The following is a 56604-nucleotide window of genomic DNA, read 5'->3' on the forward strand; positions in this document are numbered from 1 at the left end:
CTCCGTCGCGGTTTACGACGGCGGCTACGAGGCCTACCTGGAGGAGCGCGCCGTGGCCCGCCGGCACGCCCGGGAACGCTATGAAGAGTTCGCCTCCACCAAGGCAGACCTGGTCTCCCGCGCCCGCACGCAGCGTGAATGGAGCTCCCAGGGCGTCCGCAACGCGATGAAGAAGAGCCCGGACAATGACAAGATCCGCCGGGCAGCGAACACCGAGTCCTCGGAAAAGCAGGGGCAGAAGGTCCGCCAGATGGAATCACGGATCGCCCGGCTCGAGGAAGTCGAGGAACCGCGCAAGGAATGGCAGCTGCAGTTCAGCATCGGGGCGGCGCCGCGCTCCAGCGCCGTCGTCGCGACCCTGCGGGACGCCGTCATACACCAGGGGGACTTCACCCTGGGGCCGGTGAACCTGCAGCTCAACGCCGGCGAGCGGATCGGCATCACCGGGCCTAACGGGGCGGGCAAGTCCACCCTGCTGCGCCTGCTGCTCGGCGTGCAGCGGCCCGACGCCGGCGACGCCTCCATGGGCGCCTCGGTGGCGGTCGGGGAAATCGACCAGGCCCGCGGGCTGCTGGCGGGGCACCTCAAGCTTGCCGACGCCGTTGAAGCCGTGCTGACGGACCAGACCCCGGCGGAGGTGCGCACCCTGCTGGCCAAGTTCGGGCTCAAGGCCGACCACACTGCCCGGCCCGTTGACTCGCTCTCACCGGGCGAACGGACCCGGGCCGCGCTGGCGCTCCTGCAGGCCCGCGGAGTGAACCTGCTGGTCCTCGACGAGCCGACCAACCACCTGGATCTTCCCGCGATCGAGCAGCTGGAGGAAGCCCTCGACAGCTACGACGGTGCCCTGCTGCTCGTCACACACGACCGCCGACTGCTGGAAAACGTGCGCCTTGACGTGCGCTGGAACGTCGTCGACGGCGTCGTCACCGAACTGCTGGGCGCGAGCGCCCCGAAAGGTACCAACCGATGAGCATGGACCGGGTTGCCTGGAGCTCCCTTTACAACATCACCCGCGCCTCGAGCGGCTCCAAGCCGTTCTCCAAGGAACTGCTCAAGCGCGTGTTCGGCTTTGCCCGGCCGCATCGGGGCCGGCTGATCGCCTTCGTGCTGCTGTCCATCGTGATGGCGGTCCTCGCGGTCGCCACGCCGGTGCTCGCCGGCCAGGTGGTGGACGCGATCATCGCGAAGGCGGACGCCGGCACCGTGATCTGGCTGGCCGTGCTGATCGCGATCGTGGCGGTCGCCGAGGCCGGGATCGGGCTGGTGACGCGCTGGCTGTCCTCGACCATCGGTGAAGGCGTGATCGTGGACCTGCGCACCAAGGTCTTCGACCACGTGCAGAAGATGCCGATCGCGTTCTTCACCCGGACCCGCACCGGGGCGCTGGTCAGCCGGCTCAACAACGACGTGATCGGCGCGCAGTCGGCCTTCGCCGGCACGCTCTCCGGTGTTGTCAGCAACGTGGTGGCGCTGGCCCTCACCCTCGTGGTGATGCTGAACAAGTCCTGGCTCGTTACCGTGCTGGCCATGATCCTGCTGCCAATCTTCCTCATCCCGGCCCGCCGGATGGGCTCCAAGCTGGCCGAGCTGCGCCGCGAGGCGGCCGAGCACAACGCCGCCATGGGCACGCAGATGACGGAACGCTTCTCCGCCCCCGGCGCCACCCTGGTGAAGCTCTTCGGCAGGCCCGACGAGGAATCCCACGAATTCGCGCTTCGCGCCGGCCGGGTGCGGGACATCGGCGTCCGCACCGCCATGCTCCAGTTCACCTTCGTCACGGCCCTGACCCTGGTTTCGGCCCTTGCCCTCGCGCTGGTCTACGGCCTGGGCGGCTGGCTGGCCCTTGGCGGGCAGCTCGCCGCGGGCGACGTCGTCGTGCTGGCACTGCTGCTCACCCGCCTGTACGCGCCGCTCACCGCGCTGTCCAACGCCCGGGTGGAAATCATGAGCGCCCTGGTCAGCTTCGAGCGGGTCTTCGAGATCCTGGACCTCAAGCCGCTCATCCAGCAGAAGCCGGACGCGGTGGAATCGCCGCGCGGCCCGCTCTCGGTGGAGTTCGACGACGTCCGCTTCTCCTACCCCTCGGCGGACAAGGTCTCGCTGGCCTCGCTCGAGGACGTCTCCACGCTGGACACCCGCGGCGGCGAGGAAGTGCTGCACGGGATCAGCTTCCGGGTGGAACCGGGCCAGACCGTGGCGCTGGTGGGTTCCTCGGGCGCCGGCAAGTCCACCATCGCGCAGTTGCTCTCACGGCTCTACGACGTCGATTCGGGCGCCGTCCGCTTCGGCGGTGCGGGGTCCGGCGCCGGCGTGGACGTCCGCGACCTCACCTTCGATTCGATGCGCGAAACCCTGGGCATGGTCACGCAGGACGGGCACCTCTTCCACGAGAGCATCGCCTCCAACCTGCGCCTGGCCCGCCCGGGCGCCAGCGAAGAGCTGATGTGGGACGTGCTGCGCCAGGCCCGGCTTGAGGACATGATCCGCTCGCTGCCGGACGGGCTGGACACCGTGGTGGGGGAGCGCGGCTACCGACTCTCGGGAGGCGAACGGCAGCGGCTCACCATCGCCCGCCTGCTCATCGCCCAGCCGCGGGTCGTGATCCTGGACGAGGCCACGGCCGCGCTGGACTCGACGAACGAGGCCGCGGTGCAGGAAGCGCTTGGCGCGGCGCTCGAAGGCCGCACCGCCGTGGTGATCGCGCACCGGCTTTCCACGATCCGCGCCGCGGATGCCATCCTGGTGGTCGAGGACGGCACGATCGTGGAACGCGGGACGCACAACGAACTGCTCGCCGCCGAGGGGCGCTATGCAGAGCTCTACCGGACCCAGTTCGCCGAGGCCACCGCGGTGGCCGCTGAGGCGGTGCCGGAACTCTAGCTTTTCCGGGCCGCCTTCGCGGCTAGGGCCGGCAGAACATGGTCCGTAAGCAGCGGAGCCAGGTCGTCCGGCAGCCCGGCGGCCAGGTCCAGCCAGCGGATTTCGGCGATCTCCGCCGACGGGTGCGCGGTCCAGCTGCCTGCTGCATTAACTAACGTGGGCGCGGTGAACACCGTGGCCTCGATCTGCGTGGCGGCCTCGTTGGCGGCCTCGGCCAGCCAACGTCCGAAGGGTTCGAGGTCCTCGGGCGCCACAATGATGCCGACTTCCTCCTCGAGTTCCCGGGACGCCGCCTGTGCCGCGGATTCACCGGCTTCGGGTTTGCCGCCCGGATGCATGAACTTGTCAGTGCCGCGCTTGCGGACGGTGAGGAGGCGTCCGGCGTCGTCAAAGACGCAGACGGCGGACACCACGATGCGGGGATTCACGGCCGCTCGGTGCAGCACGGATTCGAGCAGCAGATCCTTGGCCGGACCCGTGACATCCCAGCGGTAGCGGAAGTCATCCGGACCGAGCTTGGTGTACCCGACCCGGTACGTGTCGGGATCGCACCAATGCTGGTCCCGGTTGTCCTGCCCGCCGAAGCCGATGCGGTGAAAAGGGCGGCCGTCGGGGAAGAACATGTCCATCGTCGCTGGTGTTGCCGAGGGCTTGAGCAGATACTCGCGGCTTGCCGGGCCGGTAAACGGCGCACCGCCGGCCGGGTTCCACTGCACGGTGCCTTCTTCGCGGAAGCGGAGGCCGCCGTCGTCGGTTTCAGTGAAACGGACGACGCCGTTAAAGGTGCCGCGGCTGCCGGTGGCCCGGTCCAGCATGGTGCGGTCCACGCTCCAGTTGCCCAGCAGGTAGGCGCGCAGTTCAAAGCGCGGCTCAGCGGGCTGGTCAGGTTCCGGGCCGGCGCCCGGCGTCTGGGAGTCCAAGTGCCCTCGATTGGAATCGAACCAACGACACCGGCTTTAGGAGAGCCGTGCTCTATCCACTGAGCTACGAGGGCGGGCGAACAGGCGGGCGGCCTTCGGCCGGCCCGTCGGGACACGGATACAAGCATACAAGGTGGGGGCGCGTACTACGCTCTTGGCATGACAGCCTCTGCCCCGACGGTTTCCCGGGAGCTCATCTACATCCCCGACGTGGCCTCCGCCCGGTTTTATCTCGGCGCGCTCGCGAAATTGAGCGTGCTGCAGTATTTCGTCGCCGAAGCGGCGGTGATCGGCGCCTGGGCGGGCCGGGAGCCGTACAGCCGGCGCACCGGCTACATCAGCGATCTCGGCGCCCTTGGCTGCGGCGAATTCTCCGGCCGCGACGTCTGCTCGCCGGCGCACCTGCTGATGAATGCCTCGTTCGTGGTGCAGGGGATCGGCATGATGGTCGGGGCGCTGCTGCTCAGCTCGGCCGTGATCGGTGTTGCCGCCCGGGCCGGAACCAGGCTCGCCGTGGCCCCGGGCCGGCGGTCGCCGTCGGCCGCGGCGTTTGGCGCCCGTTCGCTCAGCATCACCGCGGGCGCCGGAACCGTGATCGTGGGACTGGTGCCGGAAGACGCCGGCTCCGGCTGGCACGTGGCCGGAGCGCTCATGTACTTCGCCGCGGGAGGTCTGGCCCTCCTGCTGGTCGGCTGGCTCTGGCGCAAACAGACACCGCTGGGCTGGTTCATCCTTGCCTGCGGCGCGGTCGCCCTGGCCGCGCTCATCGCCGGCGGAGCGACCGGGATGCGGGTTCCCGAACCCGGCACGCTGGAACGGCTGATGGGGTATCCCATCACGATTGGCACGGCGGCACTGGGACTGGTCGTCGCGCAGCGCGTCCGGCAGGAGCTCGTTGTGCGGAAGCGTGCGCGCGTGCAGGGGAGTTCTCCCCATCCCGCCGGTCGCGCCTAGCCAGTAGGGTGAGCGCACGGTCTGAACTATTTGGGGGAATCGTGCTGCAAAGTATTGGGGATCCTGATCTCAACATTTTTGAGATCAGCGGGCTGGCCTGGGCGGTCGCCGTTGACAGGGCGCTGAGGGCACTTGCCGCCGAACCGGAGATCGACTTTGCCGCCTACCAGCAGTCCTCAACCGCCCTGGCGCTGGGCTCGCTGGAGCCGGCGGACACTCGGCGACTCGACGCGGAACTTCGCGAGGCAGGCATTGTCGGCCCGGACGGCACGATGCCGGAGCAATGGCTGCTGGCGGTGCTGATTGCCGTCAGTGCCCCGATCCGGGTCACTGTCGTGGCCCGAACCGGGGAGCACTCCGCGCACACCCACCTGGGCCTGGCTGGCGGGCACGGAATCGCCGTCTCCTACCGGCGGCGGATCCGGACCACGGACGCGGGCACGGCCGTGACCGGGATCCAGGACGTCGTCGAGGTGGCCCTGTTCGAGGAGCGGCACGCCTGGTCCGCCGTGCGACGGATTCTTCCGGGCTTCACGGAGCTCCAGGCCGGCCCAGGCAGCGCCCGCGGCCTGGACAGCGACCGCGGCCTGGACGGCGCCCGCACGCCGGTCAGCCCGCAGCAGCTTCAGGCCGTTGGCAGCGCCGAGCTGCAGCAGGACGTGAAGGACGCAGTCCTGGCCCCGCGCTGCACCGTGCACCTGGACGTGGTGGCGGCTCCGCCCGGGACCGCGCCTGCCTTCCGCGCCGCGGATCTCTGGCACCTGTCGGAAAAGCTCTATTCGGTGCGGACCAGCGGCGACGACGGCGGCCGTTCCCTCGTGATGGTGGATGTTCCGCCGGGGGATGTGGCCAGGGAACTGTTCTGGCGGCTGCTCGGAGCGCGCGAGTTCCTCGCAGGTTCCGCGGGTCAGGCGGCGCAACGGTGAGCCTGCACGGAATGGATGTGGAGTCCGGACGCCGGCTCAGCGAAGAACTGGACCGGGCCGGCGAGCGGCTGCTGGCGCTGAGCGCCAGCCTGACCCCCGCCATTGCCGCCGCCCCCTGGGCCGGCCAAGACGGCCAGCGGTTCAAGGATGAATGGGCCGGGCACCGGCAGCGGCTGACGGGGGCGGGAAACGCGCTCAAGGCGGCGTCGGGCGCAGTGCGGCGCAACGTCGAAGAGCAGCTCGAAGCCAGCAACCACGGCGCCGGGGCCGGCGGCCTTTCCGGCGGCCCTTCCGGTGCCGGGGCCGGCGGCGGGTCCGGCGATGCGGGCGGTGCCGGCGGCGGCTCCCTTTTCCACCGACTGGGACTCGACCGGCTGGCGGGCGGCGTTGCCGACACGGCAGGGGATCTCTGGAACCAGGGCGGCAAGGTCCTCAGCACGGTGGGAGCCGCGAGCGACTTCGGCTGGAACTGGCTCCAGGACGGCGCGCCCCTGCCGGTCAGGAACCTGATGGATGCCCAGTCCAACGTGCTGGACCAAGTCGGCCACTATGGAGACATGGGAATGCGGTGGCTGAGCACCGGCGAGCCCCCTTCGCTCACCGAACTCGCATCGAACGGCGTCCTGCTCAGGGCCGGAGTCCTCTCCCTGGCCGCCACCGCGCTGAGCGTGGGTACCTACAACCCGCATCTGCTCGACGATGGTCGGCCGGTGGCTGGCGAGCCGCTCCCGGTTCCGGTCGGAGAACCTGCCGGGACGGACAAGGACGGCCGATTCAACACCCCGGTGCCCTCGACCATCAGTGCGATCCTGCAGACCACCAATGCCGCCTACGGTGACGAAGGCAAACCTGCGACACCCGACGCTGCCGTCCGCATCACCACGATCCACAAGCCCGGGGAACCGGACGCCTGCATCGTGAGCATCCCCGGAACCACCCGTTGGTACCCCGACGGCGCTGCCAACGCCACCGACCTGACGGGCAACCTGGAGCTGGCCGGCGGCAACTTGTCCACGGCGTCCCAGGCGGTCCGCCTGGCCATGGAAAACGCAGGTATCCCGGACGCGGCGCCCGTGATGCTGTCCGGCCATTCGCAGGGCGGCATGATTGCCGCCGCCCTGGCGTCGGACAATTCGTTCACCAACCGGTTCAATGTGACGAACGTCGTGACATTTGGCTCCCCGGTGGACTCTGCGCCGATACCGGCCCGCATTGACGTTCTTGCATTGCAGCACGCGGGTGATCCAGTCCCCAAAGTCGACCTCGGGGACCTCACGGTGGGACAGGACGGAAGTGTTTCGGCCAGCCAGGACAACGGCGCGGTCAAGGTCACACTGCCCAACCCCGCCGTGGCGCCCGGCGTTGCCGGGATCGGCTACCACGACGGCGGCGAGTACGTGAAGTCCACCGGCAGCCTTGAGCACCAGGGACCGATCGCCGACTACGCTCAAAGGGAGTCGACCCAGCAGTTCCTGACCACGGACCCCGGCCAGGTCAGCTCCACCGTTTCGAGCATCTCGCGCAAGCAATGAGCGTGAGCAGCCCGACGCCGAACCATAGCGGAAGTTATCGATGAAGAAGCTATTCCACCCCATTGCAGGAGCACTGATCGTGGGCATTCTCGCGGCAACACTGGCGGCCTGCGGCCTGGGCGGACCCTCCGAGCCGGATCAGCTGGAGGCCGCCCTGCAGAAAGCCGGAAAGTCCGTCCCGGGCGTGACCGCCGTCCAGGCCGACGCCAACGTCAACACCTCCGGCAAATTCATCACGGTGAAACTGGTCGGTGAAAGTGCGGACAAGGCAGCGCTCACCCAGACGTTGGGGCGGGCCATGCCGGCCCTGCTGGACAGCCTCAAGGACGTGAAAGGCGGCACCCTCGGGGTTAGCATTTTTTCGCCCGACGACGCCGTCCATGCCGGCCCCGCCGATCTCGGATACAGCGGCTCAAGCTCGCTGTCGAGTATTCGCGAATACTTCGCCCGGTAATTATGGAATTGCCGCGCCCGCGCAACTGTGGGGCTTTCGGCGATTCTGTGTCGCGGGGGTGTCTTATGTCTCATATATACGGCTACTTGCACTATCATGAGGGCATTCGCCGGAATGTTCCGGTGCCTCGTGCGGGAGAACGGGTCCAGCGCACGCCGAATTGCCGACTTTGTAGTCTGTGGGGGCACATGTCTGATCAGCTGGTTGCGCCGCGCCTGGCAGCGACTTCTTTCGGCGACCCCACCAGTGCCCCTTCGCGGCTGGCCTCTGTCCGTCGGATTGCCATCCGATGACAGTCGAAGCCCCGATTGCTCCGGACGGGCAAATCCCCGAGGAACCGCCGGCAGTCATTGACGCACCCGACGCCGGGACGCCGTCCTCGTCCGGGTCCCGGACAGAGCTCGGCCTGGCGGACTTGGGGCTGGCCGAGCCGGTCATTCCCGCGACGGAAGCCTCCGCGGAGCCCGTCATCGGCGTCCGGCTGCTCGAGGGCGGCATCATTGAAGTCGCGCTCCCGCCGAACCAGGAGATCGAGGGTCCGGAAGCGCGGGTGGCCGGTGAAACAGTCCGGATGCTCGCCGGCGGCGAGAGGGTTCCGGTGCTGCTGGTCATCTCCGGCGTCGTGGGCGTCAGCGTGGAAGCGCGCCAGGTCTACGCCGGTTCCATCGCGGCGTCGGCGTTCGCGCTGGTGGGCGAGAGCCCCGTGGACCGTGTCATTGCGCATTACCTGCTGCGCTCAAGAACCGAAACGATCCCGGCGGAGTTCTTCCTTTCGCGGATAGAAGCCCTCAAGTGGTTAAGGCCTTATACGAGTGAAAAGTGATGTTCCAGACCCCCGGCTCCATGCGCTCGTGGAGGGCATTGTCCGGATTGCGAGCGGAGACCTAAGTACCCGGATTCCTCATTCCGGTGCGCGCGACGACGTCGCCGCCGTCATCGCGGGCATCAACCTGATGGCCGATGACCTGCAGACCATTTACCAGGAGCTCGAGGAGCGGGTCGAGAGCCGGACCGCCATGTTGCGCCAGGCCCAGGTTGAGCTCGAGCGGATGGCGCTGACCGATCCGTTGACCCAGCTGGCCAACCGGACGGCGCTGAACTCGGTGCTCAGCCACGCGCTGGCGGAGACGTCCCGCGGGGAGATGCCGCCTGCCCTGCTGATTCTTGACCTTGATTCCTTCAAGGGCATCAATGACACGCTAGGACACAGCGCGGGGGACGATGTCCTGCGCGTGATTGCCCGGCGTCTCCAGGACGCGGTCCGGGTCACCGATACCGTGGCGAGGCTGGGCGGGGACGAATTCGCCGTCATGCTGCCTAAATCCAACCTCGTGCGGGCCCGGCGGGTAGCCAACCGGATCCTGAAGGCGCTCAGTGAGAGCCTGGAGATCGGCGACCTGCGGGTCACGTGCGGCACCAGCATTGGCGTCCGCGTCGCCGAACCGGGCCAGTCCGCCGATGACCTGGTGATGGAAGCCGACACAGCCATGTACGCCGCGAAGGCGCAGCCGCACAGCGGGATCAAGGTCTTCGAACCGGCGCTGTTGTACGCCCGCAGGCTGCAGAGCCTGATGGTCACGGAGATGCGCGAGGCGATCCTCGAGGATCAGCTGACGCTGCATTACCAGCCGGTGGTGGAGCTCGCCACCGGGCGGATCGAGGGCGTCGAGGCGCTGGTCCGCTGGAACCACCCGGAGCGCGGGCTCCTGATGCCGGACCAGTTCATTCCGCTGGCGGAGGAGACTGGGATGATCGTGGAGCTGGGGCACTGGGTGCTGCGCAACGCGGTCCGGCAACTCCGGGACTGGCAGGACCGGCTGGCGCTGGACAGCGCGTTCTCCGTCCGGGTCAACATCTCCACCACCGAGCTGCAGAACCTCGAGCTCATCGAACACGTCCAGGACATCCTCCGCGAGACAGGTGTGGATGCCGCGAACCTCATCATCGAACTGACCGAGTCCATGGCCGTGACCGGCGGCGACGTGGACAAGTACTCCCTGAGCGGGTTGCGGCAGCTGGGGGTACAGCTCGAAATCGACGACTTCGGCACCGGCTACTCTTCCATCAGCTACCTGCGCAAGCTGCCCGTGAATGTGGTCAAGATCGACAAGAGCCTGATCGACGGGCTCGGGACGGATGCGGAACAGGGCGGCTTTGTCGAAGCTGTGCTGCATCTGATCCATGCGTGCGGGCTCAAGGCCGTGGCTGAGGGGATTGAGACCGCCGAACAGGCCGACGAGCTGGTCCGGCTGGGTTGCGCCAGCGGCCAGGGCTACTACTTCGGGCGCCCGGCGCCCGCCGAGGCCGTTGAGGCGCTCATCAGCCAGGACAGCTCGGTTTCGCAGTAGCCACGCAGTGGCGCGGGCGTGCCGGAGTGGCGCGGGCGTGCCGGAGTGGCGCGGGCGTGCCGGAGTGGCGGACGACGGCGGCTGGACGGCTGGCTTGTTGACTGGCATGACAAAGGGCGGAAGTTGGAGGTGAATCCGACTCCCGCCCTTTGCGGTTGCTGACTCCGTTAGTTCTTCGGGGTGGAGTTCGGCCAGTAGTCCACAGCCACTACGGTCTGTCCGGCGTTGTCACCGGTGGCCGAGACAGCTGCCGAGGCCGAAAGACCTGCTGCTGCCAAAGCGCCGGCCACGAGGAGTGTTGCGAGGGTTTTCTTCATTTAGGACTCCTGGTACGTGAGAGGCTGATGTGACTCATGTGATGCAGGATTAGTATAAGCGCTATAGACACGCCGAATTGTAACGATTTACTCGATTTGTCTGAACGCTGTGTTATTCGTGCGCTACTCTTGCGTTCTCGGCGAGAGGCGGCTCGCGCGCCGTATACCCATTCTCCTGCGCAGCCACTGATAATTGATTCATGCACTCTGTTTCACCGCTGTACGCAGCCGCTGAGCTCCAAGCACATGAGCAGCGCAGCAACCATGCCTTCGCCGAGGCTGCTGGCAGTGCGCAGCGGGCGGCCGAGATCGCTTTGCGTGACGGGGACCCCACTTCGTGGTGGAACATGACTTTCCTCCAAGCCGAAAATCTTCTGGATGCCCAACGTTTTGAGGACTGCGCGGCTTTGGCGGCCAGCCTCATATCGGACCTGACGGAGCCACCAATTCCCCGCGACCAGGCCCGCACTCATATTTTGCTCGCGAAGGCACGCCAGGGTGCCGGTCTGCTGGAGCGAGCCGCGGAATCTGCTCGAGCTGCTGCGAATCTCACACCCGCGGAGTCGGACATAGAAATCAACGTAAAAGCAAGGCAGGCACTGATCGCTGCATTGGCAGACGGCGGAAAGCTGGCTGAGGCTTGGGATGAGAGCAAGGCTCTTTCTGGCGTCATCTCTGACGACGTTGATGATCAGCTTGCTGGCAAGGCTTATTGGGTCATCGGAAACGTGGCTTTTCTGTGTGACAGAGTCGAAGACGGTCTGCGGTACCACGAGCTCGCGGCCGCGACGTTTTCACCTACCAAAAACTTGGACGTCTGGGCGAAATTCAACAAGGCGTCCGCCGCCATGCGCCTCGCAGCAAACATTGCGGACGGGGACACGCTTCGATGCATCGAGCGCGCCGAATTAGCCACAGATGTCATCGGCGGCAGCGAAAACGATCTTCTCCTTTTGCGGCGCAATCGCGCACATTGGAGTTATCTCGCTGGCGATGCAGAGTCTGCGGTGGCCATCCTGGAAGAGATCCGTGCAACCTCGAGAAGCGTCACACCTCAGATTCTCGGCGACGCATGCCTGCTGTTAGGCAGGGCATATATTGCAATGCGTGACAAGGATGCGGCTCGGCAGCCTCTGGCCGAGGCGGTTGTACACTTCGAAAGCGCGGGAGCACCACACCGTGCCCAGCAGGCACGGGACTTCCTCAAATCCGAATTGGGCCGCGACTCGTTATGGAAATGGTTGGTCCGAGTCACGGGTTTCGACCGCAGCTAAGCCCGCTTCTGGATATGCCCCTCGCTGGCGTCGTGCAGTGGACACATAGAGAATATGCTCATCGGCCAACGCTAGAAATGGGCACGTCCACCGGTTCCGCTGCTCCTGGTCTTCAACGTGTGATGAGCATGTCCATCGCCCACTCTGAGCGTTGGAAATATGGCGGATATGCTCACCGGCCGCGACCAAGAGCGGGCATGTCCATCGGGGGCCCCGGAGCGGGAAGGCCGTGGATACCCGGCCAAGGATCCCGAACTGCTAGGCCTGGGCGGAACCCGAAGCGCGAGCCCGCGCGGCAGGGGTTTTGCGGCCCAGGAACACTGCCGCGGCGCCGACCACAAGGCTCAGCACCAGCAGGGCCCAGCCAGCCACGGTGAGCCCCGACGCCAAGGCGACTTGGCCGCCGTCGAGCGTGTCAGCGGCCATCATGGCGTCAATGGCCGCGTTTCCCCACAGCCGCACACCCGCGAACAGCAGCGGCACTGCCCACAGCGCCCAACGGAGCGGTTTCCGGGCCACGTTCGTGCCGATCAGCAGCAACCAGGTGAATCCGAAGATCAGCGGAAACAGTGTCCCTGCCGTCTTGTGCACATAGTTGAGCTGTCCGCGGGCGTCCCCGTCCATGGCAGAGCGCAGCTGCTCCACAAAGCCCCGGTCAAAGCCGCCGAGCAGCGAGTCGGGCATCGGGAGGCCGCCGCTGAGCTGGGTGAGCTGGTTCAGGGTCAGCAGGTGGACGTACCAGAACAGGAACAGGCTCGCAACGACGCCCGCAATCAGGATCAGGCTGCTATTGCTCTGGGCCTTCTGTGGGGTCCGGGTGGTGCTGGGATTGATCACCGCGGGCAGATGGTGCTGGGGAACGGCCGCGCTCGCGCCGTGCTTCTTGATCCGCTGGGCGGGTGTCTTGGCCATGGCTCCATTATCGCCCCTCGCCGGCGCCACACCGGCGGGTCCCAGGCAGGGCTACCGTCAACCCGGTCTGCCTGTTCAGCACCTCCGGGCGCCCGATAGGCTGAACGCGTGAGCGAATCAGGCAGCAACGAACTTGTCAGGCACCGGCTCGGTCGGCACAGCACCGCGGAACTCAGCCCCGAACTGGACGACTACCAGCTCGCCGAGGCCTTGGTGCGGGAGGCCGGCAATCTGGCGCTGCTGATGCGGCAGGCAGGACTGGAGGGGCAACGGAAAACGTCCGTCTCCGACGTCGTGACCGCCGCGGACCACGCCGCGGAAGCCTACGTGCTCGAACAGCTGCAGCGCTGCCGGCCCGACGACGGCGTCCTCGGCGAAGAAGGTGCCTCCGAGCGGGGCAGCAGCGGCCGGACCTGGGTGATCGACCCGGTCGACGGAACCTACAACTTCCTGCACGGCTCAAGCTACTGGTGCTCCGCGATCGCGCTCAAGGATTCCTCCGGCCCACTGCTCGGCGCCATCTTCCAGCCGGAGGAAGACAAGCTCTGGCTCGGCGGCACCGCCCGGAAGGCAACCCTCAACGGTGAGGCGCTGACGAGTTTTCGGCCCCGCGACGCAGGTGGCATGGGCCGCGTGGAGACGCCGCTCGCCGAGCTTGGCGCCGCCACCTACATCCATCCCACCTGGCTGGCCGACCCGATGTGCGCCATGCCGTGGCACGCCGCGGCAACGTCCGCGGCGGCGCTGCGGATGTTCGGCTCGGGCTCATGCGATCTCGGCCGGGTCGCCGACGGCGAGCTGGACTGCTGGTTCCAGCACAGCTCCCCGGAGTGGGACTGGCTGCCGGGCCAGGCGATCGTGCTCGCCGCCGGCGGCGCCACCGACGTCGTGCGCGTCAACGGACTTGAGTGGTTCGTGGCCGGAGGTACGACGGCGGTGCGGCAGCTCCGCGCGGCGCTCGAGTCAGGCTCCGTGGGGTAGCACCCGCGCACGGCGCACGATCGGCCGGAAGGGACTTGCCTGGTCCTGCTATCACACGATGGGCATGCTCATTCCTCAGCTTCACGCAGGGACACAATGGGCATATGTCCGCTGCTGGGCGCAGGCGAGGGGCATGTCCCGCGGCGGACCAGGCGACGTGGACCGTGACGTCGGTAGGAGAGCGACACGCTCATTCCGGACGGCGGCGGCGGAGGGGCATGCTCATTCCTCAGCTTCACGCAGGGACACAATGGGCATATGTCCATTACTGGGCGCAGGCGAGGGGCATGCCCGGCGCAGGAGGAGCCGCGGACGGTGCCGTCAGTGGCACCGCCTAGACTTGTTAACACCATGGATATGTTGTTTGACCCCTACGCCGACGGACCCTTCCAAGCTGCCTCGCATCCGGCCGCGCCGGCCAAAGCGTCCGGAAACCCGGGGACCGGAACCGGAATGCCGGACCTGAGGTCACCCGCTTTCGGGGCCCACGGCGGAAGCGGCGCTGGTAACGGTGAGGACTCGGACCGCCCCCAGCTGCCGAACGCGGAAGAGCTGCTGCAGGGACTGAACCCGCAGCAGGAGGAAGCAGTCAAACACGCGGGGAGCGCGCTGCTGATCGTCGCCGGCGCAGGTTCCGGCAAGACCCGTGTGCTCAGCAACCGCATCGCCTACCTGATCGCCACCCGGCGGGCGCACCACGGGGAGATCCTGGCCATCACCTTCACCAACAAGGCAGCCGCGGAGATGCGCGAGCGGATCGAGCTCCTGGTCGGCGGCCGGGCCAAGACCATGTGGATCTCCACCTTCCACTCCTCCTGCGTCCGGATCCTGCGGCGCGAAGCGGCCAACGTCGGCCTGAACTCCAACTTCTCCATCTACGACTCCGCAGATTCGCTCCGCCTGATTACGCTCGTGGCCAAGAACCTGGACCTGGATCCCAAGCGCTTCGCGCCCAAGGCCATCCAGCACAAGATCTCCGCGCTCAAGAACGAGCTGATCGACGCGGACAGCTACGCCTCCAGCGCGAGCTACAGCGACCCCTTCGAACAGGCCGTCGCCGAAGTCTTCAAGGGCTACACGCAGCGCCTGCGCCAGGCCAACGCGATGGACTTCGATGACCTGATCGCCGAAACCGTCTACATGTTCCGGGCCTTCCCGGCGCTCGCCGACTCTTACCGGCGCCGCTTCCGGCACGTGCTCGTGGACGAGTACCAGGACACCAACCACGCCCAGTACGCCCTGGTGCGCGAGATCGTCGGCGAGGGCCCCGGCGCGGCCGAACTCACGGTCGTCGGCGACTCGGACCAGTCCATCTACGCCTTCCGCGGCGCGGACATCCGCAACATCGTGGAGTTCGAGAAGGACTACCCGGACGCCCGGACTATCAAGCTCGAACAGAACTACCGCTCCACCCAGACCATCCTCAGCGCCGCCAACTCGGTCATCTCCCGGAACCCCAACCGGCCGGAGAAACGGCTCTGGACGGCCGAGGGCGACGGCGAAAAGATCGTCGGCTACGTGGGCGAGAACGAGCACGACGAGGCCCAGTTCATCGCCAAGGAAATCGACCGGCTGCAGGACGAGGGCAACCTCCGCCCCGGCGACGTCGCGATCTTCTACCGCACCAACGCCCAGTCCCGGTCCATCGAAGACGTCCTGGTGCGCGTTGGGCTGCCCTACAAGGTGGTCGGCGGCACCCGCTTCTACGAGCGAAAGGAAATCAAGGACGCCCTCGCCTACCTGCGCGTTCTGGTAAACCCCGACGACGACGTCAACCTGCGCCGCATCCTCAACGAGCCCAAGCGCGGCATCGGCGACCGGGCCGAGGGCGCCGTGGCATCGCTGGCGCAGCGCGACCGGACCTCCTTCATGGCCGCCGCCCGCCGCGCCGAGGAAGCACCGGGCATGGCCACCCGCTCCGTGAACGCCGTGCTGGGCTTCGTGAAGCTCCTCGACGACCTGGCCGAAGTGGCCTCCGGCTCCGGTGCCGCCGCTGCCCTGGAAGCCGTCCTTGAGCAGACCGGCTACCTCGCCACCCTTCGCTCCAGCACCGACCCGCAGGACGAATCCCGGGTGGAGAACCTCGCCGAGCTCGTCGCCGTCGTCCGCGAATACGAGCGCGACAACCCGGAAGGGTCCCTCGGCGCCTTCCTGGAGCAGGTCTCCCTCGTGGCCGACGCCGACCAGATCCCGGACGCCCCCGGGGCGGATATTGACGCTGCGGTCGCCGAAGCCAAGCGGCTCGGCGTCGTCACCCTGATGACCTTGCACACCGCCAAGGGCCTTGAGTTCCCGGTGGTGTTCCTGACCGGCATGGAACACGGACTGTTCCCGCACCAGCGCTCCGCCACCGACCCCAAGGAACTGGCCGAGGAACGCCGGCTCGCCTACGTGGGACTGACCCGGGCCCGGAAACGGCTCTACCTGACCCGCTCCGAGGTCCGCAGCATGTGGGGACAGAGCCAGTACAACCCCGCCAGCCAGTTCATCGAGGAAATCCCGGCCGAGCTGGTTGAGTGGAAGCGGGAAGGCTCCACCCGCCAGGCCAGCAGCTGGGGGAGCGGCGGATCGATCGGTTCCAGCCGCTACGGCGGGTCCTTCTGGGGCGCCGGCACCGCCCGGGGCGCCGGCGCGGACTCCGCGGCAGGCTTCAACGCGGACGTCCCCGCGGCCATCGCCAAGAACCGGGTGCAGCCGCAGAAAGAGATCGTCGCCGTCAGCGTGGGGGACAAGGTCAACCACACCAGCTTCGGCAACGGCACCGTACTGGCCGTCGAGGGCGCGGGGGACAAGACCGTCGCGAAGGTGAAGTTCGGCGTCGGCGAGAAGCGGCTCCTGCTGCGGTACGCCCCGCTCACCAAGATCGACGCGTGACCGGGGCTCTCAGCCGCCCCGCGGATCCACCGGTAACCGCGCGCCGACAGGCATAATGGAGCGCATGCGACGGACATCTTTGGGGATCCTGGCCGCCTTCCTGGCACTGGCGGCCACGGCGTGCACCGTCACGCAAAAGGACCCGGACTACGTCCCGCCGGCCCCGCTGCCCGCCCTGGAGCAGCTCAAGCAGGCACCCCTGACGGACCCGGCGACATTGGGAGCCGGCCAGGACTCCCTGAGCTTCGTCACCGCGGACCGCAACATCGTTTGTTCACTGACCTCGGCCCGGGGCGAGCACGTCAACCTGCCCTATGAACAGAACGGCTTCGGCGGCAGCGGGAACGGCAAGTTCGCGACCGTGCCGGTGGCCCACTGTGAGCTCGGCGCCTACCCGAAGCCGTCCGCCAAGGACATCCGCGACGACTGCGCCGGCACCGGACTCGGCTACCTGGGCGGCACGGCCCTGCTGACCCCGGCCGAGGCGGTTTACGGGGAGTGCCGCTCCGGCGTCACACAGCAGGAAACCGAATTCGGCCCCAAAGGCACCCGCAACGGTCCGATCTCGCAGCTTCCCGTCCTCGAGGATGGGAAGAACGTCGAGCGCAACGGCCTCCGCTGCTCCGCCTACAACGGCGGTGTAGCCTGCGGAAACGTCTCCGCCGGCGTCGCCTTCTTCGTTGCGCGCGACCGTTACGAGCTGATCTTGCCGGCCCCCAAGGCGGCCTCCGCGGCGCCGTCGGAGGCCCCAAAAACCCCGTAATCTAGCGGTTTTTCTACGCTCAATAGAATAGTGTCCTTACTCACATAACAGGTAGTCTGGGTCGGGCTGGTCCAAACGAAGGACTAGAGTTCGAAAGAGGAGCATTGCGCCGTGTGGCTCGTTTCCAAGCTTGTCGCAGGGTGCGTTTATTCCGCAGCCCGGTAACCGCGAGTACGTGGGGTCCGGCTGTACAGAAACTACTTCGACGTAGAAGGACACTAAACCGTGGACCTGTTTGAATATCAGGCGCGCGATATGTTCGAGGCGCACGGTGTACCCGTGCTTGCTGGCATCGTGGCGCACACCCCTGAAGAAGCAAAGGCAGCTGCCGAGAAGATCGGCGGCGTAACTGTCGTCAAGGCACAGGTTAAGGTCGGTGGCCGCGGCAAGGCCGGCGGCGTTAAGGTCGCCAAGACTGCCGATGAGGCACTCGAGCACGCCACCAACATCCTCGGGATGGACATCAAGGGCCACACCGTCAACAAGGTGATGATTGCCCAGGGTGCCGACATCGCCGAGGAATACTACTTCTCCGTCCTGCTGGACCGGGCCAACCGCAACTACCTGGCCATGTGCTCGGTTGAAGGCGGCATGGAAATCGAGCAGCTCGCCGTCGAGCGCCCGGAAGCCCTGGCCAAGATCGCGATCGACCCGGCCGTCGGCATCGACCAGGCCAAGGCCGACGAGATCGTCGCCGCCGCGGGCTTCGCCGAGGAACTGCGCGGCAAGGTCGCCGCCGTGATCCTCAAGCTCTGGGACGTGTTCAAGAAGGAAGACGCCACCCTCGTAGAGGTCAACCCGCTGGTCAAGACCGGCGCCGGCGACATCGTTGCCCTGGACGGCAAGGTCACCCTCGACGAGAACGCCGACTTCCGCCACCCGAAGCACTCCGCCCTTGAAGACAAGGACGCTGCGGACCCGCTCGAGGCCAAGGCCAAGGCGCAGGACCTCAACTACGTCAAGCTCGACGGCGAGGTGGGCATCATCGGTAACGGTGCCGGCCTGGTCATGTCCACGCTCGACGTTGTCGCCTACGCCGGCGAGAACCACGGCAATGTCAAGCCCGCCAACTTCCTGGACATTGGCGGTGGAGCTTCCGCCGAGGTCATGGCTGCGGGCCTCGACGTCATCCTGGGTGACGAGCAGGTCAAGTCCGTCTTCGTCAACGTCTTCGGCGGCATCACCGCCTGTGACGCTGTCGCCAAGGGCATCGTCGGCGCACTGGCCGAGCTGGGCCACTCCGCGAACAAGCCGCTGGTCGTCCGCCTCGACGGCAACAACGTCGAGGAAGGCCGCCGCATCCTGGCCGAGGCCAACCACCCGCTGGTTACCCTGGCCGCCACCATGGACGAGGGCGCCGACAAGGCTGCCGAGCTCGCCAACGCAGCTAAGTAAAGGGACACGACTATGTCTATTTATCTGAACAAGGACTCCAAGGTCATCGTCCAGGGCATCACCGGCGGCGAAGGCACCAAGCACACCGCCCTGATGCTCAAGGCCGGCACCAAGATTGTCGGCGGCGTCAACGCCCGCAAGGCCGGCACCACGGTCCTGCACGGCGATAACGAGATCACCGTCTTCGGCACCGTCAAGGAAGCCATGGCCGAGACCGGCGCCGACGTCTCCATCGTCTTCGTGCCGCCGGCGTTCACCAAGGACGCTGTCGTCGAAGCCATCGAGGCCGGCATCGGCCTGGTCGTCGTCATCACCGAAGGCGTGCCGGTCCAGGACTCCGCCGAATTCTGGGCGCTGGCCCAGTCCAAGGTCGACGCCGACGGCAAGCAGGTCACCCGAATCATCGGACCGAACTGCCCCGGCATCATCACCCCGGGCGAGGCCCTGGTCGGCATCACCCCGGCCAACATCACGGGCAAGGGCCCCATCGGCCTGGTCTCCAAGTCGGGCACCCTGACCTACCAGATGATGTACGAACTGCGTGACCTGGGCTTCTCCACCGCCATCGGCATCGGCGGCGACCCGGTCATCGGCACCACCCACATCGACGCCCTCGAAGCTTTCGAAGCTGACCCGGAGACCAAGGCGATCGTCATGATCGGCGAAATCGGCGGCGACGCCGAAGAGCGTGCAGCCGACTACATCAAGGCCCACGTCACCAAGCCGGTCGTCGGCTACGTGGCCGGCTTCACCGCCCCGGAAGGCAAGACCATGGGCCACGCCGGCGCCATCGTCTCCGGCTCCGCGGGCACCGCCCAGGCCAAGAAGGAAGCCCTCGAGGCTGCCGGCGTCAAGGTCGGCAAGACGCCGTCCGAGACCGCCAAGCTGCTGCGCGAAGTTTACGCGGCACTCTAGGCACCAGCACCAAGGCAACGCGGGGTCACTTGCGGCCCATTCCACTCGGTGGGATGGGCGCGAAGTGACCCCGCGTTTCTTCGTTGAGGCACGACGGCGGCGAGGACCGCCGCCGTCCGTCTAGTAGTGTTTAGGAAAGGCAAAGTGCGCGCTTGGGTGCGCGCAGGCAGGGGATCACGATGGCAGAAACGCGACGGACGCTGGTCGACGTCGTCGTGGACAAAGTCCTCGAGTACATCCTCAGCGGCCAGATCAAGGCCGACGACGCCCTCCCGCCGGAAGCCGACATAGCCAAGGAGTCAGGGGTCAGCCGCCTGACCGCCCGCGAAGCGATGAAGGTCCTCAAGGCGCAGGACGTTGTCTACGTGAAGCGGGGCCTGGGCACCTTCGTGAATCCGCCCGAACGCTGGACCGGCCTGGACGCGATCATGCGGGCAGCGTCAAGGGGGGTGGCTTCGGACCAGGTGGCACTGCGCCTGCTTGAGGTCCGCCGGATGGTCGAGACCGGCGCCGCCGAACTCGCGGCCTCACGCCACAGCCAGGCCGACCTCGCCGCCATGACGGAAAGCGTCGAACTGATGGAGGCCGCGCACCACTCGGGCGACGTCGACGCGCTGACCCTGGCGGATATCTCCTTCCACGACACCGTGCTGCGGGCCTCCGGCAACCCGTTCGTGCCCGCCCTGCTCGGCCAGCTTTCGACGCTGCTCTACGCCATGCGGCGGGAGACTTCCGCGTTCCCGGATGTGCAGCGGCACGCGATCCACCACCACAAACTGGTACTGGCCGCCATTGCCGCCGGCGAGCCCGGCGCCGCGCGCTCCGCGATGGACGCCCACATCACCCAGACCTTCGAGGACTACGAACGCTACCTCGCGGTCTCCAGCCGCGGCGCCGCCGCCAGCTGACCCGCGCGGGCGCTGCCCCGCGCCGCGAGCTGACCCGCGCGGGCGCTGCGCCGGTTTCGATCCCGCCCGGCTGTTTTACCAATCCTGTTGACGCTGTCCTTTCGTGTGATTAGAATCTCATACAGATATCAGACATCTGATATCTACTTTCGACAAACGATCGCCGCCAGCCAAAGGAGTCTTCATGCGCGCGCACGTCCCTTCCCAGGGCACCCTGATCACCGGTGGAGGCCCGCGATGACCTCCCTGACTGCAGCTCCGGCCCTGAGTGAACTGGGCCAGACCACCCTCCGCAAGGTCCGCCGGCGGCTCATGCCGCTGATTGTCCTGCTGTACTTCGTTGCCTATCTGGACCGCAACAACGTCGGCTTCGCCAAACTTGGCATGCAGGGCGACATCGGCCTCACCGAAGCCGCCTACGGCCTCGGCGCCGGCATCTTCTTCCTCGGCTACGCCCTGCTGGAAATCCCCAGCAACGGCGGCATGTACCGCTACGGCGCCCGCAAGTGGATCGCCCGCATCCTGATCAGCTGGGGCATCTTCGCCACCGCCATGTTCCTGGTCAACGGCGAGACCACCTTCTACATCATCCGCTTCCTGCTGGGTGCGGCCGAAGCCGGATTCTTCCCGGCCATCCTGTTCTACCTGACCCTCTGGTTCCCCGCCGCGCAGCGCGTGACCGTCCTGGGCATCTTCATCCTGGCCCAGCCGATCTCCAACGCCCTCGGCGCGCCGGTGTCCGGCATGCTTCTGGGCCTGGAAGGCGTTGCCGGGCTGCACGGCTGGCAGTGGCTGTACATCATTGAAGGCATCCCGGCGATCGTGCTGGGCCTCATCACGCCCTTCGTCATGACCGACCGCCCGGAGCACGCCAAGTGGCTCAAGCCCGAAGAGCGCGACTGGCTCGCCACCACCATGAGCAAGGAACTGGCCGACAAGCAGAAGTCCGGCAACCACAACTTCCTCGCTGGCCTCAAGGACCCCCGCACCCTGGCCTACTCGGCCCTGTACTTCGGCCTGGTCTGTGGCATCTACGGCCTGGGCCTCTGGATGCCGACCATCGTGAAGGCGCTGGGCAAGTTCGACACCGTCCAGGTGGGCTTCATCGTCTTCATCCCGTACGCCATCGCCGCGGTGTTCGTCTACTTCTGGAGCAAGCGCTCGGACCGCACCGGCAACCGGGTCTGGCACGCCAGCGTCAGCATGGTGATTGCCGCCGTCGGCCTGCTCGGCGCCGGCTACCTGCTCCCGGTCAACGCGGTCCTCGCCATGGTCTTCCTGACCCTCGCAGCGATGGGCATCTACTCGGCGATCGCCCCCTTCCTGGCTATGCCGTCCGCGGCGCTGACCGGTGCCGCAGCAGCGGCCGGCCTCGCCATGGTGAACTCGCTCGGCAACCTGGGCGGCTTCGTCGCCCCGTACATCGTCGGCATCCTCAAGGACGCCACGGGCAACAGCCAGAGCGGCCTGACCTTCCTGGCAGCCTGCCTCGCGATCACCGCCGTCGCCACTTATCTCTACGCCCGCAAGCGTCCGGAAGGTGTCTCCGCCCCCCGGGCGACCGCCCCCGCCGCAGACAGCCATTAGGAACCACTCATGACACAGAGCACTTTCCCCGCCGAACGCACCGTCGTCCTGACCGGCGCCGCCTCCGCCCGCGGCATCGGCCGCGCCACGGCCGACCGGCTGGCCCGCGACGGCTGGTCGATCGCGATCCTGGACATCAACGCCGAGGACGCCAAAGCCGCCGCAGCCGAGATCGGCTCCAACCGGGCCGTCAAGGCGATCGGCGTCGGCGCCGACGTCTCGGACGAGGCCTCGGTGGACCGGGCCATCACCGAGGTCGAGGAGTCGCTTCCGCCCATCGTCGGCCTGGCCAACCTCGCCGGCATCAGCTCGCCGACGCCGTTCATGGAGACTTCCGTCGCCGAATGGGACAAGGTCTTCGCGATCAACATGCGCGGCACCTTCATCGTTTCGCAGCGGGTCCTCAAGGGCATGATCGAACGCCGGCTCGGCCGGATCGTCAGCGTTTCCTCGATCTCCGCGCAACGCGGCGGCGGAACGTTCTCCAAAGTGGCCTACAGCGCCTCGAAGGCCGGAATCCTCGGCTTCACCCGGGCACTGGCCCGCGAAGTCGGAGAGTTCGGCATCACCGTCAACGCGGTGGCCCCGGGCCCGATCGACACCGACATCATGGGCGGCACGCTGAGCGAGGAGCGCAAAGCCGCCATGTCCGAGGGCATCATGATGGGCCGGGTCGGCACCCGCGACGAAGTCGCGGCGCTCATGGCCTTCCTCCTGAGCGAGGACGCCGGCTACATCACGGCCGCCACCTACGACATCAATGGCGGCCTGCAGGTCTCCTGACCTCCCGGCGCCTCTGGAAGTGCCGTGCGGTTCCGGCCGCACGGCACCCGGAAGGATCACAGCATGACCCACGAAACCTACCCCGCCGGCCATCCCACTGCACACCCAAGCGCCCCGGCCGGGCCCGCACCCGCCCCTGAACCCTTGCGCCTGGCCGATGGCCGGCAGCGGATCCGCGACTACCGCGCCGCAACCGGACGGCGGACCGCAGTGCTCGACGACGACCCGACCGGTTCGCAGTCCGTGCACGGCGTCTCCGTCGTCACCGTGCTCGAGGCAGACGAGTACGCCGCGGCCCTTGCACGGCCGGAGTCGACCTGCTTCATCCTGACCAACACCCGCAGCCTCGACGAGGCCGACGCGGTCGCCCTGAACCAGGCGGCCGGCCGGGCCCTGTTCGAGCTCGAGGAGCGGCTCGGTGCGCCTCTGGACCTGGTCAGTCGGAGCGACTCAACCCTCCGCGGCCATGTCATGGCCGAAATCCGCACCCTTGACGCCGTCCGGCGCGAGGTGACCGGGCGCGGGTTCGACGGCGTCCTGCTGGCCCCGTCCTACTTCGAAGCCGGACGCTTCACCGCCGGGGATGTGCACTGGGCCATGGTGGGCGGGGAACCCGTCCCGGCCGGGGAAACCGAGTTCGCCAAGGACGCGACCTTCGGATACCGGTCCTCCGACCTGAAGGATTTCGTCGCGGAGAAAAGCGGCGGCACCGTCACGCCGGAGCAGGTGCTCAGCATCAGCCTCGAGGACATCCGCCACGGGGGAGAGGACCGGGTCGCGGAGATCCTGCGCTCGGCCAGCGATCTGCAGCTCATCATCGTCAACGCCACCGAGTTCGCGGACCTGGAAATCGTCGTCCTCGGCCTGCAGCAGGTCCAGCGCGAAGGCAAAGTGTTCCTGCACCGCACCGGGCCGTCCTTTGTCCGTGCGCTCGCAGGGCTCGATCCCAAGCCGACCCTGCAGGCGCAGGACATCTGGCCCGACGGCCGCCCGGCCGGCCACGGGCTCGCCGTCGTCGGTTCCCATGTGGGCCAGACGGCACGCCAGGTCGCTGCGGCGCAGGCCCGGGGCGGCGTGACCGAGGTCGAACTGTCCGTCGCCGAGCTCGTCAATCCGGCGGCGCGCGGTGCGCACATTGCAGACACCGCGGCCCGGGTGGTCAGCGCCGTCGCCGACTCCGACGTCCTGCTCTACACCTCGCGGTCGCTGCTCAAGGGCGCCGACGCTGCCGCCAGCCTGGAGATCGCCCGCAGCGTATCCGCGGCCCTGATCGAGGTAGTCCAGGCCGCCCTTCCCGCCCAGCCCGTCTGGGTGATCGCCAAGGGCGGCATCACCTCGCACGACGTCGCCGTGCGGGGCCTCGGAATCAGGCGGGCCACCGTGCTCGGCCAGCTGTTCCCCGGCATGGTCTCGGTGCTCCGGCCCGACGACGCCGCCCCGGGCGTGCAGGGAATGCCGTACGTCGTTTTTGCGGGCAACGTCGGCGACGAGAACGCGCTCGCCGACACCATTGAACTCTTCCGCGGCGCCACGTCCGCGGCACCAGGAAAGGAAGTAACCCCATGACCAAGGTCGGATGGATCGGGCTGGGCGCGATGGGCGGACCGATGGCGGTCGTCCTTGCCGAAGCCGGACACGAGGTCGCCGCCTTTGACGTTGCCGAAGGCCGGGCGCAGTCGCTGGCAGTTCCCGGCCTGACACCGGCGGCCACGGCCAAGGAGGCGGTGGCCGAGGCCGACGTCGTCGCCCTGATGGTCGCGACGCCGGCCCAGGCCGACGCGGTGCTCTTCGGCGTGGACGACCTCGCTGCGGCCCTGCGCCCGGGCACCGTGGTCCTCCTGATGGCCACCGTCGGTCCAGCCGCGGTGGTGTCGCTGGCTGAGCGGCTGGCGGCGTTCGACGTCGAACTGGTGGACGCCCCGGTTTCCGGCGGTACCAAGCGCGCCGCCACCGGCGAGCTGCTGATGATGGTCAGCGGCTCCGAACGGGCCCTGGCGGTGGTGCGGCCGCTGCTGGACGCGATGGCAAGCTCTGCCCCCGTGGTGGGTGCGAACGTTGGCGACGGTCAGAAGGTGAAGCTCGTCAACCAGCTGCTGTGCGGCGTCCACATCGCCGTGGCCGGGGAGGCCCTGGCCTTCGCCGAGGCCCTGGGCCTGGACCCGAAGCAGACCTGGGAGGTGCTGCGTTCGGGCGCCGCGGCATCGTTCATGTTCGATGATCGGGGCTCCCGGATGGTGGACCCGGACAACACCGAGGTCCGCAGCGCCCTGGACATCTTCGTCAAGGACATGGGGCTTGTGGTCGAGGCGGCGCGGGAAAGCACCTACCCGGCTCCGCTCGCCGCCGCGGCCGAGCAGCTCTACCTCAGCGGCCGGCGTAAGGGGCTCGGCCGGCGGGACGACTCTTCAGTGATCGAGGTGCTGCGCGGGCACTAACGTTGACTGCCGGCGGGCCGGGGGAGTGTTCAGCCCCCGGCCTGGCTGATGGTGAAGGCCGCCAGGAAGCCCACAGCTGCAATGAGGCCCGTCAGGACATGGTGTTCCTCGAAAGCCTCCGGGATCATGGTGTCGGCAAGCATGGCCAGAATCGCGCCGGCGGCGATTGCGGTGATGAAGGCGACCATCTCCGCCGGAGCGTTTTGCAGGCTGGCATAGCCGATCAGCGACGCCAGTCCGGAGATGAGGGCAATGCCTCCCCACACGCCAAAGACGTACCCGGCGCTGCGGCCGGATTTTTTCATCCCCGCTGTGCTGGATAGCCCTTCGGGGACGTTGGAGATGAACACAGCTGCGAGCACGGCCGTGCTGACCGATCCTCCTGAGACGAGACCGAGCCCCAGGACGACGGATTCGGGAATCCCGTCCAGTAAGGCTCCGATGGCGATCGCGGTGCCGCTGCCCGGCTTGTCCTTTTCAGAGGGTTGCTTTCCGCCGGAGCGTTTCCTGTGTTTGGCTCCTCGCCGGGCCAGCAGCGCGTTCGCCCCAACGTAGACCAGTGCTCCGGCAAGGAATCCCGCCACGGTCGGCCAGAGACCGCCGCCCTTTTCGGCTTCATCGACGAGGTCAAACGACAGGGCGGAGATGAGGACTCCGGCCCCAAAAGACATGATGGAGGAGACGACTTTGGGGGCGATCGTCCACTTCCAGGCAATGGCCGAACCCAGAACCAGCGCTGCGCCCGCCACAGTTCCCCATAGCAGGGCCTGCACCCATGTGGGCATCTTGTTCCACCTTCCATTCTTTCCATCACGATGACGCCATGGCCTGCACGGCGCAGCGACCCGGCGCGCCGCAAGGCGACCCAGTCACCACTGAGCGCTGCCGCACCTCGATCATGACAATATAAGCATGCTTTCTAAGTTGCGCCGTCGCCGGTCCCGGCGACGGTATAGCCGGGGGAGCGATCCCGGAAAGGCTTACGGCCGGCGTCCCGCGGGGCGGGGCGGCTATAGGATTCCAGTATGGCAATCAAGGATCCGGCCGCACGCGGCGTCAGCAGGCAGGTCCTCGCCGACCACGTCTACGAAGCGCTTCTCATCGCCTTGATGGACGGCCGGCTCGAAGCCGGCACCCCGGTCAGCATCGACGGGATGGCCCGGGAACTGGACGTCTCGCCGACGCCCGTGCGCGAGGCGCTGGCCCGGCTGGAAGCCACCGGCATGGTGCGCCGGACCGCCCTGCGCGGCTACCGGGTGGCGCCGCTCTTCACCGCGGACGAACTGGCGGACCTGATGGACGCGCGCCTGGTGATCGAACCGGCCAACGCCTTCATGGCCTGCAGCCACGCCGACGCCGACCTCACCGCCCAGCTAGCGCAGGCCATCGACGACCTCAAAGCCGCGCCCCGGGGGCCGTCCTTTTCCGAGTTCCGCGCCTACTGGGAGGCCGACGAACGGTTCCACCGGCTCATCGCGGAGCACGCGGACAACCAGTTCCTTCTCTCCGCGTACAACGCGCTCGGCGGACAGGTGCAGCGCTTCCGCTTCTTCGGCGGGCTCGGCGTCACCGACGCCGACTTTGCGATCGCGGAGCACACCGAGATCCTGCGGGCCTTTGAGGCCGGCGACGCCGACCTGGCGCGGAAGAAGATGATCGCGCACATCGAAGGGGTCAAGCAGCGTTCCCAGCACGACAGCGAAGTACACGACAGCGAAGTGCGCAGCTAGGCCAAACCCGCCGGCTACGCCGGGCGACGGCACCCTCCGCTGCCCGCTGCCCGGCCCCGGCCTCCGGTTCGGCCCGCGTCCCGATCCACAAAAACCCTTGACAAGCTTTCCTATCGGGTGAATCCTATAGGAAATGTGATTCAAGATTTGGAGTGACAATGTCGTACACCGCCGAAAACTGGCCTATCACCGCGGCCCTGCTGCAGTTCCCGGGCATCCGGCCCGACGGAACCTCCGTCCAGGATGCCCCCGCCGCCGAGTGGCAGCGCGTGTTCGAGGAGGTCGCGGACGCGGGCTTCGCCAACGCCGACCTGACCGACAGCTGGGTGCGTCCGGGGGACCTGAGCCCGGCCCGGCTGGATGAACTCACGGCCGCCGCCCGGCACGCCGGAATCGGCCTCCCGGCCATCTCGGCCATCCGCCGCAGTGTGATCGACGAGGCCAACTGGGAAGACAACCTGGCCTACACCCACCGCACCCTCGACGCCGCCGCGCAGCTCGGCTGCGAGGTCGTGTCGATCGGCCTGCACCAGGCCCTGACTCCCGCCCAGCGCGAACAGCTCTGGTTCTGGACCGTCCAGGGCCACCAGGACCCGGTGGGGGACAAGGAAACCTGGCAGAAGGCTGTCACCCGGATCCGCGAAGTCGGCCGGCACGCGGCCGAGCTCGGGCTCCTGGTCTCCCTGGAGATGTATGAGGACACCTACCTCGGAACCGCCGACTCGTCGGTGCAACTGGTCCAGGACATCGGCCTGTCCAATGTCGGGCTCAACCCGGACATCGGCAACCTGATCCGCCTGCACCGGCCGATCGAGGACTGGCGGGAAATGGTCCACAAGACGCTGCCGTACGCCAACTACTGGCACGTCAAGAACTACGTCCGCGACGAAAACCGGGCGAAAGACCAGTACGTCGCCATGCCCGCACCGATGGAATCCGGTCTGATCAGCTACCGCGAGGCCTTCCACTTCGCCATCTCCGTCGGCTTCCAGGGCATCATCTGCACCGAGCACTACGGCGGGGACGGCCTCAGCGTCACCGCCGCCAACCAGGACTACCTGCGCCGCCAGGTCCTGCCCAAACGCGACGGGTACGCGCTCGGCACTTCCCTGGTGGCCCAGGGCCGGCAGCTCCCGGCGGCCGTCCCCGCACTCTAAACCGGCGGGGCCCCCGGTCCTGCCGTGTGTTCCATCCGCTCCAACCGGTTCAACGAGGAATCATGACCAAGATATTTGACGATCCCGCAAGCTTCGCGGACGACGCCCTGGACGGCTTTGCCGCCGTCCACCGCCGGTACGTGGCACGGGTGGATGGCGGTGTTGTCCGCTCCACCGAGACGCCGGCCGGCCAGGTCGCGCTCGTGATCGGCGGGGGATCCGGGCACTACCCGGCCTTCGCCGGCCTCGTCGGCGCCGGACTGGCCGCGGGCAGCGCCTGCGGAAACATGTTCGCCTCGCCATCCGCGGGCCAGGTCTACCGCGTGGTCAAGGCCGCGGAGTCCGGAGGCGGTGTGCTCCTGAGCTACGGCAACTACGCCGGGGACGTGCTGCACTTCGGCCAGGCACAGGACAAGCTGAACGCCGAGGGCATCGAGACCCGCACCGTGCTGGTGACCGACGACATTGCCAGCGCCCCGCTCGAGGAGATCGCCAAACGCCGCGGTATTGCCGGGGACCTGACGGTCTTCAAGGTTGCCGGGGCCGCCGCCGAGGCCGGGCTGGACCTGGACGAGGTGGAACGGCTGGCAGTCAAGGCCAACCACCACACGCGCTCGCTGGGCGTCGCCTTCGCCGGCTGCACCCTTCCGGGCGCCGCGGAACCGCTGTTCACGGTGCCAGAGGGCATGATGTCCGTGGGCCTCGGCATCCACGGCGAACCCGGGATCTCCGAACAGCCGTTGCCGACGGCCAGCGAACTGGCAGCACTGCTGGTGGACGGACTGCTCAAGGACAAGCCGGAAACCGCGGGCCGCCGCGTGGTGCCGATCCTCAACGGCCTCGGCACGGTCAAATACGACGAGCTGTTCCTCCTGTTCGGGAAGATCGAGGCCCTGTTGACCGCCGCGGGACTTGAGATCGTTGAACCGGAATGCGGCGAGCTCGTCACCAGCCTGGACATGTCCGGACTTTCGTTGACGCTGTTCTGGCTGGACGCGGAGCTGGAAAAGTTCTGGTCCGCACCGGCCGACACCCCAGCCTTCCGCAAGGGCAACCTGGCTCCGCGCCGGGCCCGGACCCTCTCCGCGCAGGCCGACGCCGCAGCAGCGCCCGCGCTGGCTGCCACGGCGGCGTCGACCTCGCTGGCCGCCACCGCCGTCGGCGTGCTCAAGGTGGCCCAGTCGGTCGTCGTCGAACACGAGGAAGCCCTCGGCAAACTCGACGCGATCGCCGGCGACGGCGACCACGGCATCGGCATGCGCCGCGGTGTGGACGCCGCCGTCGCCGCGGCCGAACAGTCGCACGCGGCCGGCGCCGGACTGGAGGAACTCCTCACGGCGGCCGGCGAGCAGTGGGCCGAACGCGCCGGGGGCACCTCCGGAGCGCTCTGGGGGGCCGCGGTCACCGCCGTCGGCCGGGCCCTCGGCAGCAAGGACGCCTATACTCCGGCGGACGCGGCCGCCGCCGTCGACGCCCTCCGGGACGCCATCATCACCCTCGGCAAAGCCGAAGCGGGAGACAAGACGATGGTGGACGCGCTGCTTCCCTTCGCTGACGTTTTCAACCGGGCAATCGACGACGGCGACGGCGTGGCCCGCAGCCTGCGGACCGCGGCCGACGCGGCCGCCCAGGCCGCCGAAGCCACGGCGTCGCTCAGCCCCAAGAAGGGCCGGGCCAGGCCGTTGGCCGAGAAGAGCCTGGGCCACCCCGACCCCGGGGCCGTGTCATTTGGCCTGATCGCCGGCCGGGTGGCCGACTACGCAGCCTCCATCGAACGCAGCTGAAGGAGAAATCCCTTGTCACACGAGACACAGAGTCACAGCACCACCGACCCCCAGCCCGGCTGGCGGATTGTCGTCGGCAACGACGAGGCCGGCGTCGAATACAAGAACGCCCTGCGCGAACTGCTCGAGGCGGACCCCCGGGTCGCTTCCGTGGAGGACGTCGGCGTCGGACCGGACGACAGCACCGCCTACCCGCACCTGGCCGTCGCCGCGGCCCGCAAGGTCGCCGCTGGCGAGGCCGACCGGGCCCTGCTGATCTGCGGCACCGGACTGGGCGTGGCCATCTCGGCCAACAAAGTCCCCGGCATCCGTGCCGTCACCGCGCACGACAGCTACTCCGTGGAACGCTCCGTGCTGTCCAACAACGCCCAGGTGCTGACCATGGGCCAGCGCGTCATCGGCCTGGAACTGGCGAAGAAACTCGTCGGCGAATGGCTGGGCCACCGCTTCGACGACACCTCCGCATCCGCGGCCAAGGTGGACGCAATCCACTCCTATGAAGGAGCCCCGGAAGGACTTGAAACCACATGACCCCTCGTAACATCGCCGTCGTCGGTTCCGGCTACATGGGCGGCGGAATCGCGCAGGTACTGGCCCTCGCGGGAGCCCGCGTCGCCCTCGCCGACGTCTCCGCCGAGATCGCCCAGAGCAACTACGAGCGGCTGCTCAAGGAATCCGACGAGTTCGTCGCGGCCGGCCTGTTCCCGGCCGGCTCCACCGAACGGCTGAAGGAAAACCTCTGGGCCGCGAAGGACATCGAAGAGGCCGTCGCGGACGCCGAATACATCGAAGAAGCCGTACCCGAGGTCCTGGAGATCAAGCACGGCACCCTGGGCCGGATCAGTGCCGCCGCCCGGCCGGACGCCATCATCGGCTCCAACACCTCCACCATCTCCATCGCGAAGCTCGCCGAAGTCGTGGTGAACCCGGAGCGCTTCCTGGGCGTCCACTTCTCCAACCCGGCGCCGTTCATCCCGGGCGTGGAAGTCATCCCGCACGCGGGTACCTCCGAGGCCGCCGTGGAAGCCGCCCGCGCGATCGTGGCGGAGACCGGCAAGGAAACAGCGACCGTCAAGGATGTCACCGGCTTCGTGCTCAACCGGCTGCAGTACGCCCTCTTCCACGAGGCCGCGCAGGTTGTGGAGGAAGGCATCGCCACGGCCGAGGATGTGGACACCATGGTCCGCACCACCTTCGGCTTCCGGCTGCCGTTCTTCGGGCCGTTCGCGATCGCGGACATGGCCGGGCTCGACGTGTACGCCTTCTGCTACAAGTCACTGCAGACCGGCTTCCCCGAGCGGTTTGCCACGCCGCAGATCCTCCAGGAAAAAGTCGACGCCGGCCAGCTCGGAACCAAGACCGGCTCCGGCTTCCTCAACGTCCCCGCCGACCGGACCGCCGCCCTGGTGGCCTACCGGAACAAGGCCTACGTCGCCATGCAGAAGCTCATCGAGGAACTGGGCCCCGCGCCCCTCGCCTGACAACCCCCTCACCCTAACCTCCCAAGGAAACCTCCATGACCTCATTCCCCACAGACCGCACCGTGATCGTGACCGGAGCCGTCTCCGAGCGCGGCATCGGCCGGGCCACGGCAGACTACCTCGCCGAACGCGGCTGGAACATCGGCGTGATCGACCTGGACGACGCCGCCAGTAAGGCCCTGGCCAAGGAACTGGCCGAAAAGCACGGCGTGCAAGCCCACGGCGCCGGCGCCAATATCGGCGACGAGGCCTCGGTCCGCGCCGCGATCGACGAGATCGAGGCCGAACTGCCGCAGCTCGTAGCCCTGGCCAACGTCGCCGGGGTGAGCTCTCCGGTGCCCTACCTGGAACTCGACGCCGCCGAGTGGGACCGGGTGCTCAACATCAACATGAACGGCGTGCACTACGCCACCCGCCGGGCGGCCGAATCGATGGTAAAGCACCGGCTCGGCAGGATCGTCAACATCTCCTCCGTCTCCGCCCAGCGCGGCGGCGGAACCTTCAGCAAGACCCCGTACTCCGTGGCGAAGGCCGGCGTCATCGGTCTAACCCGTGCCACCGCCCGCGAACTGGGCGAGTACGACATCACCGTAAACGCCATCTCACCCGGTCCGATCGATACCGACATCATGGGCGGGACGCTCAGCGAGGAACGCAAGGATGAGCTCGTCAAGGACCTGGTGGTGAACCGCGTGGGCAGCACCCGCGACATTGCGGCCGCGATCCACTTCCTGATCGGCGAGGACGCAGGCTACATCTCCGGGCAGACGCTCAACGTCGACGGCGGCCTGTACATGCACTGACGGCTCCCGACCGCGGGAGCCAGCAGAAACCGCGGGCCGCCGGCCCGCGGGGGAACCACCCCACCTCATCACTCGAAGGAGAGTGCTGTGTCCGTAACCACCGCTACATCCAAGGAGCTTCTGGCCCGTCCGGTCCTGAAGTCCGCGATCTCCAAGGCGGCCCGCCGGCTCATGCCGATGCTGGTCATTCTGTACGTCGTTTCGTTCCTGGACCGGACCAATGTCGGCTTCGCCGAGGCCGCCCTGGGTGCGGACAAGGGCGTGTCCGCTGCGGCCTTCGCCCTTGGTGCCGGCATCTTCTTCATCGGCTACGCGATCTTCGAGATTCCCAGCAACCTGCTGCTCAAGAAGGTGGGCGCCAAGATCTGGCTGGCCCGGATCGCGATCACCTGGGGCATTGTCTCGGCCTGCTTCGCCTTCGTGCAGGGCGAGACCTCGTTTGTGGTCCTGCGCTTCCTGCTCGGTGTCACCGAGGCCGGGCTCTTCCCGGGCGTGATCATGTACCTCGCCGAATGGTTCCCTAACAAGGTGCGCGTGCAGATGTTCGCCATCTTCTACCTGGCCCAGCCGTTCTCCCAGATGATCGGCAACCCGCTCTCCGGCTGGCTGATCAACATCGGTGACCAGGTTCCGGGACTGCGCGGCTGGCAGGTCATGTTCTTTGTCGAGGGCCTGCTCGCCGTCCTGGCCGGCATCGCGGCCTTCTTCTTCCTGATCAACGGTCCGGCCAAGGCTAAGTTCCTCAGCAGCGAGGAGAAATTCGCGCTCAAGGAAGTCATGGCGCTGGAGGACAACATCAAGGACGAGCACGGCCCCCGCGGCATCCTCGCCGCCATGCGCAACGGCAGGGTCTGGTACTTCACCGCGATCTACTTCTGCCTGCAGATCGCGGTCTACGGCGTGACGTTCTTCCTGCCGCAGCAGGTCTCGTCCCTGACCGGGCAGAAGGTGGGCCTCGCCGTCGGCCTGCTGATCGCCGTGCCCTGGTTCTTCGGCATCTTCTCCTGCTACTTCATCGGCAAGGCCGCCAACACGGTGGCCAAACGGCGCAAGTTCGGCACCGCGCTGTTCATCTCGACCGGCCTGTGCATCTTCGGCTCGGCCTGGGCCGGCACCAACCACCAGCCGGTGCTGGGCATGATCTTCATTACCCTGGCGGTCTGCAGCTTCCTCGCGGTCGGCCCGGTGGTGTGGTCCTACCCGACGGCGTTCCTCGCCGGCTCCGCCGCGGCGGCGGGCATCGGCCTGATCAACTCGCTGGGCAACCTGGGCGGCTTCGTCGCCCCGATCCTGCGGACGGCGGTGAACGAGGCCACGCATTCGCCCACGGGTTCGATGGGCGTCTACGCCCTGGGTGTGCTGCCCTTCGTGGCGGCGGCGATGATGTTCGCCACCCGGCGGTTCAGCAACAAGGCGGACGAGCTGCTGGACTAGATCCGGTCCGGCCGCCCAGCCCCAGCTAAAGGAGACCCATGAGCCGCACCTCCGGCACCAGCGCCGCCGTCGACCCCCTGTACATCGGTGTCAGCACCAAGATGTACCTGGGTTATCAGGAAAGCCTGCGCTGGCTCTCGGAGGTGCGCGCCGTGGTGGACGCCCGGCCCGCCCTGGCCGCGGGCCGGGACGTCCGGGTGTTCGTCATCCCGTCCTTCCCGGTCCTGGCCGAGGCCGGGAAAATCCTGGCCGGCTCGCCGGCGCTCCTTGGCGCACAGAACTGCGCCTGGGGGGACGGGGCGCTGACCGGGGAGGTCAGCCCGGGCATGCTGGCCGAACTCGGCGTCTCGCTGGTGGAGCTCGGCCATGCGGAGCGCCGGGCACTGTTCGGCGAGAACGACGACGTCGTGGCCCGCAAGGTCCGGGCAGCCGTCGACGCCGGGCTCACGCCGCTGCTCTGCATCGGCGAGCCCGGCACGTTGGGCCCCGAGGAGGCCGCGGCCTTCTGTTTGCGCCAGGTCCGGGCCGCGACCGGGGGCGACGAGTCGCTGACGCCCCGTCTGGTCCTGGCCTACGAACCGGTCTGGGCGATCGGGGCGGACCAGCCCGCCGCGCCCACGTACGTCAACGCGGTGGTGCAGCTGATCCGCCAAGGGCTCGGCGCGCCGTGTCCCATCATTTACGGCGGCAGCGCCGGACCCGGGCTGCTGCCGCAGCTGGCGTCCGCCGACGGGTTATTCCTGGGGCGCTTTGCGCACGACGCCTCGAACCTCGGCCGGGTGCTGGACGAAGCGCTTCAGACCTTCGCGCCGGCCAGCAGCTCTTCGAGCCGCTCGTAGCCCTCGGTCAGGCCACCTTCCATCCCGGACTGCGCCATGCCGTCACGGGCTTCCATGCTGGGGTAGACGGCATGCGCACTCAGCCGGGTGCGGCCGCCGCCGAGGTCCCGGAAGGTGAGGAACTCGATGCTCACCACGTCCGGGTAGCCGCCGTATTCGAAGGTCTGGACCGCGAAGTCGTTCTCCCGGACGGTGTGGAAGACGCCGCTGAACCGGTGCGCGACGCCGTCGGGCCCCGTGTGCGTGTAACGGTAGCTGCCGCCGGTGCGGAAGTCGTAGTGGTCCACGTCCATGGTGATCCGCCGGGGGCCGAGCCACTGGGCGACGAGTTCCGGTTCCTTGTGGGCCCGGAAGACGTCCGCCACGGGAAAGTCGAACTCCCGCTCGAAGTCGATGAAGGGCAGTCCTTCCGGAACCGTGAGTTTCAGGGCGTTGCTCATGATGAGTCCTTTGCCTGGGTGCCGCGCGCGGCGGCCTGGGATCGGAGCACGGCGTCGAGGCTGCGGAACTGCTCCTCGCGAACCAGCCGGTACTGGTCGATCCAGGCGGTGAGCGCCTCCAGCCGTGCGGGGTTCAGGTGGACGGGCCGGCGCTGGGCGTCCCGCGTTCGCGTGACGAGCCCCGCCTGCTCGAGGACCTGGATGTGCTTCGAGACCGCCTGCTTGGTGATCGCGAAGGGTTCCGCCAATTCGTTGACCGTGGCCGGGCCCCGGCTGAGCCGGGCGATGATGCGGCGGCGGACGGGATCGGCAAGCGCCAGGAAGGCGGTGTCGAGGTGTTCGTCGTCGGCCATGTGGTCAAGCTCCGTTGTTCAACTGCCGGTTATTCAACTGCCATTATTCAATGCATACGTTGATCAACCTACTGGTTGTTTAAGGCTAGCCCTGACCCTGCGGGCTGGCAAGAGGTTCAGACTGCCGCGTGCAACCGGGGGAGCGCGTCCACCAGCGGGGCGAGCTCCGGAACCTCCTGCGCCTGGGCCAGGGCGCGCTCCAGCGTGTGGTCGTGGACGGGCCGCGCCTGCTCCAGTAGCTCGACGCCGCTGGGCGTGAGTTCGGTGTAGATCCCGCGGCGGTCGTCCGCGCACAGGATCCGGGTGAGCAGGCCGCGCTCCTCGAGCCGGTTGACCAGCCGGGTGGTGGCGCTGGGGCTCAGGGCCGTGGCCCGGGCAAGCTGCTGCATCCGCATGTGCCAGCCGTCCTGCCGGCTCAGCGCGTCCAGCACCGTGTACTCCACTACCGAGAGCTGCGCCTCGCTCTGCAGCGAGCGCTCCAGCTCCGCTTCGATCAGCCCGTGCAGCGCCGCGAGGGTCCGCCAGCCTTGCGCCCGGACCTCGACGGCGTCGTCTTTGATGCCCATCTGTTGTGCTCCCTTTCAGCTCGGGCAGCCGCGCTCCGAACGGCGAAGTACGGACAGCCCACAAAAGTAGTTGCTTGCGCGCTATAGTTGCGTGTGCAACAATAAATAACGCGTCTGCAACTACTAGCTTACGCTTCGCACATCCCCCCGTACAGTTTTGAAGGAGCTCAGCCATGCCTATCGGCCTGATAGCACTCGCCCTCGGCGGGTTCGGAATCGGACTCACCGAGTTCGTCATCATGGGCCTGCTGCCTCAAGTGGCCGCAGACTTCCGCGTCACCGAGGCCACCGCCGGATGGCTGATCTCCGGCTACGCGCTCGCCGTCGTGGTGGGAGCGCTGCTCCTGACCGCCGCAGTGTCGCGCTTCGAACGCAAACCTGTCCTTGCGGTGCTCATGGTGCTGTTCATCGCGGGCAATCTCGTCTCCGCGGTCGCGCCGGACTACGCCCTGATGATGGTCGGCCGGATCATTGCCGCACTGGCCCACGGCGCGTTCTTCGGGATCGGCGCGGTAGTGGCCGCCAGCATGGTCGCCCCGAACAAGAAGGCCGGCGCCATCGCCATCATGTTCACCGGGCTGACGGCGGCCAACGTCCTGGGCGTGCCGTTTGGCACCATGCTCGGCCAGGCCGCCGGCTGGCGGTCCACGTTCTGGGCCATCACCGGGATCGGCGTACTGGCCCTCGTGGGAATCCTTGCCCTGGTGCCGAAGACCGGGGCGGGTGAAGCTGCCGCTGGCGGACTGCGGGGCGAACTCCGGGCCTTCCGGTCCGGCCAGGTCTGGCTGTCCATCTTCGTGACCATTCTCGGCTACGGCGGCATGTTCGGCGCCTTCACCTACATTGCGTTCACCCTCACCGAGGTCACCGGCTTCTCGGCGGCCACCGTGCCGTGGCTGCTGATCATCTTCGGCGTGGGCCTCTTCATCGGCAACACCGTCGGCGGCAAGGCAGCGGACCGGAACGTGGACCGCACCCTGCTCGTGGTGCTGGCCGCCCTCGTCCTGGTGCTCGTCGTCTTCGCCCTCACCTCGGCCAACCAGCCGATGACCATCGCCTCCATGGTGCTGCTGGGCGGCTTCGGCTTCGCCACCGTGCCCGGGCTGCAGATGCGCGTCATGAAGTACGCCGACAGTGCGCCCACCCTGGCCTCCGGCGCCAACATCGGCGCGTTCAACGTCGGCAATGCCCTGGGCGCGTGGATGGGCGGCGTGACCATCACGGCCGGCCTCGGCTACACCTCGCCGATCTGGGCGGGCGCCGGAATCACCCTGCTGGGCCTGGTGGTGATGGCGTTCGCCGCCGTTGCTGCCAAGAAGGGCGACGGCAAGGGTTCCGCTAAGCACGACGCCGGACGCCTCGCGGCGGCCGTGGCCGGGCCGGCTGCCAGCGAGACTAAGGACGTGCGGGAAGACGCCGCGCTGCAGCGGCTCTAACCAGCGGCCGCCGCACGGCTCCGGCAGAGCTCCACGAAGGCGCGGAACGGGGCCTGCCGCTCCTCGGCGGGAAGCTCAAGGGCCTCCGGATGCCACTGCACCGAGGCCACCCAGCGCTCCGGATCTTCCAGGGCCTCCACTGTCCCGTCGTCGGCCACCGCGGTCACGACGAGTCCCTCGGCCACGCGGGCCACGGCCTGGTGGTGGCCGGAGGCAATCTTGACCGTGACTGCGGCTGCAGCGCCGGACCCCGCGGCGGGTCCGGTGTTGCCGTACAACCCGGCCACCTTCGAGCCTCCGGCGATCCCGACCTCGTGCCAGGCCCACGGGCCCGAGCCATGGACGGGATCCGGCTCGCGGTGCGACACGGTGCCCGGGTCCATGTCCTGGATGAGGGTTCCGCCGTAGAGCACATTCAGGAGTTGGTGCCCGCGGCAGATGCCCAGCACCGGCAGTCCGACGTCGATGCACTGCCGGGCCACCGCGAGATCCAGCTCGTCCTGCTCCTGGTTGACGTCGTAGCAGGTTCCGCTGTCCTCCTCCCCGTAGAGCCGGGGGTCCAGGTCGCCGCCGCCCGGAAGTACGACGCCGTCGAGCCCGCCAAGTCCCCCGGCGCTGGTCAGCGGCACGGGCTCGCCGCCGCCCTCGCGCACCAGCTCAACAATGTAGTCAAATAGTCCGTTGGCCTCGCCCACCCTGGGATCGGGGTCCAGGGAGCTGCTGAGCCGGACCGGAAGGCCGATGCGGGGGCGGCCGCCGGAGGGCCGTGCTGGAATCTGCATGACTCATTTTGCACCACCGGTTCCGCATCGCAACGCAGGGCTAGGATTGCCGGATGACCAACAGATATCTCGTGTCCCGCAGCCGCTTCATCGCGGCCGCTCCGGAAGCCATCTTCGAAGTGCTTGCCACACCCGCACTGCACAGCGTCATCGACGGCTCGGGCACAGTGAAGGGTGCCCAGCCGCGCGGTCCCGAACGGCTGGCGCTCGGCGCGAAGTTCGGCATGGAAATGAATATCAAGATGGACTACAAGATCCTCAACACGGTCTGTGAGTTCGAGGAGGGCCGGCGGATCGCGTGGCGGCACTTCGGCGGCCACGTCTGGCGCTACCTGCTGAATCCGGTCGCCGACACCGCCGGAAATCCGGGCACCCTGGTCACCGAGCAGTGGGACGCGCGGGAAGTGCGGGCCAGGATCCTCCTCCGCTTGGCCGGCTACCCCCGCCGCCACCCGGCCAGCATCGAGCAGACCCTGGCCAAGCTCGACGCCTACATGACCTCGGAAGCCGTAGCCGGGTCCGGACCCGCCCCGGACCAGCTTCACTAGGGCCGCCGGATGAGCGCCGCCCGCAGCCTGCATCCGAGTCCGCGCACCCTTGAGGTCGAAAGCGCCGGCAGTTTCGACCGGCTGGTGGCGGCAGGCGCGCGGTCCATGCACGGCTGGCACGTCCAGTCGCTGGACCTGCGTGGCCGCCGGGAGCCGCTGGAGTCCCTCGACGCGCAGGGTGCCATCTTCCTGGGCTGCACCTTCGATGAGGGCGTGGAAGATTCACTGCGCGGCCGCGGCGCCCTGATCTTTCCCAAGCTGGAAAAGGTCCCGTTCAACCCCTACCGCGGCCGGCTCTACACGCCGCAGGAGCTCTACGCGGGCATAGCGGAGGCCCGCTACGAGGACACCCTGGACGCCAGGGTCTACCAGTGGAGCATCCGCCCGGGCCAGCGGCACCGCCTGGACGCGACGCTCGCGGCGGCCCTCCATGACCACTCGATCGGTGATGCGCTCGAAGAGCTGACCCGGTCGGAGCTGTGCCTTGGCCGAACCATGGTGGGCGTCATGGGTGGCCATGCCGCGAGCCGCGGCTCGGCCGGCTTCACCGAGGCAGCGCTGCTGGGCCGCCTGCTGGCGCGGAACGGAAGGGTGGTCGCCACCGGCGGCGGCCCGGGCACCATGGAAGCGGCTAACCTGGGCGCCTACCTCAGCGCGGCGGACGAAACGGATTTCCAGCAGGCGCTGACTGAGCTCGCCGTCGTGCCCGGCTTCCGGCCCTCGGTGTCGGCATGGGCGCGGGCAGCGGCCGCCGTCGTCGAACGCCATCCGGACGGCACGCCGTCGCTGGGGATTCCCACCTGGTTCTACGGCCACGAGCCGCCCAACTTCTTCGCCACGCACATCGCCAAGTACTTCGCCAACGCGATCCGCGAGGCCGTCCTGCTCGAGCTGTGCAACGGCGGGATCATCTTCCTGCCGGGATCCGGCGGCACCGTGCAGGAGATCTTCCAGGACGCCTGCGAAAACTACTACGGCGCCCCGGAGACCATCACGCCCATGGTGCTGGTGGGCGAGGAGCACTGGCTGCGCAGGTTCCCGGCCTGGCCCCTGCTGCAGAGCCTGGCCGCGGGCCGGCGGATGGAAAACCGGATCTTCCTGGTGGACACGGTCGACGAAGCCCTCGCGGTGCTGGAACGCTAGGAGCCCGCGGCGCTCAAGGGGCCGGCGTGCCCAGGGGCCTAGAGGTCCTTGCGGCAGGGGGCATGGCCCAGCTCGTAGAGGCCGTTCAGGTCCCCGGCGGCCAGCCCGTCCGGCGCGCCGATCTCGGGGTACATCAGCTGCGTGGGGTCGTCCACATGTTCCAGGCCCATCACGTGGCCCAGCTCATGCAGGATCACCGCCGTGGCATACGCCGAGCTGTCCCCGCGGTCCAGGTCCTGCGTGATCTGCGGCGCGTCCAGTTCCAGGCTGCCGGTGACGAAGCTCTTGGGGCCGTCACCGAAGCTGAAGTGGGTGCTGCCGCCGGTGCCGATCACGGCACCCTTGAGTTGCGGCGCCTGCTCCGGGGTGGTCCAGGCGATCAGCAGGGGAGCCCAGCGCTCGCCGTATCTCGCCTTCTGGTACGGCGCGCGGGACTGGGACGGGGCCTCCGTGGTGGGGCCGTCGTTGACGAACTTGATTCCGGTCGCCTCGGAGATGGTCCTAATCGCGTTTTCCACCAGCGGCCCGGCGCCCCTGGGGGCCAGGGCGGAGTTGACCACATAGTGCAGGGGCCGGCAGGGGGAGTAGCCCACCGGGCCGCCGTCGGCGTTGGTGGCCAGGAACTTATAGGACTTGCTGGCGGACGGCGGCGTCTGCGGCTGTCCCAAGGGCTGGTCCTGCTCCTCGTAACCGGGCGGTGGAACAGCCATTTGCGCTCCGTCTTCGGGGATTCCGGCTTTCCTGCCCGCCGGACTGGCCGTCGGGTGGCTCGCCGGGGCGCTGGCCGGCTTGGCGTCGGCTCCGCCGTTGAACTCGAAGAGCCCGACAAAACGCGGGTCGCCGTACACCAGCCCGGCCGACAGGAAGGCCGCTCCGGCGATCAGGATGACAGCCGCAAGGTTCCGGACCACCCTGACGGCACTGCGGGCGCGGCTGTGCCGCGGGGAGCGGTCCCGGAACCCGGGATCGTCCACTAGGCGACCACCGCGCCGAACACCATGCCCAGAAGATAAGTAACAGCGGCCGCACCGATGCCGATGGCGAGCTGGCGGAATGCGCGGCTGGCCGGGGAGGTGCCGGAGAGCAGGCCGACCACGCCGCCGGTCAGCAGGAGCGCGATCCCCACCAGGACGGCGGAGACCACGAGGGCGGCGATCCCGGTCATGCCCAACAGGAACGGGATAATCGGCACGATCGCGCCGGAGGCGAAGAAGCAGAAGCTCGACGCCGCGGCACTCCAGGCTGTGCCCACGGCCTCGTGCTGGTCCTCCGTCTCGGGAAGTTCCGGCCGCAATGAAAGGCTCGGATCGCAGTCGCAGTCCAGCAGCCCCATGCGCTCGGAGACGCGGTGCTCGGCCGCCTCCCGGGACATGCCGCGGGCCAGGTAGACGAGCAGGAGTTCGTTGTGTTCGATGTCCAGCGACGGCGCAGCCGCGAGCGTGACCTGGGTGGGGCGGGTGGCGGCCAGCAACTCACGCTGGGAACGCACGGAGATGAACTCGCCGGCTCCCATCGACAGGGCCCCGGCCAGCAGGCCGGCCACACCGCTGAGCAGCACCACGGAGCTGCCCACGCCGGAGGCGGCCATGCCCATGACGAGGGAGAGGTTGCTGACCAGCCCGTCGTTGGCGCCGAACACCGCGGCGCGGAAGCTCCCGGCGAGGCGGTTGCGGCCGCGTGTGGCCAGCCCGCGGACTACTTCCTCGTGAATCTGCTCGTCGGCGACCATGGCCGGCGTGGCGCTGGGGTCGTTCGCATACGGGGAGCGGCTCTCGGCGCGCTGCGCCAGGGCCAGGACAAACACAGAGCCGAAATGCCGGGCCAGGAAACCGAGGAACTGGCTGCGGAGCGAGGCGGGGCGCGGCCGGCCGGCATGTTCGCCGAGGAGCTGCAGCCAGTGCGCCTCGTGGCGTCCCTCGGCTTCGGCCAGGGCGAGCAGGATGTCGCGTTCCTCGCCGCTGCGGTTCTGTGCGAGGTCGCGGTAGACGGATGCCTCGGCGCGTTCGTCGGCGAGGTACTGCCGCCAGCGCTTGATGTCCGCCGAGGTGGCGGCGGGACTTGCCGTGAGGCTTGCCGCCGGGCGCGGCGGGGATCCCGCGGAGGGGCTGTGGGCAGAATGGTTTGGGTCAGATGGGGCGTGCTGAGACACGTAAACTCCTGGGCTTGATGGGGCATGGTTCGGCCCCATTGCGACTCCAGCGTACCCCGTAATTCCGCGGATTTTCGGCTGGCAATCCTCAGTGGAAAGTTTCGGTACGCCGTAAAGTAAGCACCCTTACTGCCCGGCGGCGTCCGGGCAGGACGGCCCTTGACCCCCACCGCCGGCGGTGTTCGAATAAAGGTCAGGGCGGGTTCTTCGGCAGGCCCGTCCGGCCGTTTCCGGGCGTGAGCCTGAGGGCCCGGGCGGCTTGAAGACCACTGCCGCAGCCCGAGCGCACGGAGGTCGCACCATGGACAACACCGGACCACAGGCCGCCCAGCCGGCCAGGGACTCCGTCGAGTCTGATCCTGCCTACGACTTTGCCGAGGATGCCCCGGTCGGCGATGCGGAGACCGTGGACGAGGAGCTGCTCGAAGAAGCAGACCGGAACGTCCCGCTCGATGCGGAGGATTTCCTCGGAGACGACCAGCCGATAGTGCCTGCCGATACGGACGAGTTCCGTGAAGCCGAGGAAGAAGAGTAGACGGCCCGCGTCAGACCGGCTGTTTCAGCAACAATCCGGACAGTACGACGGCGGTGCCTCTCCGCGTGGGAGGCACCGCCGTCGTTGTTGTGGGAGCCGGTGCTGCCTGGCCCGCTTTCCCGGGCCGGGCATGTGTTCAGGCGTGGACTAGTGGCTCAGCGCCGGGACCTTTTCCTGTTCCTCCGTGGCGTCGCCGGCAACACGGTCGTGCCAGTTCTTCATCACCGCGGGATCCGTCGGCCTGGTCAGCAGGGATACCGCGACGTAGACCACCGCGGAGGCCAGCAGGCCGTAGTAGATCGGTTCGTTGGCGTAGATGCCGTCCAGCGGGACCTCGGCATTGATCTCCAGCACGATCATGGTGCCGAGGGTCAGGACCGACCCGACGGCCATCGATGCAGCCGCAGCCACCCCGGTGCCGCGCTTCCACACCAGGCCGCCAAGGATCGCGACCAGCAGGCCGCCCACGAGGATGTCGTAGGCGATGGTGAGCGCCGCGACGACGTCCTTGGTGATGATGGCGATCACGATCGCGACGACGCCCAGGCCCAGCACCCACAAACGGTTGGCCCTGACGTCGTGCTCCGGGTTGTCCGTGTCGTCGGTATTGATGGTCTTGCCGAACCAGCCGGCGACGAAGGGCAGGACGTCGGCGCGGGCCACGGTTGCGGCGGCGATCAGGGCGCCGGAGGCGGTGGACATCATGGCGGCAACGGCCGCGGCGAGCACCAGGCCGCCGATGCCGATCGGCAGCAGGTTGGTCGCGACCTCGGCGTAGACCACGTCCTTGCCGAGCGCTTTGACGTCGATGTCGGGCAGGGCGACCCGGGCGCCCAGGCCGATCAGGGCGCCGGCGGCGCCGTAGAGGATGCAGTAGACGCCGGCCGTCGCGCCGCCCCAGCGCGCGACCGTGGGGGTCTTGGCGGTGAACACGCGCTGCCAGATGTCCTGGCCGATCAGCAGGCCGAGGGTGTAGACGACGAAGTAGGTGATGATCGTCTGGACGCCGATGCCGTCAATCTGGAAGAAGCTGGCATCCACGCGGCTGCGGATGCCGTCGAGGCCGCCGGCGGCGTTGAGTGTGAACGGCAGCATCAGCAGGAAAATGCCGACCGTCTTGATCACGAACTGCACCTGGTCGGCCAGGGTAATGGACCACATGCCGCCGATGGTCGAGTAGACCAGGACGATGGCGCCGCCGATGGCGATGGCCAGCGCCCGGTCCCAGCCGAAGAGGACGACGAAGATTGTGGCGTACGCGCCTGTGGAGGTGGCGCAGAGCATCAGCGTGTAGGCGAGCATGACGATCCCCGAGGTCTGGGTGGCCCGGCTGCCGTAGCGCAGGGTCAACATCTGGGAGACCGTGTAGATCTTGAGCTTCTGGATGGTGCTGGCGAAGAGCAGGCTGAGCAGCAGCACCCCGGCGCCGATCGCGACCACGAGCCACATGCCGGAGATACCGAACTTGTAGCCGAGGCCCACGCCGCCGACTGTCGAGGCGCCGCCAAGGACGACGGCGGCCATGGTGCCGGTGTACAGGAAAGGCCCGAGCCGGCGACCTGCCACCAGAAAGTCGCTGTTGTTCCTTGTGCGGGACTTGCCCCACCAGCCGAAGGCCAGCATGGCGATGAGGTACACCACCACGATGGCGATGTTGACGAAACTTGCGTCCATAAGGGGGCTCCTTGGAGCTGTTCGGAAGCAGCGCAGGGCGTCCGGGCCGCAACCTTGCGGCCGGCGTCCGTTACTGCTTGACGGTAGATTGCGGGAGGGCAGCCGGTGAGACTCCCTCCATTGCCTAATAGGCAACAGTTGTTGCCAAACAGTAAGTTGTGACGGGGGTAACAGTCAAGGTCTTTCCGCGGCGTGTCCTTCCGGGCATCCCGGTGCCGGTCTGCGGCTAGGATTGGCTCCAATGATGGGGCCGCGCGGCCGGCCGTGAAAGGTTCCCTTATGAAGGCTCTACCCGTAGAACCGAGCAACGTTCCCGTTGCCATCGGTTCCAGGATCCGTGCCGCCCGGCAGTCCCAGCGGCTCACCATCGAACAGGTCGCCGATGCCACCGGCCTAACCAAAGGCTTCCTCAGCAGGGTCGAGCGTGATCTCACCTCGCCTTCCGTGAGTTCGCTGGTGACGCTGTGCCAGGTCCTCTCCATCTCGATCGGCGAGCTGTTTGCCGCGCCGGAAACCCACCTCACCAAGCAGGGCGAGGGCCCCCGGATCTCGCTCGGCGGCGAAGGGATCGTGGAACGCCTGCTCACCGCCCGCTCCGAGCGCCGGGTGCAGATCATCCAGGCCGTGATCGAGCCCCGCGGGCGCGGCGAATCCGAGTTGTACGCCGTGGACTGCGACGTCGATGTGCTCCATGTGGTCAAGGGCAGCATCCGGCTCATCCTGACCAACGAGGAGTTCGAGCTGGGAACCGGAGACACCGTGACCTTCCCCGGCCGCGAGCCGCACACCTGGATCAACCCCAGCGACGAGCCCGTTGAGGTGCTCTGGGTGCTGGTTCCGGCCGCGAGCCGGTAGGTTCTCCGGGCCCGGCCGGACCCGCCAGGCGGCCGCGCTGCCTGGGCCGGCTGCGTTCCTGCCCGGTTGTTGGCTCCCCGGCTAGTGCCTGGCCGAGGCGAGCCCCGGAGTTCCGCGGGTCGACGCTGCAGCGCGGGAGTCCGACGTCGAAGAACTGGGCTGGAACGTCAGCGGGCAGACTGCGGGCCCCGGCCCAGCACGGCCCGGATCTCGGCCAGGACACGTTGCGGCTCGAACCAGATGTGTTCGGGCATGTACCGGAGCACGGCAAACCCGTGCAGGGTCGAGGCGTTGTTCCGGCCCAGGTCGCGGCGGAGCGCGTCGCGGTTGGAATGGAACGCGAAGCCGTCCACCTCCACGATGAGGAATCCGTCGAGCAGGAAGTCCACCCGGCCAATTCCGGGCAGGTAGACCTGGGCGTCGTAGCCGATTCCGTTGGTCTTGAAGAGGTGCTGGGCGTCGACCTCGACAATGGATTCGGCCCGCAGGTCCAAGAGATGCAGTGCCGTGCGCACCGGTCCGGATCTTTTGCCCGGGAGCTCGCCCTTCAGCAACTCCAGAGGCACACCATGCAGCCGTAGCGCCGAGGTCGCCATCGCCGTCGACGCCGGGGGAGCGAGGCAGCTCATGGCGTGCAGGACCACGTCCTCGACCGCCGCCAGCGGCAGTGTCGCATGACCCTCGAACCTGACGGTCCTGTGTCTGATGAAGCCGGATCCGTGGCCGTGGTTGCAGGCGAGGTGGTGCCGGTCCGGCGGTTCACGCAACCAGAGGCCGTAGTGCCCGGCGGCGCTGGCGCAGCTGACCCGGGCATTGTGCCGGAGTGCGGCTACGAACTCGGGAGCGCATCCGGGAAGGACAAATACGCCCCGCCGCAGCTGGCGCACGCCGTCGTCAGGCAGCCGGGCAACGTCCGTTCGGGAAAAGCCGGCAGCCAGGAGTTGGCCGGTCCGGGCGACGCCGCCCACCCGGCCGAGGTAGTCGAGGAGGTCCATCAGGCCAGTACAGGGGCGTGACCGGTCCGGCGACACCCGGCAACCGGGCTATCTGGACAAACCCCGAGGGCGCCCTGGCCCGCCCGGACCCGTCGGCGGCCGCGTTCCCGCCCAGTTCTCCAGGCCCGGCCGGCCCCGGTGGCCGTGGAAAGCCCGGGAAAGCCGAGGACCGGCCGCGGCGGCGCACGCTGCGCGACCCAAGAACTGGGCGGGAGCGCGAGCGCAGTCGCCGTCGTTGGTAAACAACTGATGCGCAGCAGACAACTCCGAGTGTATGATGGCAGTCACACCCGTCGGACAACCCTCGAAGGAGACTCCTCCCTTGGAAGAGCTGCGCATCGAGGCCAATGGCAACCTTGGCCCCATCGATTCCTCCCGCATCCCGCGCTACGCCGGCGCCGCCACTTTTGCCCGCCTGCCGCGGCTGGACCAGGTGGCCAAGGCTGACGTCACGGTGGTCGGCGTTCCTTTTGACTCCGGTGTCTCCTACCGCCCCGGCGCGCGCTTCGGCGCCAACCACGTCCGTGAAGCCAGCCGGCTGCTGCGGCCGTACAACCCGGCCTGGGACGTCAGCCCCTTCGAGAACATCCAGGTCGCCGACGCCGGGGACATGGCCGTTAACCCGTTCAACATCAACGAGGCCATCGAAACCATCCAGCAGAACGCGCTGGACCTGACCGCTGCCGGCGGCAAGCTGCTGACGCTGGGCGGAGACCACACCATCGCGCTGCCCCTGCTTCGCGCCGCCGCCGAACGCGCCGGACAGCCCGTCGCCATGCTGCACTTCGACGCGCACCTGGACACCTGGGATACCTACTTCGGCGCCGAATACACCCACGGCACCCCCTTCCGCCGCGCCGTCGAGGAAGGCATCCTGGATACCGAGGCAATCAGCCACATCGGCACCCGCGGCCCGCTCTACGGCAAGAAGGACCTCGACGACGACCACCGCTTCGGCTTCGGCATTGTCACCTCCGCCGATGTCTACTACCACGGCGTGCTGGAAACCGTCGCCAAGGTCCGCGACCGGATCGGCAACCGCCCGCTCTACATCTCCGTCGACATCGACGTCCTCGACCCCGCCCACGCGCCCGGTACCGGAACCCCGGAAGCCGGCGGCATCACCAGCCGCGAACTGCTGGAGATCATCCGCGGCTTCCGCGGCATGAACCTGGTGGGGGCCGACGTCGTCGAGGTCGCCCCGGCGTACGACCACGCCGAGATCACCGGCGTCGCCGCCAGCCATGTCGCCTACGAACTCGTCACCCTGATGGCCGACAGCGCCGTCGACGGCGACCGGACCGGCGCGCCCAACGGCTACGCCGCGCAGGCCCTCGGCCATGAGTCCCGCCGTCCGGCCGGCTTCGCCGCTCCGGCAGCCCAGCCGGTCGAAACCGGGGTCTCCCAGTGACCGGCATGCGCAACGGCGGCGACCTCGTCGTCGAAACCCTCGAGGCACTCGGTGCCAAGACCGTGTTCGGCATCCCCGGCCAGCACGCCCTCGGCCTCTTCGACGCGATGGGCCGCGGAAACTTGCACTTCGTCTCCTCACGGGTGGAGAACAACTCCGCCTTCGCCGCCGACGGCTACTCCCGGGCCACCGGCGAGGTCGGTGTCCTGTTCCTCTCCACCGGCCCCGGGGCGCTGACCTCCCTGGCCGGCCTGCAGGAGGCCTACGCCACCGGGGTGCCGATGGTGGTCGTGGCGAGCCAGATTCCGCTCGACGGCCTCGGGGCGCGGCGCAAGGGCATGCTGCACCAGCTCGATGACCAGAAAGCCTCGGCCGCCAACGTCACCAAGAGCCAGCGGCTGATCCAGCACGCCTCCGGCATCCCCTCGGCCATCCAGGACGCCTGGACCGAGGCCATCTCCTCACCGCAGGGCCCGGTGTGGATCGAAATCCCGCAGAATGTCCTGCTGGACCCGATCATGGTGCCCCCGGTGGAGGATGCACTCGCCGAAGCCGCGGACAACCCGCCCCGCGTGGAGCTGGTTCGCGAAGCCGCGAAATGGCTTGCGGAGGCGAAGCGTCCGGCCATCATCGCCGGCGGCGGCACCCGCCGCGGCCACGCGGAGAAGTCGCTGCTGTCCCTCGCGGAGAAGCTGCACGCGCCGGTGATCTGCACTCCCGGCGGCAACGGCGCGTTCCCCTGGACCCATGAACTCTCGCTCCAGTCCTGGATCGAGGACCAGTACATGACGGAGCTGCTCGAGGACGCCGACGTGCTGATCGTCATCGGCTCCTCGCTCGGCGAGGTCACCTCCAATTACTTCACCTTCGAACCCCGCGGCCGGATCATCCAGATCGACGCCGAGCCGCGGGTGCTCGAATCCAACCGTCCGGGCCTGGGCATCCGTGCCGACGCCGGCCAGGCGCTCGCAGCCCTCGACGAGGCCCTGGCAGCCGCACCGGCCGACGCCCGCCCCGACTGGCACGGCAGTTCGGCCGAGAGCATGGTCAAAGAGACCCTGGTCAAGGTCAAGGCCCGGCTGGAATCGCAGGACCTCGCCAAGGAACTGAAGTTCATGGCCGACATCCGCGAAGCCGTTCCTTCGCAGATGCAGACGTTCTGGGACATGACGATCTCCGCCTACTGGGCCTGGAGCTGCTGGGACGCCCGCGAGGGCCAGTTCCACTCCGCCCAGGGCGCCGGAGGCCTCGGCTTTGGCTTCCCGGCGGCAATCGGCGGCGCCGTGGGGCTGGAGACCACCGGTAAACCGGGCGGTTCGGCCCGGGTGCTCGCGGTGTCCGGCGACGGCTCGGCGATGTACTCGATCTCCGAGCTGGCCACCGCAAAGCAGCACAACGTTCCGGTCACCTGGCTGATCGTCGACGACGGCGGCTACGGCATCCTGCGCGAGTACATGGTGGGCGCGTTCGGCAAAGCCACTGCCACCGAGCTGGCCCGCCCCGACTTCGTGAAACTGGCTGAGGCCTTCGGCGTCCCGGCGGTCCGGGTGGCCCCCGAGGACGTCGGTGACGCGCTGAAGGCGGGCTTCGCGGCGGACGGGCCGAACGTCGTCGTCGTCGAAACCCTGCTCAAGATGTTCGCCCCCACGCACCTGGACGGCTAAACCCCCATCCCAACGAACGAACACAACAGGGCCCCGAATCCTCACGGATCCGGGGCCCTTTTGTGTATGGGTGCGCTCCCCGTCGAGGCTTCTTAGTTTCCCAAAGCAATCAATTTATTGTATTGTTGCTTCAGGCAAGTAAGTAAGGGGCTTCCAAACATGTCAGTTGCATCGACCACCGCAGCCAAGCTGGTCCACCAAATCTTCGATCTCCAGCGCGCCGTCCGGTGCGTCGCCGCGGCGAACCTTCGCGGCGACGATACCGGCGTCGCGCTGCAGGGCGTCCTGCGCTTTGTGGGGGAGGGCGAAACCCGAGCCACGCAGCTCGCGGAGCGGCTGGGCGTCAGCGCCCCCGTGCTCAGCCGGCACCTCGCCGAACTGCTCGAGCAGGGCTACGTGGTCCGGCGGCCGGATCCCGAGGACGGCCGGGCGCAGCTCATCGCGCTCTCGTCGGCCGGGACCGAGAAACTGCGCTCCATCGAGGCGCAGCGCGCCGCCACGCTGCAGGGCTTCCTGCAGGACTGGAGCGAGGACGACGTCGAAGAGACCTCGCGCACCTTGAAGAAACTAGCTGAATCCCTCAGGAGTTCAGCCCGGGCAAAGACGGCCGGATCCGCCGACACGACCAACTTTGTTGAGGAGTAAGTCTATGGCCAGCCACGCTGCCGCCGCCGGGCCGTCCCCGGCCACCACCGCGCAAGCGGCCCCCGCACCGCAACCGCACCACGAACCGCAGGCGGCCATGAGCCACCGGCAGATCATGGAAGCGCTGACCGGCCTGCTGGCGGCGTTCTTCACTGCCATCCTGAGCAGCACCATCGTTGCGAACGCGCTGCCGACCATCATGTCCGAACTCAAGGGCACCCAGACGGACTTCGCCTGGGTCATCACGGCAGCATTGCTGGCCAACGCGGCCACCACCCCGATCTGGGGCAAGCTCGCGGACCTCTTCAACAAAAAGGTCCTCGTCCAGCTCAGCATCGTGATCTTCGTGGCCGGCTCCGTCATGGCGGGCCTGTCCGAGACCATCCCGCTGCTGCTGACCGCCCGCGTCATCCAGGGCATCGCGATGGGCGGCCTCACCGCCCTGGCGCAGGCCATCATCGGCTCGATGATCCCGCCGCGCGACCGCGGCAAGTACTCCGGCTACATGGGCGGCGTCATGGCCGTCGGCACGGCGGGCGGCCCGCTGCTCGGCGGCTTCATCGTCGACAGCCCGCTCGGCTGGCGCTGGACCTTTTTCGTCTGTGTCCCGCTCGCCGTCGTCGCCCTGATCCTGCTGCAGGTCACACTGAAGATCCAGCACGTCAAGCGCCCCGCCAAGATCGACTGGCTCGGCTCCATCCTGCTGACCTCCGGCGTCAGCCTGCTGCTGATCTGGGTCTCCTTCGCCGGCAACCCGGACTACTACGACTGGTGGTCCTGGCAGACGGTCGCCATGGTGGGCGGCGGCATCGTGCTCCTGGGCCTGCTGGTGCTGGTGGAATCCAAGGTGGCCCAGCCCATCATCCCGCTCAAGATCATCTCCGAGCGCACCACCGCCCTGGCGATCCTCGCCTCCGTCGCCGTCGGGGTGGGCATGTTCGGCTCCTCGACGTTCCTGGGCCAGTACTTCCAGGTGGCCCGCGGTGCCACCCCCACCGAAGCCGGCCTGCTCACGCTGCCCATGATCGCGGGCAACCTGATCGGCTCCGTGCTCTCCGGCCAGCTGATCAGCCGCACCGGCAAGTGGAAGCGCTACCTGGTCGCGGGCGCCGTCGCGCTGATCGGCGGCCTCGGCCTGGCCGGCAGCATGGACCACACCACGGAGCTCTGGCTGACCGGAATCTACACGGCCATCCTCGGCGTCGGGCTGGGCTTGCTGATGCAAAACCTCGTCCTCGCCGTCCAGAACACGGTCCAGGCCAAGGACATCGGCACGGCCAGCGCCTCGGTAGCCTTCTTCCGGTCCGTGGGCGGCGCCATCGGCGTCTCGGTCCTCGGCGCCGTGCTGGGCAATCGGGTCAAGGATCTGGCCGTGGAAGGCCTCGCTGCCGCCCGGATCAAGGTCCCGGCAGGATCCACAGGGGCCAGCATGGACCTCAAGGACATGCCCGCACCGATCCGCGACATCATGCGGGCCGCTTACGGTGACGCGATCGCAGAGGTCTTCCTGATCTCCGCCATCATCGGTCTGGTGGCGCTGGTGGCCATCCTGTTCATCAAGGAAAAGCCGCTCCGCCGCACCGTCGACATCCGACCGGAAGCTTCGGCCTCCGCCGCCGTTACCGGTTCCGGAACCGCCGCCGACGTCGAAGCTGCCGCCGGGGTGGCTGCCCACGCCGCCGCCGCTTCCGGCCCCGCAGCGGGGCCCGCCGCGGCTCCCACGCCAGGGCACGACTCCGCCGAGACCGGCATCGTCGACCTGGACCGCGAGTTCATCGAGGTCCTGAGCCGGCAGCGCGCCACCGGGTCCCGGTTCCCGGACGCCGCGCGGCTGAGTGCGGACAACCGCCAGAACAATGACGGCGAAGCCAGGGCCGAGCGTGAAGGCGCCCGGCTCCGGGCCCGGACCATGGTGGCCGAGGCGCGCGCCGACGACGCCGACGTCGTGCCCCTGCTGCTCCAGACCCAGCGGTTGCTGGCCGAACAGCAGGTGCAGCTGGCGGATGCCCTGCGTGCCGTCCACGAGCAGGCGGCGGAACAGCGCGCGATCGCGGCCGAACAGGCCCGGGTGGCGGAGCAACTCACCACCCTGCGGCGCCAGCTCGCCAAGGAACGCAAGCTCCAGCGCGCGGCGGCCGACTACATCGCCACGCAGGGCCGGCACCGCGGCGAGTAAACGACCCCACGAAAGCGGTCCCGCGTCTGCCCTCCGGGGGAGCCGCGGGGCCGCTTTTGGACGCCTCGGCGCCCTGGCGGTGGCCGCCGCAGCGGGTTAAGTACAACGATTGGCTGACATCCGCAGCTGGAGGTACCACCCCGGCACGGGATTTCGTAGAGTGGGACAGCTAAGGCTGTCGGTCCCGGCTGCCATAACTTTCCTTGTTCGTCTGCTGTTCTTCCTCTTCTGCGCTTCATGAACCATTCTTAAGGACCCGTGGGCATGCTTGTCACCCTCATACGGCGCTATTCCAAGCCGTATTTGCCGTTTATTGCGGCCGTCGTCATCTTCCAGTTGGCCTCCACTATCGCGGCCCTGTACCTGCCCAGCCTCAACGCCCAAATCATCGACGAGGGAGTCTCCCGCGGCGACACGGACTACATCTGGCGCACCGGCGGTCTCATGCTCGGCGTCGCCCTGGTCCAGGTGGTCACCGCGATTGCCGGTGTGTACTTCGGTTCCAAGGCCGCGATGGCGTTCGGCCGGGACCTGCGCCGGGGCGTTTTCCGCAAGGTCAGCAGCTTCTCCGCCAGGGACGTCAACGTCTTCGGCGCCCCAACGCTGATCACCCGCGGCACCAACGACGTCCAGCAGGTCCAGATGCTGATGCTGATGGGGCTGAACTTCATGGTGGCCACGCCCATCATGTGCATCGGCGGCATCGTCATGGCCCTCCGCGAGGACCTCAACCTGTCCTGGCTGGTCTGGGTCTCGGTGCCGCTGCTGGTGGTCGTGGTCGGCTACCTCGTGGTCCGCCTGATGCCGCTGTTCCGTTCCATGCAGGCCAAGATCGACCGGCTCAACGGCATCCTGCGCGAGCAGATCATCGGCATCCGCGTGGTCCGTGCGTTCGTCCGCGAGCCGCACGAAGCGCAGCGTTTTGGCGCCGCCAACAAGGAACTCACCGACGTCTCGCTCAAGATCGGCGCCTTGTTCGTGCTGATGTTCCCTGCGATCGGGATGATCCTGCACGTTTCCACCGCCGCCGTGCTCTGGTTTGGCGGCCAGCGGGTGGACGCCGGGGAGATGCAGGTGGGCTCGCTGACGGCGTTCCTGCAGTACCTGCTGCAGATCCTGATGGCCGTCATGATGGGCACGTTCATGGCGATGATGATCCCGCGCGCCTCCGTCTGCGCGGACCGCATCGGCGAGGTGCTCGACGTCGAACCCTCCATCCACGAACCGCTCGCCCCCGTGGCGCCCGCCGCCAAGGCTGGCCGGGTGGAGTTCCGGAACGTCTCCTTCGCCTACCCCGGTGCCGAGGCACCGGTGCTCAGTGACATCAGCTTCACCGCCGAACCGGGCCAGACCGTCGCGATCATCGGGTCCACCGGCGCAGGCAAGACCACCCTGCTGGCGCTGCTGCCGCGGCTCTTCGACGCCGCCTCCGGCGAGGTGCTGCTCGACGGCGTCCCGGTCACCCAACTGGACCGCGCCGAAATCACCGGGCGCGTCGCGATGGTGCCCCAGCGGCCCTACCTGTTCTCCGGCACCATCGAGCACAACCTGCGCTTCGGCAAGTCCGAAGCGACCGACGAGGAACTCTGGGACGCCCTCACGGTGGCCCAGGCCGCAGACTTCGTCCGTGAAAAGAAAAACGGACTCGGCGCCCGGATTTCCCAGGGCGGCACCAACGTCTCCGGCGGCCAGCGGCAGCGTCTCTGCATCGCCCGCGCACTCGTCACCGAACCCAAGGTCTTCCTGTTCGACGACTCCTTCTCCGCCTTGGATGTCGCCACCGACGCCCGGCTGCGGAAGGCGCTCAAGGCCAAGACGGCCGACGCGACGGTGATCATCGTGGGCCAGCGCGTCTCCACCATCGCGGACGCGGACCAGATCCTCGTCCTGGACAACGGCCGGATCGTGGACCGCGGAACCCACGAGGAGCTCCTCGCCAGCTCCAGCACCTACCAGGAAATCGTCGAATCCCAGCTGACCGCGGAGGCCATCGCATGAGCACCAACGAAAAGCTCAGCCACGGCTCCGCCGGCAAGGCTCCCCACGAGGCGCCCGTGGAGGCCCCCGCCGAAGCTCCCGAGGAGGACTTCTACGAGGAGGAATTCACCCCCGGCGAAGCCGACGGCGGTATGTTCGGCGCCGTGCCGGCGAAGAAGGCCCAACACTTCTGGCCCTCGGCGAAGCGGCTGATGGGCCTGCTGAAACCCGAGCGGGCCGGCATCGCCGCGGTCCTCGCGATGGTGACAGTCGCCGTCGTCCTCAACGTGATCGCCCCGCGCATCCTGGGCCAGGCGATGGACGTGATCTTCGGGGGAGTGGTCGGCAAGCAGTTGCCGGCCGGCGCCACCAAGGACCAGTTCATCGCCGGACTGCGCTCCCAGGGCCAGGACAACTTCGCGGACATGCTGGCCCGGATGGACGTTGTGCCCGGCGTGGGCATCGACTTCCAGAAGCTCGCCTTCCTCATCAGCATCGTGCTGGTGATGTACTTCGTCGCGAACATTTTCCTGTGGCTGCAGGGCTACGTCCTGAACGTGCTGGTCATGCGGGTGGTCCGCCGGCTGCGCGACGACACCGAGAAGAAGCTCAATAAGCTGCCGCTGGGCTACTTTGACACCCGCCAGCGCGGCGACATCCTTTCCCGCGTCACCAACGACGTCGACAATATCCAGCAGGCCCTGCAGCAGGCGTTCGCGCAGCTGGTGAACTCGGCACTGACCGTGATCGGCATCGTGATCATGATGTTCATCGTGTCCTGGCAGCTGGCCCTGATCGCGCTCATCGCCCTCCCGCTCTCGGGGGTGGCCGCCGGCATCATCGGCGCCCGCAGCCAGAAGCTCTTCGCCGCGCAGTGGAAGAACACTGGCGAGCTCAACGGCCAGATCGAGGAATCCTTCTCCGGCCACGACCTGGTCCGCGTCTTCGGTCGCGACGCCGACATGCTGGCTCGCTTCGACGAACGGAACGAGGAACTCTACAAGGCCAGCTTCGGCGCCCAGTTCGTGTCCGGCATGATCATGCCGGTGATGCAGTTCGTCTCCTACCTCAGCTACGTGGGGATCGCCGTCGTCGGCGGGCTGCGGGTGGCCTCGGGCGGGATGAGCCTGGGCGACGCCACGGCGTTCATCCAGTACTCGCGCGAGTTCACCCAGCCGCTGGGGCAGATGGCCGGCATGGCCAACATGCTGCAGTCCGGCGTGGCCTCCGCCGAGCGGGTCTTCGAATTCCTCGACGCCGACGAACAGGACGCCGAGACCGCCCTCGAGCACCTCCCGGCCAAAACTGACGGGCACGTTGAGTTCAAGCACGTCACCTTCAGCTACACCCCGGACAAGCCGCTGATCGAGGACCTGTCCTTCACCGCCGAGCCCGGGCACACCGTGGCCATCGTCGGCCCGACCGGGGCGGGCAAGACCACCCTGGTGAATCTCGTGATGCGCTTCTACGAGCTCAACGCAGGCAGCATCACGCTCGACGGCGTCGACGTCACCCGGCTCAGCCGCGCCGAACTGCGCTCCAAGGTGGGCATGGTCCTGCAGGACGCGTGGCTGTTCGGCGGCACGATTTACGAGAACATCCGCTACGGCAAGTTGGACGCCACCGAGGACCAGATCATGGCCGCGGCGAAGGCGACCTTCGTGGACCGCTTCGTGCGGGCGCTGCCGGAGGGCTACAACACCGTCATCGACGAGGAAGGCAACAACGTCAGCGCCGGGGAGAAGCAGCTGATCACCATTGCGCGGGCCTTCGTGGCCAACCCCTCGCTGCTGATCCTGGACGAGGCCACCAGCTCGGTTGATACCCGCACCGAGGTTCTGGTCCAGAAGGCCATGGCCGCGCTGCGCACCGAGCGGACCAGCTTCGTGATCGCCCACCGCCTCTCCACCATCCGGGACGCGGACACCATCTTGGTGATGGAAGCCGGACGCATCGTCGAACAGGGCAGGCACGCGGAACTGCTCGAACTGCGCGGTGCTTACTACCGCCTGTACATGTCCCAGTTCGCCGGCGAAGACGCTGAGGCGTCTCTCGAGGAAGAGCCGACGGCGGTGCACAGCTGAGCGCCGGGACCGGGGCCGGGAGCATGCCCGGAACCAGCGAACCCCGGCGCCTCGAGGTGCAGGTGCCGATGCGCTGGGGCGATATGGACGCCTACGGCCACATCAACAACGTGCAGATCGTCCGGATCCTGGAGGAGGCCCGCATCGCCGCCTTCGGGCCGCCGCGGGGAGCGGGCCTGCCCGGCATGGAACCCCAGGTGTCGCTCTTCAACGACATCCCGGAGGGCACGCTGGCGCTGGTCGTGGAGCATAAGATCCGCTACGTCCGGACGCTGGAATACCGCAACGTTCCCGCCGTGGTGCAGTTGTGGGTCGGCGCGGTCAAAGGGGCCAGCTTCGACATCCACTACCTTGTCCAGGACCCCGTCACCGGCGAAGACTGCGTCAAGGCGAGCAGCCACCTCGCGTTTGTGGACGAAGCCACCGGGCGGGTGCTTCGGCTGACCCCCGAGCAGAAGGCAAAGCTCGCGCCTTTCGCGGCGGCCCGCCACGAACCCAACTGACTGGCAGTAGTTGTCGTTTTGAGCCCGCTAAACGACAACTAATGCGAGCTAGTTGGGCCGGCGGCCCGCCAGACCCACTAGCCCCTACCTCGCTGCCGGGATCGGTCCTAGACTGAACAGGCCCGCGGGAAGCCGGCAGGATGCAAACCTTAGGAGCACGGATCATGGCCAAGCGAAGCAAGATGAAGGCGCGGAAGAAGACCTGGAAAGAGCTCTCGCCGATGGCGAAGTTCGGCACCATCACAGCGGCCGTCGTCCAGCTCTCCCTCCTGATTGCCG

Annotated in this window: 52 protein-coding genes, 1 tRNA gene and 1 pseudogene (2 of these 54 running past the window's edge); 40 read left to right on the top strand and 14 right to left on the bottom strand. The window is 67.9% G+C overall.

Going from position 1 to position 56604, the window contains the following annotated elements; all coding sequences use genetic code 11:
* Together AB4Y91_RS09725 and AB4Y91_RS09730 are read left to right on the top strand one after the other, a co-directional pair.
* On the top strand, positions 1-973 hold the 3' portion of the coding sequence (locus AB4Y91_RS09725) for an ABC-F family ATP-binding cassette domain-containing protein (protein WP_441418276.1). Its footprint begins 698 nt before the window's first position; 973 of the gene's 1671 nt are visible here — the last part of the coding sequence; its start codon lies off the left edge, out of view; its stop codon occupies positions 971-973.
* Positions 970-2883 (top strand): ABC transporter ATP-binding protein, encoded by a 1914-nt coding sequence (locus tag AB4Y91_RS09730; protein ID WP_441418277.1) that lies wholly within the window; start codon positions 970-972, stop codon positions 2881-2883. The genes AB4Y91_RS09725 and AB4Y91_RS09730 overlap by 4 nt, the downstream gene beginning before the upstream one ends.
* Here the strand turns inward: AB4Y91_RS09730 and AB4Y91_RS09735 are convergent.
* The 3 genes and pseudogenes from AB4Y91_RS09735 to AB4Y91_RS09745 form a co-directional block, all read right to left on the bottom strand.
* Entirely contained in the window at positions 2880-3311 is a 432-nt protein-coding gene (locus AB4Y91_RS09735) for an NUDIX hydrolase (RefSeq protein ID WP_441418396.1), read from the bottom strand. The genes AB4Y91_RS09730 and AB4Y91_RS09735 overlap by 4 nt on opposite strands.
* Before the next feature lie 18 nt (positions 3312-3329).
* Positions 3330-3803 (bottom strand): annotated as a pseudogene (locus AB4Y91_RS09740) (DUF6314 family protein); the annotation flags it as partial.
* A gap of 1 nt (position 3804) precedes the next feature.
* Positions 3805-3877, bottom strand: a tRNA-Arg gene (locus AB4Y91_RS09745).
* Between the two features lie 85 nt (positions 3878-3962).
* Here AB4Y91_RS09745 and AB4Y91_RS09750 point away from each other — a divergent pair.
* From AB4Y91_RS09750 to AB4Y91_RS09775, 6 genes are all read left to right on the top strand, one after another.
* Positions 3963-4757, top strand: a complete 795-nt coding sequence (locus AB4Y91_RS09750; RefSeq protein WP_441418278.1) for a hypothetical protein — start codon at positions 3963-3965, stop codon at positions 4755-4757.
* Positions 4758-4798: 41 nt separating this feature from the next.
* Positions 4799-5683 carry a hypothetical protein gene (locus tag AB4Y91_RS09755; protein WP_441418279.1) on the top strand — a complete coding sequence of 295 codons (885 nt, stop codon included), beginning with the start codon at positions 4799-4801 and terminating at the stop codon, positions 5681-5683.
* Positions 5680-7215, top strand: a complete 1536-nt coding sequence (locus AB4Y91_RS09760; protein WP_441418280.1) for a PGAP1-like alpha/beta domain-containing protein — start codon at positions 5680-5682, stop codon at positions 7213-7215. Before AB4Y91_RS09755 ends, AB4Y91_RS09760 begins: the two co-directional genes overlap by 4 nt.
* A 40-nt stretch (positions 7216-7255) precedes the next feature.
* Complete coding sequence (locus tag AB4Y91_RS09765) at positions 7256-7669, top strand: hypothetical protein (RefSeq protein WP_441418281.1); 414 nt, start codon at positions 7256-7258, stop codon at positions 7667-7669.
* Between the two features lie 289 nt (positions 7670-7958).
* Positions 7959-8492, top strand: coding sequence for a DUF7793 family protein (locus tag AB4Y91_RS09770; protein ID WP_441418282.1), 534 nt, complete (start codon positions 7959-7961; stop codon positions 8490-8492).
* Positions 8482-10017 (top strand): putative bifunctional diguanylate cyclase/phosphodiesterase, encoded by a 1536-nt coding sequence (locus AB4Y91_RS09775; protein ID WP_441418283.1) that lies wholly within the window; start codon positions 8482-8484, stop codon positions 10015-10017. The genes AB4Y91_RS09770 and AB4Y91_RS09775 overlap by 11 nt, the downstream gene beginning before the upstream one ends.
* 167 nt (positions 10018-10184) lie before the next feature.
* On the opposite strand, the gene AB4Y91_RS09780 is transcribed toward AB4Y91_RS09775, so the two are convergent.
* Positions 10185-10334 carry a hypothetical protein gene (locus tag AB4Y91_RS09780; RefSeq protein WP_175322046.1) on the bottom strand — a complete coding sequence of 50 codons (150 nt, stop codon included), beginning with the start codon at positions 10332-10334 and terminating at the stop codon, positions 10185-10187.
* Between the two features lie 200 nt (positions 10335-10534).
* Here AB4Y91_RS09780 and AB4Y91_RS09785 point away from each other — a divergent pair, with 200 nt between their 5' ends.
* A complete protein-coding gene (locus AB4Y91_RS09785; protein WP_441418284.1) occupies positions 10535-11608 on the top strand; it encodes a hypothetical protein in 1074 nt (357 codons plus the stop codon).
* Between the two features lie 258 nt (positions 11609-11866).
* Here AB4Y91_RS09785 and AB4Y91_RS09790 read toward each other — a convergent pair whose 3' ends face one another.
* Positions 11867-12520, bottom strand: coding sequence for a hypothetical protein (locus AB4Y91_RS09790; protein WP_441418285.1), 654 nt, complete (start codon positions 12518-12520; stop codon positions 11867-11869).
* A 108-nt stretch (positions 12521-12628) separates the two neighbouring features.
* Between AB4Y91_RS09790 and AB4Y91_RS09795 the strand changes: the two genes are divergently transcribed.
* From AB4Y91_RS09795 to AB4Y91_RS09840, 10 genes are all read left to right on the top strand, one after another.
* Complete coding sequence (locus AB4Y91_RS09795) at positions 12629-13501, top strand: inositol monophosphatase family protein (RefSeq protein WP_441418286.1); 873 nt, start codon at positions 12629-12631, stop codon at positions 13499-13501.
* A gap of 351 nt (positions 13502-13852) precedes the next feature.
* Entirely contained in the window at positions 13853-16375 is a 2523-nt protein-coding gene (gene pcrA, locus AB4Y91_RS09800) for a DNA helicase PcrA (RefSeq protein WP_441418287.1), read from the top strand.
* A 55-nt stretch (positions 16376-16430) separates the two neighbouring features.
* Positions 16431-17138 carry a hypothetical protein gene (locus AB4Y91_RS09805; RefSeq protein WP_441418288.1) on the top strand — a complete coding sequence of 236 codons (708 nt, stop codon included), beginning with the start codon at positions 16431-16433 and terminating at the stop codon, positions 17136-17138.
* A gap of 225 nt (positions 17139-17363) precedes the next feature.
* Positions 17364-18533: an ADP-forming succinate--CoA ligase subunit beta gene (gene sucC / locus AB4Y91_RS09810; protein WP_175322051.1), complete on the top strand. Its 1170-nt coding sequence runs from the start codon at positions 17364-17366 to the stop codon at positions 18531-18533.
* A 12-nt stretch (positions 18534-18545) separates the two neighbouring features.
* Complete coding sequence (gene sucD, locus AB4Y91_RS09815) at positions 18546-19448, top strand: succinate--CoA ligase subunit alpha (protein ID WP_441418289.1); 903 nt, start codon at positions 18546-18548, stop codon at positions 19446-19448.
* Between the two features lie 179 nt (positions 19449-19627).
* Positions 19628-20356, top strand: a complete 729-nt coding sequence (locus tag AB4Y91_RS09820; protein ID WP_441418290.1) for a FadR/GntR family transcriptional regulator — start codon at positions 19628-19630, stop codon at positions 20354-20356.
* Positions 20357-20593: 237 nt separating this feature from the next.
* A complete protein-coding gene (locus AB4Y91_RS09825; RefSeq protein WP_441418291.1) occupies positions 20594-21943 on the top strand; it encodes an MFS transporter in 1350 nt (449 codons plus the stop codon).
* A 9-nt stretch (positions 21944-21952) separates the two neighbouring features.
* Positions 21953-22726 (top strand): SDR family NAD(P)-dependent oxidoreductase, encoded by a 774-nt coding sequence (locus AB4Y91_RS09830; protein WP_441418292.1) that lies wholly within the window; start codon positions 21953-21955, stop codon positions 22724-22726.
* A gap of 63 nt (positions 22727-22789) precedes the next feature.
* Positions 22790-24292: a four-carbon acid sugar kinase family protein gene (locus AB4Y91_RS09835; protein ID WP_441418293.1), complete on the top strand. Its 1503-nt coding sequence runs from the start codon at positions 22790-22792 to the stop codon at positions 24290-24292.
* Positions 24289-25161 (top strand): NAD(P)-dependent oxidoreductase, encoded by an 873-nt coding sequence (locus tag AB4Y91_RS09840; RefSeq protein ID WP_441418294.1) that lies wholly within the window; start codon positions 24289-24291, stop codon positions 25159-25161. Before AB4Y91_RS09835 ends, AB4Y91_RS09840 begins: the two co-directional genes overlap by 4 nt.
* Before the next feature lie 29 nt (positions 25162-25190).
* Here AB4Y91_RS09840 and AB4Y91_RS09845 read toward each other — a convergent pair whose 3' ends face one another.
* Positions 25191-25946 carry a ZIP family metal transporter gene (locus AB4Y91_RS09845; protein ID WP_441418295.1) on the bottom strand — a complete coding sequence of 252 codons (756 nt, stop codon included), beginning with the start codon at positions 25944-25946 and terminating at the stop codon, positions 25191-25193.
* A gap of 240 nt (positions 25947-26186) precedes the next feature.
* Between AB4Y91_RS09845 and AB4Y91_RS09850 the strand changes: the two genes are divergently transcribed.
* From AB4Y91_RS09850 to AB4Y91_RS09885, 8 genes are all read left to right on the top strand, one after another.
* Entirely contained in the window at positions 26187-26891 is a 705-nt protein-coding gene (locus tag AB4Y91_RS09850) for a GntR family transcriptional regulator (protein ID WP_441418296.1), read from the top strand.
* 158 nt (positions 26892-27049) lie between these two features.
* The gene (locus AB4Y91_RS09855) at positions 27050-28048 is read left to right on the top strand and encodes a sugar phosphate isomerase/epimerase family protein (protein ID WP_441418297.1); all 999 of its coding nucleotides are present in this window, start codon (positions 27050-27052) and stop codon (positions 28046-28048) included.
* Positions 28049-28110: 62 nt separating this feature from the next.
* Positions 28111-29832 carry a dihydroxyacetone kinase subunit DhaL gene (dhaL, locus tag AB4Y91_RS09860; protein WP_441418298.1) on the top strand — a complete coding sequence of 574 codons (1722 nt, stop codon included), beginning with the start codon at positions 28111-28113 and terminating at the stop codon, positions 29830-29832.
* A gap of 12 nt (positions 29833-29844) precedes the next feature.
* Entirely contained in the window at positions 29845-30363 is a 519-nt protein-coding gene (locus AB4Y91_RS09865; protein WP_175322062.1) for a ribose-5-phosphate isomerase, read from the top strand.
* Positions 30360-31313, top strand: a complete 954-nt coding sequence (locus AB4Y91_RS09870) for a 3-hydroxyacyl-CoA dehydrogenase family protein (protein WP_441418299.1) — start codon at positions 30360-30362, stop codon at positions 31311-31313. The genes AB4Y91_RS09865 and AB4Y91_RS09870 overlap by 4 nt, the downstream gene beginning before the upstream one ends.
* Positions 31314-31348: 35 nt before the next feature.
* Positions 31349-32116, top strand: a complete 768-nt coding sequence (locus tag AB4Y91_RS09875) for an SDR family NAD(P)-dependent oxidoreductase (RefSeq protein ID WP_441418300.1) — start codon at positions 31349-31351, stop codon at positions 32114-32116.
* An 87-nt stretch (positions 32117-32203) separates the two neighbouring features.
* The gene (locus AB4Y91_RS09880) at positions 32204-33550 is read left to right on the top strand and encodes an MFS transporter (RefSeq protein ID WP_441418301.1); all 1347 of its coding nucleotides are present in this window, start codon (positions 32204-32206) and stop codon (positions 33548-33550) included.
* A 38-nt stretch (positions 33551-33588) separates the two neighbouring features.
* On the top strand, positions 33589-34389 hold the full coding sequence (locus AB4Y91_RS09885; RefSeq protein ID WP_441418302.1) for a triose-phosphate isomerase family protein: 801 nt from the start codon (positions 33589-33591) through the stop codon (positions 34387-34389).
* Here the strand turns inward: AB4Y91_RS09885 and AB4Y91_RS09890 are convergent.
* From AB4Y91_RS09890 to AB4Y91_RS09900, 3 genes are all read right to left on the bottom strand, one after another.
* Positions 34347-34829, bottom strand: coding sequence for an SRPBCC family protein (locus AB4Y91_RS09890; protein WP_441418303.1), 483 nt, complete (start codon positions 34827-34829; stop codon positions 34347-34349). The two genes, AB4Y91_RS09885 and AB4Y91_RS09890, sit on opposite strands and share 43 nt — an antisense overlap.
* A complete protein-coding gene (locus tag AB4Y91_RS09895) occupies positions 34826-35182 on the bottom strand; it encodes an ArsR/SmtB family transcription factor (RefSeq protein WP_441418304.1) in 357 nt (118 codons plus the stop codon). Before AB4Y91_RS09895 ends, AB4Y91_RS09890 begins: the two co-directional genes overlap by 4 nt.
* Positions 35183-35298: 116 nt before the next feature.
* On the bottom strand, positions 35299-35748 hold the full coding sequence (locus tag AB4Y91_RS09900; protein ID WP_441418305.1) for a MarR family winged helix-turn-helix transcriptional regulator: 450 nt from the start codon (positions 35746-35748) through the stop codon (positions 35299-35301).
* 173 nt (positions 35749-35921) lie between these two features.
* On the opposite strand from AB4Y91_RS09900, the gene AB4Y91_RS09905 reads away from it, so the two are divergent.
* The gene (locus tag AB4Y91_RS09905) at positions 35922-37184 is read left to right on the top strand and encodes an MFS transporter (RefSeq protein ID WP_441418306.1); all 1263 of its coding nucleotides are present in this window, start codon (positions 35922-35924) and stop codon (positions 37182-37184) included.
* Here the strand turns inward: AB4Y91_RS09905 and AB4Y91_RS09910 are convergent.
* Positions 37181-37966: a gamma-glutamyl-gamma-aminobutyrate hydrolase family protein gene (locus AB4Y91_RS09910; RefSeq protein ID WP_441418307.1), complete on the bottom strand. Its 786-nt coding sequence runs from the start codon at positions 37964-37966 to the stop codon at positions 37181-37183. The two genes, AB4Y91_RS09905 and AB4Y91_RS09910, sit on opposite strands and share 4 nt — an antisense overlap.
* A gap of 53 nt (positions 37967-38019) precedes the next feature.
* Between AB4Y91_RS09910 and AB4Y91_RS09915 the strand changes: the two genes are divergently transcribed.
* Both AB4Y91_RS09915 and AB4Y91_RS09920 read left to right on the top strand, forming a co-directional pair.
* Positions 38020-38514 carry a polyketide cyclase / dehydrase and lipid transport gene (locus AB4Y91_RS09915; RefSeq protein ID WP_441418308.1) on the top strand — a complete coding sequence of 165 codons (495 nt, stop codon included), beginning with the start codon at positions 38020-38022 and terminating at the stop codon, positions 38512-38514.
* 9 nt (positions 38515-38523) lie between these two features.
* Positions 38524-39657: an LOG family protein gene (locus tag AB4Y91_RS09920; RefSeq protein WP_441418309.1), complete on the top strand. Its 1134-nt coding sequence runs from the start codon at positions 38524-38526 to the stop codon at positions 39655-39657.
* A 38-nt stretch (positions 39658-39695) separates the two neighbouring features.
* Here AB4Y91_RS09920 and AB4Y91_RS09925 read toward each other — a convergent pair whose 3' ends face one another.
* Both AB4Y91_RS09925 and AB4Y91_RS09930 read right to left on the bottom strand, forming a co-directional pair.
* The gene (locus tag AB4Y91_RS09925) at positions 39696-40631 is read right to left on the bottom strand and encodes a matrixin family metalloprotease (RefSeq protein ID WP_441418310.1); all 936 of its coding nucleotides are present in this window, start codon (positions 40629-40631) and stop codon (positions 39696-39698) included.
* A complete protein-coding gene (locus tag AB4Y91_RS09930; RefSeq protein WP_441418311.1) occupies positions 40631-41806 on the bottom strand; it encodes a VIT1/CCC1 transporter family protein in 1176 nt (391 codons plus the stop codon). Before AB4Y91_RS09930 ends, AB4Y91_RS09925 begins: the two co-directional genes overlap by 1 nt.
* Before the next feature lie 301 nt (positions 41807-42107).
* Here AB4Y91_RS09930 and AB4Y91_RS09935 point away from each other — a divergent pair, with 301 nt between their 5' ends.
* Positions 42108-42341 carry a hypothetical protein gene (locus tag AB4Y91_RS09935; RefSeq protein ID WP_441418312.1) on the top strand — a complete coding sequence of 78 codons (234 nt, stop codon included), beginning with the start codon at positions 42108-42110 and terminating at the stop codon, positions 42339-42341.
* Positions 42342-42488: 147 nt separating this feature from the next.
* On the opposite strand, the gene AB4Y91_RS09940 is transcribed toward AB4Y91_RS09935, so the two are convergent.
* The gene (locus tag AB4Y91_RS09940; RefSeq protein WP_441418313.1) at positions 42489-44015 is read right to left on the bottom strand and encodes a sodium:solute symporter; all 1527 of its coding nucleotides are present in this window, start codon (positions 44013-44015) and stop codon (positions 42489-42491) included.
* 279 nt (positions 44016-44294) lie between these two features.
* Between AB4Y91_RS09940 and AB4Y91_RS09945 the strand changes: the two genes are divergently transcribed.
* Entirely contained in the window at positions 44295-44870 is a 576-nt protein-coding gene (locus AB4Y91_RS09945) for a helix-turn-helix domain-containing protein (RefSeq protein ID WP_441418314.1), read from the top strand.
* Between the two features lie 167 nt (positions 44871-45037).
* Here the strand turns inward: AB4Y91_RS09945 and AB4Y91_RS09950 are convergent, their stop codons facing one another.
* The gene (locus AB4Y91_RS09950) at positions 45038-45865 is read right to left on the bottom strand and encodes a DUF559 domain-containing protein (protein ID WP_441418315.1); all 828 of its coding nucleotides are present in this window, start codon (positions 45863-45865) and stop codon (positions 45038-45040) included.
* A gap of 322 nt (positions 45866-46187) precedes the next feature.
* Here AB4Y91_RS09950 and speB point away from each other — a divergent pair, with 322 nt between their 5' ends.
* The 8 genes from speB to AB4Y91_RS09990 form a co-directional block, all read left to right on the top strand.
* Positions 46188-47276 carry an agmatinase gene (speB, locus tag AB4Y91_RS09955; protein ID WP_441418316.1) on the top strand — a complete coding sequence of 363 codons (1089 nt, stop codon included), beginning with the start codon at positions 46188-46190 and terminating at the stop codon, positions 47274-47276.
* 5 nt (positions 47277-47281) lie between these two features.
* The gene (locus AB4Y91_RS09960; protein ID WP_441418397.1) at positions 47282-48940 is read left to right on the top strand and encodes a thiamine pyrophosphate-binding protein; all 1659 of its coding nucleotides are present in this window, start codon (positions 47282-47284) and stop codon (positions 48938-48940) included.
* A gap of 159 nt (positions 48941-49099) precedes the next feature.
* Entirely contained in the window at positions 49100-49585 is a 486-nt protein-coding gene (locus tag AB4Y91_RS09965) for a MarR family winged helix-turn-helix transcriptional regulator (protein ID WP_441418317.1), read from the top strand.
* A 4-nt stretch (positions 49586-49589) separates the two neighbouring features.
* On the top strand, positions 49590-51761 hold the full coding sequence (locus AB4Y91_RS09970; RefSeq protein WP_441418318.1) for an MFS transporter: 2172 nt from the start codon (positions 49590-49592) through the stop codon (positions 51759-51761).
* A gap of 264 nt (positions 51762-52025) precedes the next feature.
* Positions 52026-53759: an ABC transporter ATP-binding protein gene (locus AB4Y91_RS09975; protein ID WP_441418319.1), complete on the top strand. Its 1734-nt coding sequence runs from the start codon at positions 52026-52028 to the stop codon at positions 53757-53759.
* Positions 53756-55822, top strand: coding sequence for an ABC transporter ATP-binding protein (locus tag AB4Y91_RS09980; protein ID WP_441418320.1), 2067 nt, complete (start codon positions 53756-53758; stop codon positions 55820-55822). The genes AB4Y91_RS09975 and AB4Y91_RS09980 overlap by 4 nt, the downstream gene beginning before the upstream one ends.
* A gap of 68 nt (positions 55823-55890) precedes the next feature.
* Positions 55891-56325, top strand: coding sequence for an acyl-CoA thioesterase (locus AB4Y91_RS09985; RefSeq protein WP_441418398.1), 435 nt, complete (start codon positions 55891-55893; stop codon positions 56323-56325).
* Between the two features lie 164 nt (positions 56326-56489).
* Positions 56490-56604: the 5' portion of a hypothetical protein gene (locus AB4Y91_RS09990; protein WP_441418321.1), read on the top strand. Its footprint extends 140 nt past the window's final position; 115 of the gene's 255 nt are visible here — the first part of the coding sequence; the start codon lies at positions 56490-56492; its stop codon lies off the right edge, out of view.

Source organism: Arthrobacter sp. YAF16, from assembly GCF_052113385.1.
GTDB lineage: Bacteria > Actinomycetota > Actinomycetes > Actinomycetales > Micrococcaceae > Arthrobacter.

Excerpts from the sequence above, each read along its gene's own strand:
- AB4Y91_RS09730 (WP_441418277.1), top strand. The coding sequence starts at position 970 with ATGAGCATGGACCGGGTTGCCTGGAGCTCCCTTTACAACATCACCCGC.
- AB4Y91_RS09750 (WP_441418278.1), top strand. The coding sequence starts at position 3,963 with ATGACAGCCTCTGCCCCGACGGTTTCCCGGGAGCTCATCTACATCCCC.
- AB4Y91_RS09765 (WP_441418281.1), top strand. The coding sequence starts at position 7,256 with ATGAAGAAGCTATTCCACCCCATTGCAGGAGCACTGATCGTGGGCATT.
- AB4Y91_RS09770 (WP_441418282.1), top strand. The coding sequence starts at position 7,959 with ATGACAGTCGAAGCCCCGATTGCTCCGGACGGGCAAATCCCCGAGGAA.
- AB4Y91_RS09780 (WP_175322046.1), bottom strand. The coding sequence starts at position 10,334 with ATGAAGAAAACCCTCGCAACACTCCTCGTGGCCGGCGCTTTGGCAGCA.
- AB4Y91_RS09785 (WP_441418284.1), top strand. The coding sequence starts at position 10,535 with ATGCACTCTGTTTCACCGCTGTACGCAGCCGCTGAGCTCCAAGCACAT.
- AB4Y91_RS09790 (WP_441418285.1), bottom strand. The coding sequence starts at position 12,520 with ATGGCCAAGACACCCGCCCAGCGGATCAAGAAGCACGGCGCGAGCGCG.
- pcrA (WP_441418287.1), top strand. The coding sequence starts at position 13,853 with ATGGATATGTTGTTTGACCCCTACGCCGACGGACCCTTCCAAGCTGCC.
- AB4Y91_RS09805 (WP_441418288.1), top strand. The coding sequence starts at position 16,431 with ATGGAGCGCATGCGACGGACATCTTTGGGGATCCTGGCCGCCTTCCTG.
- sucD (WP_441418289.1), top strand. The coding sequence starts at position 18,546 with ATGTCTATTTATCTGAACAAGGACTCCAAGGTCATCGTCCAGGGCATC.
- AB4Y91_RS09820 (WP_441418290.1), top strand. The coding sequence starts at position 19,628 with ATGGCAGAAACGCGACGGACGCTGGTCGACGTCGTCGTGGACAAAGTC.
- AB4Y91_RS09825 (WP_441418291.1), top strand. The coding sequence starts at position 20,594 with ATGACCTCCCTGACTGCAGCTCCGGCCCTGAGTGAACTGGGCCAGACC.
- AB4Y91_RS09830 (WP_441418292.1), top strand. The coding sequence starts at position 21,953 with ATGACACAGAGCACTTTCCCCGCCGAACGCACCGTCGTCCTGACCGGC.
- AB4Y91_RS09835 (WP_441418293.1), top strand. The coding sequence starts at position 22,790 with ATGACCCACGAAACCTACCCCGCCGGCCATCCCACTGCACACCCAAGC.
- AB4Y91_RS09840 (WP_441418294.1), top strand. The coding sequence starts at position 24,289 with ATGACCAAGGTCGGATGGATCGGGCTGGGCGCGATGGGCGGACCGATG.
- AB4Y91_RS09845 (WP_441418295.1), bottom strand. The coding sequence starts at position 25,946 with ATGCCCACATGGGTGCAGGCCCTGCTATGGGGAACTGTGGCGGGCGCA.
- AB4Y91_RS09850 (WP_441418296.1), top strand. The coding sequence starts at position 26,187 with ATGGCAATCAAGGATCCGGCCGCACGCGGCGTCAGCAGGCAGGTCCTC.
- AB4Y91_RS09855 (WP_441418297.1), top strand. The coding sequence starts at position 27,050 with ATGTCGTACACCGCCGAAAACTGGCCTATCACCGCGGCCCTGCTGCAG.
- dhaL (WP_441418298.1), top strand. The coding sequence starts at position 28,111 with ATGACCAAGATATTTGACGATCCCGCAAGCTTCGCGGACGACGCCCTG.
- AB4Y91_RS09870 (WP_441418299.1), top strand. The coding sequence starts at position 30,360 with ATGACCCCTCGTAACATCGCCGTCGTCGGTTCCGGCTACATGGGCGGC.
- AB4Y91_RS09875 (WP_441418300.1), top strand. The coding sequence starts at position 31,349 with ATGACCTCATTCCCCACAGACCGCACCGTGATCGTGACCGGAGCCGTC.
- AB4Y91_RS09885 (WP_441418302.1), top strand. The coding sequence starts at position 33,589 with ATGAGCCGCACCTCCGGCACCAGCGCCGCCGTCGACCCCCTGTACATC.
- AB4Y91_RS09890 (WP_441418303.1), bottom strand. The coding sequence starts at position 34,829 with ATGAGCAACGCCCTGAAACTCACGGTTCCGGAAGGACTGCCCTTCATC.
- AB4Y91_RS09895 (WP_441418304.1), bottom strand. The coding sequence starts at position 35,182 with ATGGCCGACGACGAACACCTCGACACCGCCTTCCTGGCGCTTGCCGAT.
- AB4Y91_RS09900 (WP_441418305.1), bottom strand. The coding sequence starts at position 35,748 with ATGGGCATCAAAGACGACGCCGTCGAGGTCCGGGCGCAAGGCTGGCGG.
- AB4Y91_RS09905 (WP_441418306.1), top strand. The coding sequence starts at position 35,922 with ATGCCTATCGGCCTGATAGCACTCGCCCTCGGCGGGTTCGGAATCGGA.
- AB4Y91_RS09910 (WP_441418307.1), bottom strand. The coding sequence starts at position 37,966 with ATGCAGATTCCAGCACGGCCCTCCGGCGGCCGCCCCCGCATCGGCCTT.
- AB4Y91_RS09915 (WP_441418308.1), top strand. The coding sequence starts at position 38,020 with ATGACCAACAGATATCTCGTGTCCCGCAGCCGCTTCATCGCGGCCGCT.
- AB4Y91_RS09920 (WP_441418309.1), top strand. The coding sequence starts at position 38,524 with ATGAGCGCCGCCCGCAGCCTGCATCCGAGTCCGCGCACCCTTGAGGTC.
- AB4Y91_RS09935 (WP_441418312.1), top strand. The coding sequence starts at position 42,108 with ATGGACAACACCGGACCACAGGCCGCCCAGCCGGCCAGGGACTCCGTC.
- AB4Y91_RS09940 (WP_441418313.1), bottom strand. The coding sequence starts at position 44,015 with ATGGACGCAAGTTTCGTCAACATCGCCATCGTGGTGGTGTACCTCATC.
- AB4Y91_RS09945 (WP_441418314.1), top strand. The coding sequence starts at position 44,295 with ATGAAGGCTCTACCCGTAGAACCGAGCAACGTTCCCGTTGCCATCGGT.
- AB4Y91_RS09950 (WP_441418315.1), bottom strand. The coding sequence starts at position 45,865 with ATGGACCTCCTCGACTACCTCGGCCGGGTGGGCGGCGTCGCCCGGACC.
- AB4Y91_RS09960 (WP_441418397.1), top strand. The coding sequence starts at position 47,282 with ATGCGCAACGGCGGCGACCTCGTCGTCGAAACCCTCGAGGCACTCGGT.
- AB4Y91_RS09965 (WP_441418317.1), top strand. The coding sequence starts at position 49,100 with ATGTCAGTTGCATCGACCACCGCAGCCAAGCTGGTCCACCAAATCTTC.
- AB4Y91_RS09970 (WP_441418318.1), top strand. The coding sequence starts at position 49,590 with ATGGCCAGCCACGCTGCCGCCGCCGGGCCGTCCCCGGCCACCACCGCG.
- AB4Y91_RS09975 (WP_441418319.1), top strand. The coding sequence starts at position 52,026 with ATGCTTGTCACCCTCATACGGCGCTATTCCAAGCCGTATTTGCCGTTT.
- AB4Y91_RS09980 (WP_441418320.1), top strand. The coding sequence starts at position 53,756 with ATGAGCACCAACGAAAAGCTCAGCCACGGCTCCGCCGGCAAGGCTCCC.
- AB4Y91_RS09985 (WP_441418398.1), top strand. The coding sequence starts at position 55,891 with ATGCGCTGGGGCGATATGGACGCCTACGGCCACATCAACAACGTGCAG.